General features: G+C 62.5%; 52 protein-coding genes, 2 tRNA genes and 1 pseudogene (1 of these 55 running past the window's edge). 18 read left to right on the top strand and 37 right to left on the bottom strand.

Annotated elements, in window-relative coordinates:
* Nucleotides 1–261 precede the first annotated feature (261 nt).
* On the bottom strand, nucleotides 262–771 hold the full coding sequence (locus tag BN2476_RS08540) for a DUF1269 domain-containing protein (protein ID WP_087733705.1): 510 nt from the start codon (nucleotides 769–771) through the stop codon (nucleotides 262–264).
* 152 nt (nucleotides 772–923) lie between these two features.
* On the opposite strand from BN2476_RS08540, the pseudogene BN2476_RS08535 reads away from it, so the two are divergent.
* The 6 genes and pseudogenes from BN2476_RS08535 to BN2476_RS08510 form a co-directional block, all read left to right on the top strand.
* Nucleotides 924–1336, top strand: a pseudogene (locus BN2476_RS08535) (transposase); the annotation flags it as partial.
* Nucleotides 1337–1693: 357 nt separating this feature from the next.
* Nucleotides 1694–2842, top strand: a complete 1149-nt coding sequence (locus tag BN2476_RS08530; protein WP_087733704.1) for a c-type cytochrome — start codon at nucleotides 1694–1696, stop codon at nucleotides 2840–2842.
* A 13-nt stretch (nucleotides 2843–2855) separates the two neighbouring features.
* On the top strand, nucleotides 2856–4610 hold the full coding sequence (gene ctaD, locus BN2476_RS08525) for a cytochrome c oxidase subunit I (RefSeq protein WP_087733703.1): 1755 nt from the start codon (nucleotides 2856–2858) through the stop codon (nucleotides 4608–4610).
* On the top strand, nucleotides 4607–5218 hold the full coding sequence (locus tag BN2476_RS08520; RefSeq protein WP_087733702.1) for a cytochrome c oxidase subunit 3: 612 nt from the start codon (nucleotides 4607–4609) through the stop codon (nucleotides 5216–5218). Before ctaD ends, BN2476_RS08520 begins: the two co-directional genes overlap by 4 nt.
* The gene (locus BN2476_RS08515; protein ID WP_087733701.1) at nucleotides 5215–5922 is read left to right on the top strand and encodes a heme-copper oxidase subunit III family protein; all 708 of its coding nucleotides are present in this window, start codon (nucleotides 5215–5217) and stop codon (nucleotides 5920–5922) included. The genes BN2476_RS08520 and BN2476_RS08515 overlap by 4 nt, the downstream gene beginning before the upstream one ends.
* Before the next feature lie 8 nt (nucleotides 5923–5930).
* Nucleotides 5931–6275: a cytochrome C oxidase subunit IV family protein gene (locus BN2476_RS08510; RefSeq protein ID WP_087733700.1), complete on the top strand. Its 345-nt coding sequence runs from the start codon at nucleotides 5931–5933 to the stop codon at nucleotides 6273–6275.
* Nucleotides 6276–6475: 200 nt separating this feature from the next.
* On the opposite strand, the gene BN2476_RS08505 is transcribed toward BN2476_RS08510, so the two are convergent.
* Nucleotides 6476–7018 carry a hypothetical protein gene (locus BN2476_RS08505; RefSeq protein WP_087733699.1) on the bottom strand — a complete coding sequence of 181 codons (543 nt, stop codon included), beginning with the start codon at nucleotides 7016–7018 and terminating at the stop codon, nucleotides 6476–6478.
* Nucleotides 6972–7259: a hypothetical protein gene (locus BN2476_RS49905; RefSeq protein ID WP_235850760.1), complete on the bottom strand. Its 288-nt coding sequence runs from the start codon at nucleotides 7257–7259 to the stop codon at nucleotides 6972–6974. The genes BN2476_RS08505 and BN2476_RS49905 overlap by 47 nt, the downstream gene beginning before the upstream one ends.
* Nucleotides 7260–7762: 503 nt before the next feature.
* Here BN2476_RS49905 and BN2476_RS08495 point away from each other — a divergent pair.
* From BN2476_RS08495 to BN2476_RS08485, 3 genes are all read left to right on the top strand, one after another.
* Complete coding sequence (locus BN2476_RS08495; RefSeq protein ID WP_218274504.1) at nucleotides 7763–8284, top strand: hypothetical protein; 522 nt, start codon at nucleotides 7763–7765, stop codon at nucleotides 8282–8284.
* Between the two features lie 9 nt (nucleotides 8285–8293).
* Complete coding sequence (locus BN2476_RS08490) at nucleotides 8294–8569, top strand: hypothetical protein (protein ID WP_087733697.1); 276 nt, start codon at nucleotides 8294–8296, stop codon at nucleotides 8567–8569.
* A gap of 77 nt (nucleotides 8570–8646) precedes the next feature.
* Nucleotides 8647–9147 (top strand): DUF2244 domain-containing protein, encoded by a 501-nt coding sequence (locus tag BN2476_RS08485; protein ID WP_087733696.1) that lies wholly within the window; start codon nucleotides 8647–8649, stop codon nucleotides 9145–9147.
* A gap of 660 nt (nucleotides 9148–9807) precedes the next feature.
* Here BN2476_RS08485 and BN2476_RS08480 read toward each other — a convergent pair.
* The 8 genes from BN2476_RS08480 to BN2476_RS08445 form a co-directional block, all read right to left on the bottom strand.
* On the bottom strand, nucleotides 9808–10245 hold the full coding sequence (locus tag BN2476_RS08480) for a potassium channel family protein (RefSeq protein ID WP_087733723.1): 438 nt from the start codon (nucleotides 10243–10245) through the stop codon (nucleotides 9808–9810).
* A 512-nt stretch (nucleotides 10246–10757) separates the two neighbouring features.
* Nucleotides 10758–11174, bottom strand: coding sequence for a universal stress protein (locus BN2476_RS08475; RefSeq protein ID WP_087733695.1), 417 nt, complete (start codon nucleotides 11172–11174; stop codon nucleotides 10758–10760).
* Nucleotides 11175–11321: 147 nt separating this feature from the next.
* On the bottom strand, nucleotides 11322–12020 hold the full coding sequence (locus BN2476_RS08470) for a response regulator (protein ID WP_087733694.1): 699 nt from the start codon (nucleotides 12018–12020) through the stop codon (nucleotides 11322–11324).
* A 3-nt stretch (nucleotides 12021–12023) separates the two neighbouring features.
* Nucleotides 12024–14840, bottom strand: a complete 2817-nt coding sequence (locus tag BN2476_RS08465) for a DUF4118 domain-containing protein (protein WP_087733693.1) — start codon at nucleotides 14838–14840, stop codon at nucleotides 12024–12026.
* A gap of 85 nt (nucleotides 14841–14925) precedes the next feature.
* The gene (gene kdpC, locus BN2476_RS08460; RefSeq protein ID WP_087733692.1) at nucleotides 14926–15507 is read right to left on the bottom strand and encodes a potassium-transporting ATPase subunit KdpC; all 582 of its coding nucleotides are present in this window, start codon (nucleotides 15505–15507) and stop codon (nucleotides 14926–14928) included.
* Nucleotides 15508–15592: 85 nt separating this feature from the next.
* Nucleotides 15593–17740 (bottom strand): potassium-transporting ATPase subunit KdpB, encoded by a 2148-nt coding sequence (gene kdpB / locus BN2476_RS08455; RefSeq protein WP_087733691.1) that lies wholly within the window; start codon nucleotides 17738–17740, stop codon nucleotides 15593–15595.
* 13 nt (nucleotides 17741–17753) lie between these two features.
* On the bottom strand, nucleotides 17754–19562 hold the full coding sequence (kdpA, locus tag BN2476_RS08450) for a potassium-transporting ATPase subunit KdpA (RefSeq protein WP_087733690.1): 1809 nt from the start codon (nucleotides 19560–19562) through the stop codon (nucleotides 17754–17756).
* Nucleotides 19559–19654 carry a potassium-transporting ATPase subunit F gene (locus BN2476_RS08445; RefSeq protein ID WP_087733689.1) on the bottom strand — a complete coding sequence of 32 codons (96 nt, stop codon included), beginning with the start codon at nucleotides 19652–19654 and terminating at the stop codon, nucleotides 19559–19561. Before BN2476_RS08445 ends, kdpA begins: the two co-directional genes overlap by 4 nt.
* A 567-nt stretch (nucleotides 19655–20221) precedes the next feature.
* Here BN2476_RS08445 and BN2476_RS08440 point away from each other — a divergent pair.
* Nucleotides 20222–22195, top strand: a complete 1974-nt coding sequence (locus BN2476_RS08440) for an APC family permease (RefSeq protein WP_087733688.1) — start codon at nucleotides 20222–20224, stop codon at nucleotides 22193–22195.
* A gap of 40 nt (nucleotides 22196–22235) precedes the next feature.
* On the opposite strand, the gene BN2476_RS08435 is transcribed toward BN2476_RS08440, so the two are convergent.
* A complete protein-coding gene (locus BN2476_RS08435; protein ID WP_087733687.1) occupies nucleotides 22236–22574 on the bottom strand; it encodes a hypothetical protein in 339 nt (112 codons plus the stop codon).
* A 239-nt stretch (nucleotides 22575–22813) separates the two neighbouring features.
* Here BN2476_RS08435 and BN2476_RS08430 point away from each other — a divergent pair, with 239 nt between their 5' ends.
* Nucleotides 22814–23626: a hypothetical protein gene (locus BN2476_RS08430; protein ID WP_160111686.1), complete on the top strand. Its 813-nt coding sequence runs from the start codon at nucleotides 22814–22816 to the stop codon at nucleotides 23624–23626.
* Between the two features lie 93 nt (nucleotides 23627–23719).
* On the opposite strand, the gene BN2476_RS08425 is transcribed toward BN2476_RS08430, so the two are convergent.
* The 3 genes from BN2476_RS08425 to BN2476_RS08415 all read right to left on the bottom strand — a co-directional run bounded on the left by BN2476_RS08425 (nucleotide 23720) and on the right by BN2476_RS08415 (nucleotide 24706).
* Nucleotides 23720–23965, bottom strand: coding sequence for a hypothetical protein (locus BN2476_RS08425; protein WP_143810922.1), 246 nt, complete (start codon nucleotides 23963–23965; stop codon nucleotides 23720–23722).
* A gap of 42 nt (nucleotides 23966–24007) precedes the next feature.
* A complete protein-coding gene (locus tag BN2476_RS08420; RefSeq protein WP_087733684.1) occupies nucleotides 24008–24226 on the bottom strand; it encodes a hypothetical protein in 219 nt (72 codons plus the stop codon).
* 258 nt (nucleotides 24227–24484) lie between these two features.
* On the bottom strand, nucleotides 24485–24706 hold the full coding sequence (locus tag BN2476_RS08415; protein ID WP_143810921.1) for a hypothetical protein: 222 nt from the start codon (nucleotides 24704–24706) through the stop codon (nucleotides 24485–24487).
* A gap of 35 nt (nucleotides 24707–24741) precedes the next feature.
* Between BN2476_RS08415 and BN2476_RS08410 the strand changes: the two genes are divergently transcribed.
* Nucleotides 24742–25419 carry an ASCH domain-containing protein gene (locus BN2476_RS08410; RefSeq protein ID WP_087733682.1) on the top strand — a complete coding sequence of 226 codons (678 nt, stop codon included), beginning with the start codon at nucleotides 24742–24744 and terminating at the stop codon, nucleotides 25417–25419.
* 2 nt (nucleotides 25420–25421) lie between these two features.
* Here the strand turns inward: BN2476_RS08410 and BN2476_RS08405 are convergent, their stop codons facing one another.
* Nucleotides 25422–25664 carry a hypothetical protein gene (locus tag BN2476_RS08405; RefSeq protein WP_087733681.1) on the bottom strand — a complete coding sequence of 81 codons (243 nt, stop codon included), beginning with the start codon at nucleotides 25662–25664 and terminating at the stop codon, nucleotides 25422–25424.
* Nucleotides 25665–25696: 32 nt separating this feature from the next.
* Between BN2476_RS08405 and BN2476_RS08400 the strand changes: the two genes are divergently transcribed.
* From BN2476_RS08400 to BN2476_RS48055, 3 genes are all read left to right on the top strand, one after another.
* On the top strand, nucleotides 25697–26185 hold the full coding sequence (locus tag BN2476_RS08400) for a DUF1643 domain-containing protein (protein WP_143810920.1): 489 nt from the start codon (nucleotides 25697–25699) through the stop codon (nucleotides 26183–26185).
* A 35-nt stretch (nucleotides 26186–26220) separates the two neighbouring features.
* Entirely contained in the window at nucleotides 26221–26478 is a 258-nt protein-coding gene (locus BN2476_RS08395) for a DUF4224 domain-containing protein (RefSeq protein WP_328590281.1), read from the top strand.
* 193 nt (nucleotides 26479–26671) lie between these two features.
* Nucleotides 26672–26998, top strand: coding sequence for a hypothetical protein (locus BN2476_RS48055; protein ID WP_235850758.1), 327 nt, complete (start codon nucleotides 26672–26674; stop codon nucleotides 26996–26998).
* Between the two features lie 326 nt (nucleotides 26999–27324).
* On the opposite strand, the gene BN2476_RS08385 is transcribed toward BN2476_RS48055, so the two are convergent.
* From BN2476_RS08385 to BN2476_RS08310, 15 genes are all read right to left on the bottom strand, one after another.
* A tRNA-Pro gene (locus tag BN2476_RS08385) sits at nucleotides 27325–27401 on the bottom strand.
* A gap of 69 nt (nucleotides 27402–27470) precedes the next feature.
* Nucleotides 27471–27869 (bottom strand): MerR family transcriptional regulator, encoded by a 399-nt coding sequence (locus tag BN2476_RS08380; protein ID WP_087733679.1) that lies wholly within the window; start codon nucleotides 27867–27869, stop codon nucleotides 27471–27473.
* A gap of 56 nt (nucleotides 27870–27925) precedes the next feature.
* Nucleotides 27926–28336: an integration host factor subunit alpha gene (locus BN2476_RS08375; protein ID WP_087733678.1), complete on the bottom strand. Its 411-nt coding sequence runs from the start codon at nucleotides 28334–28336 to the stop codon at nucleotides 27926–27928.
* 54 nt (nucleotides 28337–28390) lie between these two features.
* On the bottom strand, nucleotides 28391–30823 hold the full coding sequence (gene pheT, locus BN2476_RS08370; protein ID WP_087733677.1) for a phenylalanine--tRNA ligase subunit beta: 2433 nt from the start codon (nucleotides 30821–30823) through the stop codon (nucleotides 28391–28393).
* Between the two features lie 166 nt (nucleotides 30824–30989).
* Nucleotides 30990–32003, bottom strand: a complete 1014-nt coding sequence (gene pheS, locus BN2476_RS08365) for a phenylalanine--tRNA ligase subunit alpha (protein ID WP_162497861.1) — start codon at nucleotides 32001–32003, stop codon at nucleotides 30990–30992.
* 159 nt (nucleotides 32004–32162) lie between these two features.
* Complete coding sequence (gene rplT / locus BN2476_RS08360; RefSeq protein WP_004192938.1) at nucleotides 32163–32522, bottom strand: 50S ribosomal protein L20; 360 nt, start codon at nucleotides 32520–32522, stop codon at nucleotides 32163–32165.
* 30 nt (nucleotides 32523–32552) lie between these two features.
* Nucleotides 32553–32750 (bottom strand): 50S ribosomal protein L35, encoded by a 198-nt coding sequence (rpmI, locus tag BN2476_RS08355; protein ID WP_004191477.1) that lies wholly within the window; start codon nucleotides 32748–32750, stop codon nucleotides 32553–32555.
* Nucleotides 32751–33015: 265 nt separating this feature from the next.
* Nucleotides 33016–33540: a translation initiation factor IF-3 gene (gene infC / locus BN2476_RS08350; RefSeq protein WP_081767593.1), complete on the bottom strand. Its 525-nt coding sequence runs from the start codon at nucleotides 33538–33540 to the stop codon at nucleotides 33016–33018.
* Between the two features lie 49 nt (nucleotides 33541–33589).
* Nucleotides 33590–35497: a threonine--tRNA ligase gene (thrS, locus tag BN2476_RS08345; protein WP_087733675.1), complete on the bottom strand. Its 1908-nt coding sequence runs from the start codon at nucleotides 35495–35497 to the stop codon at nucleotides 33590–33592.
* A gap of 273 nt (nucleotides 35498–35770) precedes the next feature.
* A tRNA-Val gene (locus BN2476_RS08335) sits at nucleotides 35771–35847 on the bottom strand.
* Nucleotides 35848–35969: 122 nt separating this feature from the next.
* Nucleotides 35970–38210, bottom strand: a complete 2241-nt coding sequence (locus tag BN2476_RS08330; protein WP_087733674.1) for a RelA/SpoT family protein — start codon at nucleotides 38208–38210, stop codon at nucleotides 35970–35972.
* 97 nt (nucleotides 38211–38307) lie between these two features.
* A complete protein-coding gene (locus BN2476_RS08325) occupies nucleotides 38308–38661 on the bottom strand; it encodes a RidA family protein (RefSeq protein WP_087733673.1) in 354 nt (117 codons plus the stop codon).
* Nucleotides 38662–38784: 123 nt separating this feature from the next.
* Nucleotides 38785–39705, bottom strand: a complete 921-nt coding sequence (locus BN2476_RS08320) for an alpha/beta fold hydrolase (protein WP_087733672.1) — start codon at nucleotides 39703–39705, stop codon at nucleotides 38785–38787.
* Nucleotides 39706–39942: 237 nt separating this feature from the next.
* Nucleotides 39943–40584, bottom strand: a complete 642-nt coding sequence (locus BN2476_RS08315; protein WP_087733671.1) for a CoA transferase subunit B — start codon at nucleotides 40582–40584, stop codon at nucleotides 39943–39945.
* 2 nt (nucleotides 40585–40586) lie between these two features.
* Nucleotides 40587–41291 carry a CoA transferase subunit A gene (locus BN2476_RS08310; protein ID WP_087733670.1) on the bottom strand — a complete coding sequence of 235 codons (705 nt, stop codon included), beginning with the start codon at nucleotides 41289–41291 and terminating at the stop codon, nucleotides 40587–40589.
* Nucleotides 41292–41580: 289 nt separating this feature from the next.
* Between BN2476_RS08310 and BN2476_RS08305 the strand changes: the two genes are divergently transcribed.
* Nucleotides 41581–42126, top strand: a complete 546-nt coding sequence (locus BN2476_RS08305; RefSeq protein ID WP_087733669.1) for a PAS and helix-turn-helix domain-containing protein — start codon at nucleotides 41581–41583, stop codon at nucleotides 42124–42126.
* A gap of 62 nt (nucleotides 42127–42188) precedes the next feature.
* Here the strand turns inward: BN2476_RS08305 and BN2476_RS08300 are convergent, their stop codons facing one another.
* Together BN2476_RS08300 and BN2476_RS08295 are read right to left on the bottom strand one after the other, a co-directional pair.
* Nucleotides 42189–42617, bottom strand: coding sequence for an acyl-CoA thioesterase (locus tag BN2476_RS08300; protein WP_087733668.1), 429 nt, complete (start codon nucleotides 42615–42617; stop codon nucleotides 42189–42191).
* A gap of 220 nt (nucleotides 42618–42837) precedes the next feature.
* The gene (locus BN2476_RS08295) at nucleotides 42838–43614 is read right to left on the bottom strand and encodes an SDR family oxidoreductase (RefSeq protein WP_087733667.1); all 777 of its coding nucleotides are present in this window, start codon (nucleotides 43612–43614) and stop codon (nucleotides 42838–42840) included.
* 186 nt (nucleotides 43615–43800) lie between these two features.
* Here BN2476_RS08295 and BN2476_RS08290 point away from each other — a divergent pair, with 186 nt between their 5' ends.
* Nucleotides 43801–45474 (top strand): electron transfer flavoprotein-ubiquinone oxidoreductase, encoded by a 1674-nt coding sequence (locus tag BN2476_RS08290; protein WP_087733666.1) that lies wholly within the window; start codon nucleotides 43801–43803, stop codon nucleotides 45472–45474.
* An 84-nt stretch (nucleotides 45475–45558) separates the two neighbouring features.
* Here the strand turns inward: BN2476_RS08290 and BN2476_RS08285 are convergent, their stop codons facing one another.
* The 4 genes from BN2476_RS08285 to BN2476_RS08270 form a co-directional block, all read right to left on the bottom strand.
* Nucleotides 45559–47022, bottom strand: a complete 1464-nt coding sequence (locus tag BN2476_RS08285; RefSeq protein WP_087733665.1) for a tetratricopeptide repeat protein — start codon at nucleotides 47020–47022, stop codon at nucleotides 45559–45561.
* 58 nt (nucleotides 47023–47080) lie between these two features.
* Nucleotides 47081–48181 (bottom strand): chorismate synthase, encoded by a 1101-nt coding sequence (gene aroC, locus BN2476_RS08280; protein ID WP_087733664.1) that lies wholly within the window; start codon nucleotides 48179–48181, stop codon nucleotides 47081–47083.
* A 144-nt stretch (nucleotides 48182–48325) separates the two neighbouring features.
* Complete coding sequence (locus tag BN2476_RS08275) at nucleotides 48326–50263, bottom strand: MFS transporter (RefSeq protein WP_087733663.1); 1938 nt, start codon at nucleotides 50261–50263, stop codon at nucleotides 48326–48328.
* A 186-nt stretch (nucleotides 50264–50449) separates the two neighbouring features.
* Nucleotides 50450–50917 carry a CBS domain-containing protein gene (locus BN2476_RS08270; protein ID WP_087733662.1) on the bottom strand — a complete coding sequence of 156 codons (468 nt, stop codon included), beginning with the start codon at nucleotides 50915–50917 and terminating at the stop codon, nucleotides 50450–50452.
* 377 nt (nucleotides 50918–51294) lie between these two features.
* Between BN2476_RS08270 and BN2476_RS08265 the strand changes: the two genes are divergently transcribed.
* Nucleotides 51295–52236: the 5' portion of an O-acetylhomoserine aminocarboxypropyltransferase gene (locus tag BN2476_RS08265; protein ID WP_087733661.1), read on the top strand. The gene runs 420 nt beyond the window's last position; the window shows 942 of its 1362 coding nt (coding positions 1–942); its start codon is at nucleotides 51295–51297; the stop codon falls past the right edge of the window.

The following is a 52236-nucleotide window of genomic DNA, read 5'->3' as shown; positions in this document are numbered from 1 at the left end:
ACCGGTTGAATGCGCAGCCACATTGCTGACGTAGGACTCAGCACGCCCCAATGTCGTAAAGGCCGACAAGTGCGCGTTGAGCATCGGGCGGGTTTCGGAGTGGACCAGCCGTTCGAGTGACCACTGCATGGCTCAGGCGAGCGGCAGAAAGTGGCCGATCACTGCCTCATGCGTTCGGCACAGATTGGCCGGCCTCTGCCTTTCTGCAATCGGCTGCAGTCGACCCAAAGGGGGCGCCGATGGCCTCGTCTAGACTGCTTCTCAGGGAAAGATCGGTGTCGTGGGCTCCGCGCCTTCGAGATCGGCCTTCGGAAAATGCTGCGCTACCATCTGCTCGATCTCATGTTCGCGCGATCCAGGCACGTCGGCCATGATCAAGAGCTGGCCATCACGTATGGCGCCACGAAAGCGTTCGAGTCGTGCATTCGGTTCGTCGACGCCGATCATCGTGGCCGTCCAGGCCCCGAAGCCGGCACCTGCCAACGTCAACGCGACGACGGCTCCGCCCGCAATCGCGAGCTCCGCGGGAGGAAACACCAGTGCCACGAGGCCGAGAAGCGCGCCGGTCGCACCGCCGAGCGCCACGCCGCGTTCGAGCGAGTGCACGACGTCGCTGCTTTGCAGCAAGGATGCCTCAGGTAACTGTTCGAGTGCGACACTGTGATTCGCGAGAACATGGATATGTCGCCATGTGATCCGCGCCCGCAGCAAGTCGTCTACGATCGCCTTCGCCGTCGTCGTGTCAGGTGCGAGGAAATAAAGACGTCTCATGTCGGCTCTCCGTCAATCAAGCATTCCCCCAACGGGTCGATGCTGTTTATCGTACGCCTGCCGCAGGCAATCAGAGGGCATAGATGACCTGCCCCGGAATTATCGGACCAGCTGAAACTTGAGGGAATGGCTTCCAACGGAGAATGCAAGTCATGAAGAAGAGCCGGTTTACCGACGAGCGGATGGTCACGATCCTGCATGAGGCAGACAAGGCGCCAATCGCCCAGGTCGCATAGAAGCACGGAATCAGCGAGCAGACGATCTACAACTGGCGGCAGCATTTCGGCGGTCTGGAGGCTGCCGATGTGAAGCGGCTCAAACAGCTCGAGCAGGAGAATGCGCGGCTGAAGAAGGTGCTGGCGGAGCGGGATCTCGAGCTGGACGTGATGAAAGAGATCAACGCAAAAAAGTGGTGAGCGCGCCCTCCCGACGCCAGCAGGTTGCCTACGCGAAAGCACGGGGCCTGTCGGAGCGACGTGCGTGCGCGCTGATGTCGGTCGCGCGGTCAGCGTTGCATTACGGATCGAAGCTTGCTGAGCGGGACGCGCCTGTGCTCGCGGAAATGAGGCGCGCCGATAGGGTCTGTTCAGGTGTNNCACACCTGAACAGACCCTAAACACCCAGCGCCCTCGGGAGACGGCCGCCTCGGCAACCAATGCCGGAGGCGACCGTTTTGCATTGCATCGCAGCAAGTGACTCCTCCATTCGCGCGATCCGTATATGGCGCGCGCGTCCCCCTCGCGCTGCCTTGCACGTTGCAGAGGAGAGGACTACCTTTGCTTTAGAGCCGCTTGCAACGCTCAGCGAAGCGGTCCTGGCGGAAGTGCCGGCGCAGACAGTACGAAGTACGGCAAGGCGGCACAACGACGCCAGGAGCTTTTTTGTTAGCGGCTCCAGCGAGTGACTCGCAGCGAGGTCGCCTATGGCGCTTGCGATTGCCCTGAGCCTGATCATCGTATTGGCGGTAGGGTTTCACTTTGCCAGTCCCTGGTGGATCACACCGATCGCCTCGAATTGGGTGCGCATGGACGACATGCTGACGATCACGATCGTCATTACCGGCGCGCTCTTCATAGCGATCAACCTGTTCATCGTGATCGCACTGCTGCGCTACCGCCAACGCATGGGTCATCGCGCTGCTTACGAGCCGCACAACAAGCGGCTGGAATGGTGGTTGATCGGCCTGACCTCCGTCGGCGTGGCAGCGTTGCTGGCACCGGGGCTCTTCGTCTACGCGGACTACGTACGGCCGCCGCCCAACGTGCTGCAGATGGAAGTGCTCGGCCAGCAATGGCAATGGCGCTTCCGCTTTGCCGGCCCCGGTGGCAAGCTGGGTACGACGGACGTGCGCTACATCAGCAACGACAACCCCTTCGGCCTGAACCCCGGCGACCCCAACGGCCGTGACAACTACCTGATCGAGACGCCCGAGGTGCACCTGCCGCTCAACCGGCCGATCCAGGTCCTGGCACGGTCGCGCGACGTGCTGCACGACTTCTACGTACCGCCGTTCCGTGCGCGCATGAACATGGTGCCCGGCATGGTGACCACCTTCTGGTTCACGCCGACCAAGGCAGGGCGTTACGACATCCTGTGCGCGCAGCTTTGCGGTATCGGGCACTCCAACATGCGCGGCGTGGTGGTGGTGGAAGACGAAGCATCGTTCTCGCGCTGGCTGGCGCAGCAGAGCACGTTCGCACAGCGGCAGCAGGCCAAGGTGCAGGCCGCACCCGCCGCTGCAGGCGGCAGCGCCCAGGCGCTTGCTGACCAGGGCAAGGCGCTCGCGGAGGCCAAGGGCTGCGTCGCCTGCCATACCGTGGACGGCAGTCCGCGCGTGGGTCCCACCTGGAAGGGCCTGTACGGCAAGACCGAAACGATGGCCGACGGCAGCACCGCGAAGGTGGACGAAGCCTACCTGCGCGCCTTCATCCGCGACCCGAAGGCCCGCGTCGTGAAGGGCTTCGCACCCATCATGCCGAACTTCGACCTGAGCGAGCAGGAGCTGAACGCGCTGGTGACCTACATCGAATCGCTAGGCGGCCCGGCCGCCAGCAGCGTAGCCAAACCCTAGTGGAGCAGACGCAATGTCCTACGCGCACACCGACCACGTCCCGCAAAGCTTCTGGACCCGCTATATCTGGAGCCAGGACCACAAGGTCATCGCCGTGCAATATTCGCTGACGGCCATCGCCATCGGCCTGGTCGGCCTTGTGTTGTCGAACCTGATGCGGTTGCAGCTCGGCTTTCCGGGCAAGTTCAGTTTCATCGACGCCAACCACTACTACCAGTTCGTCACCATGCACGGGATGATCATGGTGATCTACCTGCTGACGGCGCTGTTTCTGGGCGGCTTCGGCAACTACCTGATCCCGCTGATGCTGGGCGCGCGCGACATGGTGTTCCCGTTTCTCAACATGCTGAGCTACTGGGTCTACCTGGTGGCCGTGCTGGTGCTGGTGGCGAGCTTCTTCGTGCCAGGCGGGCCGACCGGCGCGGGCTGGACGCTATATCCACCCCAAGCCATCCTGCCGGGCACGCCGGGCGTGGAATGGGGCATCGTGTTGATGCTGGTGTCGCTGGCGATCTTCATCGTCGCGGCGACGATGGGCGGCTTGAATTACGTCACCACTACGCTGCAGGCGCGCACGCGCGGCATGACTCTCATGCGCATGCCGCTCACGGTGTGGGGCATCTTCATGGCTACCATCCTGGCGCTCCTGGCGTTTCCGGCGCTGTTCGTGTCGGCGGTGATGATGCTGCTCGACAGGGCACTCGGCACCAGCTTCTTCATGCCGGCCGTGGTGTCGATGGGGCAGACGCTCAAGCATGCCGGCGGCAGCCCGCTGCTGTTCCAGCATCTGTTCTGGTTCTTCGGGCATCCGGAGGTCTACATCGTCGCGCTGCCGGCCTTTGGCATCGTGTCGGACCTCATCAGCACGCACGCGCGCAAGAACATCTTCGGCTACAAGATGATGGTGTGGGCCATCATCATCATCGGTGTGCTGAGCTTCGTGGTCTGGGCGCATCACATGTTCATCGCCGGCATGAATCCGTACTTCGGCTTCTTCTTTGCCACCACCACGCTCATCATCGCCGTCCCGACCGCCCTCAAGGTCTACAACTGGGTGCTGACGCTGTGGCGCGGCGATATCCACCTGACCGTGCCAATGCTGTTTGCCATCGGCTTCATCAGCACCTTCGTCCTGGGTGGGCTGACCGGGCTCTACCTCGGCAACGTGAGCGTGGACATTCCGCTGTCAAACACGTACTTCGTGGTGGCGCACTTCCATATGGTGATGGGCGTGTCGCCGATCCTGGTGGTGTTTGGCGGCATCTACCACTGGTATCCGAAGGTGACGGGCCGCATGCTCAACGACACGCTCGGGCGCGTGCACTTCTGGGTCACCTTCCTCGGCACCTATGCGATCTACTTCCCGATGCACTATCTCGGCATCCTGGGCATGCCGCGGCGGTATTACGCGTATGAGGGCTACAGCTTCATTCCACATTCGGCGCAGATGCTCAACACGTTCATCACCGTCATTGCGCTGATCGTTGCGGCGGCGCAGTTGCTGTTCTTGTACAACCTGGCGTGGAGCCTGGTGCGCGGCAAGCGTGCCGACAGCAACCCGTGGCGGGCCACCACGCTGGAATGGCAGACGCCGCAAACGCCGCCAGTGCACGGCAACTGGGGCGCCGCGCCGCCCATCGTCTACCGCTGGGCGTACGAATACAGCCCGCCGGGGCAGGAGGAAGACTTCGTCCCGCAAAACCAGCCGCCTGCGACGGCGCCTGAACCGGCCCACCCGACGCTTCAACCCGGCGAGGCACGCGAATGACCACATTGCGCCGCTCCTTCGTTCCTGATGCGCCACCCGTCTTGCCGAATGCGAGCCGCATCGGCCTGATCGTCTTCATGGCGGTGGCAACGACATTGTTTTCACTGCTGCTGTTCGCCTATGCAATGCGTATGCGCGAGCCCGACTGGCAGCCGATCCCGCATCCGACGCTGCTGTGGTGGAACACCGGCGCGCTGGTGCTGGCAAGCATTGCCATGCAGCGTGCCCGGCAGATAACCTTACACCGCGCGGCGTGGCTGGTGTCAGGCGGTGTGCTGGCGGCCGTGTTCGTGATCGGACAACTGGCCGCCTGGCGCATGCTGTCGGCGGCCGGGCAGACCGTCACCGTCAACCCTTCCAATAGCTTCCTCTACCTGCTCACCGGCCTGCACGGGTTGCATGTGCTGGGCGGGCTGGTGGCCTGGGCGGTGACGATCGCGCGTCTCCAGCGCGGGGATCCCTACCGAGCCCAGCGCGCCATCGCGCTGTGCGCCATCTACTGGCATTTCCTGCTGGCTGTCTGGCTCGTGCTGCTGGTGGCGATGTGGTGGATCACCCCTGGGTTCGTCGCCGCCATCTGCGGGCCGCTGTATGGAGCCGCGCCATGACCACGCCCACGCTCCCGACCGAATCCGCTGCCACCACGCCCACCGACGCCGGGCCTGACGGCTGGCGCGGCATCGTCACGGACTGGTCGGCCGACCGCGAAGCCTTCAAGGTGCCGTGGGGCAAGGCGATGATGTGGATCTTCCTGCTGTCGGACACCTTCATCTTCAGCAGCTTCCTGATCGGCTACATGACGGTGCGCATGTCGACCACGGCGCCGTGGCCTGACCCTTCCAAGGTGTTCGCGCTCACCGTGGCCGGCGTGGACGTGCCCTTGCTGCTGATCGCCATCATGACGTTCATCCTGATCAGCAGCAGCGGCACCATGGCGATGGCTGTCAACTTTGGCTACCGGCGCAACGCAAAACGCGCCGCCGCACTGTTGCTGGCGACCGCGCTGCTGGGCGCGACCTTCGTGTCGATGCAGGCCTTCGAATGGAGCAAGCTGATCTTCCATGAAGGTATCCGCCCCTGGGGCAACCCGATGGGCGCGGCACAGTTTGGCGCGTGCTTCTTCATGATCACCGGGTTCCACGGCTTTCACGTGACCTGCGGTGTGATCTACCTGCTGCTGACCGCACGCAAGATCCTGCAGCCGGGGTTCACCGAGCACGGCAACTTCCAGATCGTCGAGATTGCCGGCTTGTACTGGCACTTCGTCGACCTGGTGTGGGTGTTCATCTTTGCGCTGTTCTATTTGTGGTGAGGCAGACCATGGACCACACCAATCCCGCACATCGACCCGACGCTGCGCACGGCCAGCAGCATCCGATCGGCATCTACCTGAAGATCTGGGCCCTGCTGTTCGTACTGAGCACGATGTCGTACATGGTAGATTACTTCCACCTGCAGGGCCTGCTGCGCTGGACGCTGATCGTCGTGCTCATGATCGCCAAGGCCGGGCTGATCGTGTCGATTTTCATGCACATGATGTGGGAGCGGCTGGCGCTGGTGTACGCCATCCTGATGCCGCCGCTGTGCCTGCTGATGGTGCTGATGGTGCTGATGGCTGCCGAAGCGCATCACACATTCGGCACGCGGGAACTCTTCTTCCACTGACCCCTTCGCCGACCGTTCCTCAGGCGACGGCCGTTGCGTCCCTCGCTCCTCGAAGAGCTCGGCCTGAAGCCGTTCTGCAAGACGAGCGGCGGCAAGGGCCTGCCCGGAACGCACCGCTCCGAATACAAAACGACCCGACAAATGCCGGGCCGTTTTTGTTTCCTGGCTCGCTGAAAATCTCAGCGAAAAACACCTTCAAATCAGGCGTGCTTCTCACCGAATTCGTTGAGCGGCACAGGCTGCCTGAGCGGATCGAAGTCGGCCCACCGCCCTTGTTGCCAGCGGCCGGTCGCGCGTTCGATCGCCGCGCCTCCCGCATCGCGCAGCACCCGCGCGGCTTCCCACTGGCTGTCCGGCGACACATGTACGGCCACCAGCACGCCGGAATCACGGATTTCTTCGTTGCTGGCTTCACGCGTGCTCACCATCGCGCCGGCCAATGACCCGACATACGCACTCACCCCGGCCGCGGCCAGCGACACGATAGGCGGCGCCGAAAACGCTGCGAAGATCCCGACGCCGACCATGGCGCCAACCACTGCGCCAATCGTGACACCTATCTCGGCACCCTTCGGCGCCTCCCTCGAGTCTGCGTCGGTGCCGGTATCGCCTCCGTGCTGGCCGGGCGGATTGACGAAAAACAGTGTGACGTCCTCCTCGACGAAACCGGCATTGAAGAGCCGTTGCGCCGCGTCTTCAGCGGCGGGAAATGTCGTAAAGCGTGCTGCGACGATGAGCGACATGTGGCCTCCTTCCATCGTTGACTAGCGGTTGCAGACTATGCCGCCACGCTTCACCCGCGCCGAGGCAAAGGTGTATGCGGTGGCACGCGCCACGGACTATGCCGTGGTGCCGCGATCGGGTTCCATGCCGTCCACTCTGAACAGGTCCGCTATGTAACAGTACTCCTTTGCCGCCGTACTGGTCGATCGCTTCGGCGCAAACCGAACGGATACGATTGCGTCCGTTGTCGAAAGCAGCCATTAAGGCGGATTCCAGCGCGGAATGGGCGCCGAAATGATCCGTACTTTTATCCCTGAGTATTTGCCTAAGGGGAACGAGCTTCCAGTGTCCTGTACTTCCAGGAGCATGTCGTCGACGTCGAACTCGATCGAGCAGTCGCCTTTTAACGGAGGCGGCTTGTACTGTTCGTCGAAGCGTCGCCGCACGGAAGCCCCAGCCGGTCCCGGAACGCCCCGCGTTGGGCCTTGTCCATCGTGGCGTCGCGATCGATCCGTGGTTTCGCAGGCATTTGATCCTCCACTGCGCGCTAAAAGATTAATTACCGATCCGCTGACAGGTCCGCCGCCGCCAACAACTGGCGTGCCTCAAGAGTCTCTTGTACGTACAGTCCATCACGCACGTTGTCGCCAGAACGTGGATCCTCCGTCGGGGTGGCGATAGTCATACGGCGCTATCAGTCTCGCGAACCGGAGGACTAGAATGAATTATCCGAATCAATCGGGAGAAAAATTGTGCAACTTCACATGGGTTCCCATCATTTCACACACGGCCAGCCCGACTGGCGGGCGGCCGTGCTGGCAGGGGTCATCGCGGGCACTGTGTTCCTGGTGTTAGGGGTCATCCTGATGGCACTGATGGCGGGCGGAAGTCTGCTGGAGCCCCCACGCATGGTCGCCGCGATCATTCTGGGGCGAGGCGCATTGCAATCGCCGCAAGCATTCTCGATTGGCATCGTGCTCGCGGCCTTTGTGGTGCATTTTGCCCTTGCCATCGTATTGGCGCTTATCCTCGGTCTGATCATGACGTCATTCAACCTTGACTCGAGCATGGGGATGGCTTCACTGGCGGGTGGCGCTTTCGCTGTAGCCGTTTACCTGATTAATTTCTACGGCATGACACGGCTTTTTCCGTGGTTCGCAGAAGCGCGCAATTCGGCCAGCCTGTTCGTTCACATCGTCTTCGGTATCGTGACGGCGAACCTGTACATGAGACTGGAGCGCAACACATCTCGCGGGGTCAAGGCGGACGCGGGCGGCCCGTCGTAGTCCAGTGCCGTGCTGATCGACCGGTCTGCAGAGCAGAAAAGGCTCGCCGCTCAACAACATGAGCACCTCGTCGAGATCGTCATGCTTGGCCACTCCCGTGAAAGCGCCGGTGTGTTCATCTTCCTGGACCCGCCGGCGCCGCCCGACACCCGGATGCTCGTCGTCACGGTGCTCGATGCCGAGACCGATGCGAGCGGAACGGTGACATTGCAAGCGTCGTGGACGCTGCGATCGGGGCAGCGCGCCCGCGCTACCTTGACGAGGGGCGACGTCTCGAACGTGTGATAGTTAGGAAGGCAGAGCGGTAGCGCGGCACGCGCATTGCGCGTCACGAATGGCTTCACGACGCGGGACTTTCGATCATGTACGCATACTTCAGACGGTCGTACGGGCCTGGCCCTTTCGACGGCGAAGGGGGTGTGCCGAGCCGCGAGTGGCGCCTCAAGCGCAACTGCTCCCTCACGCCGCGGCAGTCGCTCGCCGCGACCGTGTTCCTCATGGCGCTCGTCCTCGCGATCGGCGTGGCAGCGGCACTCGCATTCGGCGTGTGGCTCGCGCTGCCCTTCTCGATGCTTTGCACCGTGGCCGTCGGCATCGCCTTTATCGCCTACTCCAGGCACGCGACGGACGGCGAGGTGCTGACGTTCGCGCCCCCGTTCGTGATCGTCGAAGTACACGAGCGCGGACGCCGCACGATGTATCGGATGAATGCGGCCCGCTCGGCCGTGTCTCTCGGCGACAGCGATGGCGCTGTCTACCTTTGCGACGGCTGGCAGCGTATTCCCGTCGGACGGCAACTGCCTGCCGCCGCCCGCGCGGAGTTCGTGCGTCAATTGCGCCGCTTTATCGTGGCCGACTTTTGACATGCCGGCCGATGATCGCCCGGCATGTCTGATCGGCCGCACAGCAACACGCCGAGCGCCCCGACGATACCGACCGCACGCGATGCTCACGCCAATGATCGGCGCCACGCGAAATGCGCCGCCCACTCGCTCCGCTGCGGGCAACATAGTGCCGCTCGCCAGCGCGATCAGCCATCCTGCAACCAGGGGCAGCAGCAAAGCGTTGAGCACCTGGGCGGCGATGTTGGACTACAGAAGGCAATTGGCACGATTGTGAACCTCCGGCGAACCAATCATCAGCGTACGTCCGGCTGGCGGTTACAGAATCAAACCCCCATCTTTCTTGTGGGAGTGTGCCATGAAGACAGTTCGGCCTGAGCCGACACTCACGGGTCGACGTTTGTGAGGCAGCTCGGAGTTTCATTTCTGCCATTCGGACGTCCGCGACCGCGAATGTCACGTGTCGCTGATGCGGATGCGTACTTGCGACCCCAAAGCAGCCTTACGTGCTAGTGTTGGCCCGACGGCCGTTGACAAAAATACAGCGGTCATTCACCGCAAACGGCATGACCGTTTAGGCGCGTTGGCCAACTTTTAGGCAACTGCTCTACCTGAGCCGCGAAGTGCCGAGTATGGCCCATCCCGGCGTCCCGGCATTTGGCATGTGCGGTGCCTTCGCGGCTACTCCCGCTGCAGCCGAGCATGGTACTTAATCACATCCATGACCGCAGCCGTCATCACCGAGGTTGAGACTCCGAACATCAAGATACCGTTGGCAGCTTCAATTGGGCCAAGCATGCGCCATTGCTTGGACATGACAATGTCGCCGTAACCCAGCGTGATGAAGTTGACCGCGGAGTGGTACAGAGCAGTGGTGAAATCGGAAAACTCGCCCAAGAGTATGAACAGCGCAGCCCAGATTGCCATCTGGGCGAAATTGCAGAGCAAGGTCAGCAGCATCACGGTTATCAATAGCAGGACATCCACCCACAGCGCTGCCTGATCCTGAAATGTGCTCCGGAAGCTCGCGTAGCGGCGCAGGCAGATGGCTACGACCACGCCTTGCAGCAGCAGGCACAGGACCATGACCGGAGCGGCGGCCAGTACATTGTGCAGCATGGTTGACTCCGTCTTTGGGGAGCGCTCCCGTGGAAAAGGCGCCGCATTCGGGACGCGAAGGATTGCAAGTTTGAAACTTGCTACCTCGCCCAATCATAAGATCGCTCACATAGCGATGTCGAATAACCGGTTGTGGCCGGCCCGGGAAGTCCACCGCTTCGCGGTCGGCGGTGAGCGACCCGCAACAGCGCTTCGGGGTGGCGCAACGTCAATGACCGTGTCCGGGGGTGTAGCGGCCGACCATCTCTTTGAATCGGTTGGCAAACCAACTTTGATTTGTTCGGCACCTGCTCATGTCGGCAGACGCGAGCGCGTAACAAGACGAACAGGCGGCGAGACAAGTTGCCGCTATAGAAGTCGTTGAAGGCAACGGTCACAAGCGAAGCAACCGACGGTAGGCGTCCGTTCCCAGCGCGCGCTTCCGCAGTACTTCGCAGAATGACCTCCACAATCATCCGATGGCAGACATTGAGCGTCCGTCGTCCGGTTCGACGACCGCGGTACATCCCCTGTCAATGCAGCATCGTGATGGGCTTGGGACTCAGCCGCCACAATCTGGCGAGCATGCCCCACTTCCGGAAGAACCCCAGACCACTCGCGTCGAGCACCACGACATCCGCGCCATCTCTCGCGGCATACGTGGCGATGGATTTTTCAGGGGGACCAAAAATACGCTTCCACGTATAGGGCACACCGGCATCATCGAGTATCGCGCAAGTCCGCGCCAGCGCATCGCGCATCGACAGCTTCTCGCGCCGCCGCAACGCCGCACGCGACTGGAACGCCACAGTGCGCCCTTCGCCCACCTCGTCCAGCACTTCGATCAGTTCGACCTGCGCCACGCATTTTTCAGCAAAAAGAAACACCGCGTGGCGCGCGGCTTCGAGCGCGCCCGCCTCGCAAAGCACGGGGATCAGCAGCTTCAACATCTTCAGCCTCGACAGGGATCTTCCCTGCTTTCATTGCAGCACGCCGCCCATCAAGACGCCGAAAAAATTTGTACGGCAGGTGTAAAAACGCTATCAATCTCCAGCGGCGCTACACCTCACGTTCCATACATGCCAGGTCCTCGCCGCCTACCTCACGCCGACCAGCCGATAACCCACGCCCGTTTCGGTGACGATGTGCACCGGCTGCGCCGGATCACGCTCGAGCTTGTGCCGCAAATGTCCCATGTAGATGCGCAGATAATGCGCGTTCTCAGCATGAGCGGGTCCCCAGACCTCCTGCAACAACTGGCGCTGTGTCGGCACGCAACCCGCGTGACGCGCCAGTGCCACCAGCAGCCTGTATTCGATTGGCGTCAGATGGATCGTGTGGCCATCGCGTTCGACCACCCGCGCGTCGAAGTCCACCAGAACGTCGCCGAACGCAATTTTCGACATCCCGTTTGTGCCACTGCAACTCTGCCGACGCAACAGCGCCCGGATCCGGGCCGTCAGCTCAGCCGCGCCAAACGGCTTCGTGATGTAGTCGTCCGCGCCGGCGTTCAATGCCGCGACCTTGTCTTCTTCTTTCGACCGCGCCGAGAGGACAATGGCGGGCACAGCAGACCAGTCCCTCAGCACGCGGATCACTTCGACGCCGTCGATATCGGGTAGCCCCAGATCGACGATCACCAGGTCCGGACGGGAAACGGCCGCCGTGGAGAGCCCCTCGCGCCCCGTCCCAGCTTCGACGACACGCATGCCCTCGCGTTCCAGCGAAGCACGCACGAAGCGCCGGATATGTTTTTCGTCTTCGATCAGGATGATGGTGAGAAGAGGTTCTGTCATGACCTAACCACGACCCGGCGTCGTGTTGATCGCGTGGGCTGCCTGGGCTGGCTCAACCGCTTCGTCGGGAGGTTCGATGACCCCACTCTCATCCGGCGGGTTCTCATCTGCCGGCAGCAGGAACCAGAACGTCGCGCCCAGCACATGACCGCTTTCATCGGTCCGGTTCGACGCGCCTATCCTGCCCCCGTGCGCCTCGACAATCGCCCGGCAGATGGACAGACCCAGACCGATCCCCGGCTTTGCGGATTCCTTTTCCCCACGGGTGAACTTGTCGAACACGCGTGACTCCATGCCCGCCGGCAGACCCGGTCCGCTATCTGTCACCTCGACCCGGACATGACGATGGCCATCGTCACGCAGCACCGATGCATCGATCATCAGCGTCGAGTCGGCCGGTGTGTACTTGGCCGCGTTCTCGAACAGGTTCGCAAACAGGCGTTCCACCAGTACCGCATCAAGCTGCACGAGTGGAAGATCCGAAGGGATGCGGGTCTGGATCCGGCGTTTGCCGAGCATGCGCCGGGAGTCCCTGATGGCAGCACCGACCACTTCCTCGATCGACGACCACTGGCGGTTCAGCCGCATGCTGCCTTCCTGCAGACGCGCCATGTCGAGCAGATTGGTGACGACACCCGTCATCCTCAGTGCCTCGTCGTGAATCGCTTCGGCGAGTTCCTGTGCCTGACGCCCACCCGACGCCGCCCCACCCTGTTCAGCAAGCACCGATGCGAAACCCACGATCGCCGTCAGCGGCGTACGCAGATCGTGCGAAATCGCGGACAGCAGCGAATTGCGCAGACGCTCCGATTCCATGCTGACGAGTGCGTCCTGCGCGATCTCGACGTAGTGCACCCGTTCGAGCGCCAGCGCGATCTGCGCGACGAACGTATCGAGCATGCGGCGTTGCTCCGGCACGGCAAACTCATCCATCCGCGCGCCCAGAAGGGCCATCACGCCGCGCGTGCGCATCGGTGCCTTCAGCGGCAGATACAGGGCCGTCGCCGCCGGCAGCGTCTCCGTCCCGTGACCGGCCGGCTTCTGCTGGTCATAGACCCATTGGGCGATATCGCGATCGAGATCCGCGTCGTCGAGCGTCATCGCCGGATCGGGATTCTCGACCTTGGGCCGCACCTTCTCCGCGCTATCGGGCAGCAGGATCGCCGTGCGAGCCTGAAACACCTCGCTCACGTGACGCATGCCAATCTCGATGATCTGGTCCGTCATCAGCGCGCCACCGAGTTCCCGCGTCATCGCGAACATCGCGCCGGTACGGCGCTCGCGCAGCGTGGCGAGACGCGCCTGACGCTTCAGGCTTGCCGTCAGGTGACTGATCGTCAGCGACGTCATCAGCATCACGGCGAAGGTCAGCAGATATTGCGTGTCGGCGACGGTGAACGACATGCGCGGCGGCACGAAGAAGAAATCGAAGGCCGCTACGCCGAGAAACGAGAACATCACGCCTGGTCCGCGCCCCAGCCGTGCAGCCGTGAACACAGCGCCGAGCAGATACAGCATCACGAGATTGGCGAGCGCGATCCGGTCGAGCAAACCGCTGGCGACGGCCGTAATCGCCGCACAGATGGCGAACGCATACGCGTAAGCAGCACCAGAAGAACGGCGCGTTTCCGTGCCGGGCCCGGCGAAACCGCGCACAGCATCGTGACGCTCGGCGGCCTCGCGCACGGCGCCGGAATTGACGAGCGTGACGTCGATATCGCGCGCGGACCAGACCATCTGCTGCGCGACAGAGGGTGTCAGCCGCGCGCGCCATCCCGCCAACGACGATGCGCCCACCACCAGCTTCGAGACGTTGCGCATGCGCGCGTAGGCAATGACCGTGGGCGCGACGTCGTCGCCCTGCAGCGTCACCGTTTCCGCGCCCAGTTCGGAGGCGAGCCTGAGTGCGTCGAGCGTGCGCTTGCGAATCGGGTCGGGCAGACGCTGAAGCCTGGGCGTCTCGACATACACGGCGAGCCAGTCCGCTTTCTGGCTCGATGCAAGACGAGCCGCCGCTCGCACGAGATTGCTGCTCTCCTGGCCCGCGCCGACGCACACGATGATGCGTTCGCGCGCCTGCCAGATACGCTCGATCGACTGATCGGCGCGGTACTCGCGCATCTGCGCATCGACACGATCTGCGGTTCGGCGCAGCGCCAGTTCGCGCAGCGCGATCAGATTGCCCTTGCGGAAAAAATTGCGGACGGCGTGCTCCGCCTGCTGCGGCATATACACCTTGCCTTCGCGCAGACGGTCGAGCAGTTCCTCCGGTGGCAGATCGACGAGCGTCACCTCGTCGGCGAGATCGAACACGCGGTCGGGCACCGTCTCCCACACACGGATGCCCGTGATCTGCCCGACCACATCGTTCAGGCTCTCGAGATGCTGGACGTTGACCGTCGTGTAGACGTCGATGCCCGCGTCGAGCAACTCCTGCACGTCCTGCCAGCGCTTCAGATGCCGGCTGCCCTGGACGTTCGAATGCGCGAGTTCATCAACCAGAATGAGCTGTGGCTTGCGCGCGAGCGCGGCGTCGAGATCGAACTCGGCGAGCAACCGGCCGCGATATTCGATTCGTGCCGGCGCAATGAACTCCAGGCCTTCGATCAGTGCGAGCGTTTCCTTGCGCCCATGCGTTTCGACGATGCCCACGACGACATCGACGCCTTCGTCCTTGCGACGCCTTGCGGCCTGCAACATTGCAAACGTCTTGCCGACGCCGGCCGATGCACCAAAGAATATCTTGAGCCGGCCGCGCTGGCTCTTTTCTTCATCGCGCTGGATCCTGTCCAGCAGTTCGTCGGGATCGGGCCGGTTCATCGCGCCTCCCCTGCGGGTCATCCCGTCATCGGGCTATCACGTTTTAGCGGCACGCGCCCTGGCCGCGTGCCGCGTTGCGAGGGCCTCAATGCATCGGCCTGAGCTGGTCGAGCGCGAGGTTGAGCTTCAGCACATTCACACGGCGCTCGCCCAATACGCCGAGTTGCCGCCCCGACATGTTCTGCGCGATCAATCCGTCCACCTGCTCGCGGGACAGTCCGCGAGCCTTCGCGACGCGATCGGCCTGATACGCGGCCGCAGCCGGCGAAATATCCGGGTCGAGGCCGCTACCCGACGACGTAGCCAGATCGACAGGCACGGGTGCCGTGTTCGACGGATCGGCATCGTGAAGCGCGGCGAGGCGCCCCTTCACTTCATCGGCGAGCGCCGGGTTGGTCGGGCCGAGGTTCGAGCCACCGGAGCCCTGCGCGTTATATGGATTCGGCGTCGTGGCCGACAGGCGCCCCCAGAAGTAATATGGCGCATCGAACTGCTGTCCGATGATTTCCGAGCCGACCGTCTTGCCGTCCTTCTCGATGAGGCTGCCGTTCGCCTGATGCGGAAATACCGCCTGGCTGACCGCCGTGACGACAACGGGATACACGATGCCGGTCACCACCGTCAGCGCGACGAACAGCACCAGCACGGGTCGCAATGCGTTCTTCATGATCGTTGACTCTCAAAGCCATGTCTGTTGAAAAAGGCCGGACAGGCAACACGCTATGCCCATCCGGCAAGGTCACACGGTTCGCTCATGACCAGCCCATCGCGCTGATGAACAGATCGATCAGCTTGATGAACGGGAACGGCAGCAGAATGCCGCCCAGCCCGTAGATCAGCAGATTGCGGCGCAGCAGCGCAGCGGCGCCGAGCGGGCGATACTTCACCCCTTTCAATGCGAGCGGGATCAGGAACACGATGATCAGCGCGTTGAAGATCACCGCCGAAAGAATCGCCGACGATGGAGAAGTCAGGCGCATCACGTCCAGCACGCGCAACTGCGGATACGTCGTCGCAAACGCGGCCGGAATGATCGCAAAGTACTTCGCGACGTCGTTGGCGATCGAGAACGTGGTGAGCGAGCCGCGCGTCATCAGCATCTGCTTGCCGATCTCGACGATCTCGATCAGCTTGGTCGGATTCGAATCGAGGTCGACCATGTTGCCCGCTTCCTTCGCGGCCTGGGTGCCCGTGTTCATCGCGACGGCGACATCGGCCTGCGCGAGCGCGGGCGCGTCGTTGGTGCCGTCGCCCGTCATCGCCACCAGCCGTCCTTGAGCCTGATGCGACCGGATCGTCGTGAGCTTGGCTTCGGGCGTCGCTTCGGCGAGGAAATCGTCGACGCCCGCTTCCGCTGCAATCGCCGCCGCCGTCAGCCGGTTGTCGCCCGTCACCATCACGGTCCTGATGCCCATCTTGCGCAGCTCGGCGAAGCGCTCCTTGATGCCGCCCTTGACGATATCCTTCAGCTCGATCACGCCGAGCACACGGGCGGGACCTTCAGTCGCCCCATGTGCGCCCGGTTTCTCCGCCACGACGAGTGGCGTGCTGCCGCGTCGTGCAATGTCCGTCACCGCGTTGTTGACTTCCGCGGGATAACGGCCTCCGTTCGCCTCGACAAACAGCTTCACCGCGTCCGATGCTCCCTTGCGGATTTCCCGGTTCGGCAAGTCGACGCCGCTCATTCGCGTTTGAGCCGTGAAGCCGAGGAAAGTGGCGTGCAGCGCACCCATGTCCCGCTCGCGGATATTGAAGCGTTGCTTCGCAAGCACGACGATGCTGCGCCCTTCCGGCGTTTCGTCGGCGAGCGACGCGAGCTGGGCCGCATCGGCGAGGTCGTGCTCCGTTACGTCCGGACCCGGGACGAACGCGGAAGCTTGACGGTTGCCAAGCGTGATCGTGCCCGTCTTGTCGAGCAGCAGCACGTCGACGTCGCCGGCGGCTTCCACGGCGCGGCCCGACGTCGCGATCACGTTCGCCTGCATCATGCGGCTCATGCCCGCGACGCCGATCGCGGACAACAGGCCGCCGATCGTCGTCGGAATCAGGCAGACGAGCAAGGCGACAAGCGCCGTGATCGTCACCACATGGCCCGTCTTCATCGCCTCGACCGAGAAGATCGAGAACGGCAGCAGCGTCGCGGTCGCGAACAACAGGACGAGTGTCAGCGCGACGAGCAGGATGGTCAGCGCGATCTCGTTCGGCGTCTTCTGACGCTTCGCGCCTTCGACCATCGCGATCATGCGGTCGAGAAACGCCTCGCCCGGATTGACGCTCACGCGCACGACGATCCAGTCCGACAGCACGCGCGTGCCTCCCGTCACCGACGAGAAATCGCCGCCCGACTCGCGGATCACGGGCGCGGATTCGCCCGTGATCGCCGATTCGTCGACGGAAGCCACGCCTTCGATTACGTCGCCGTCAGCAGGGATGACGTCGCCCGCTTCGACGAGCACGACATCGTCCTTGCGCAGATCGGTCGACGTCGTGATGCGGATCGGCGCCTTCGGATGCGGCTCGTTGAGCTTCTTGGCCATCACGTTGTGCTTGGCGCTGCGCAGCGAGGCGGCCTGCGCTTTCGAGCGGCCTTCCGCGAGCGCTTCGGCGAAGTTCGCGAACAGCACCGTGAACCACAGCCACAGCGCGACCGCGAGGATGAACCCGGCGGGCGCTTCAGCCTGGCCGGCAAGCGCGGCGAGCCAGAGGATCGTCGTCAGAATGCTGCCGATGTAGACGCAGAACATCACCGGGTTGCGCAACTGCGTGCGGGGCGCCAGCTTCCGGAAAGAATCGACGATCGCGGGTTTGACCAGCACCGGATCGAACATCGAACGCGCCGCCGTGCGAGCCTGGCCGAGATTGTCAGGACGATGGGTAGGCGGTTGTTTGGCAGTAGTCATGCTTACCTCGATTTCAATGACCGGCGATCATCATCAGATGTTCCACGACAGGACCGAGCGCGAGCGCGGGCACATAGGTCAGCGCGCCGACGAGCATCAGCGTGCCGAGCAGCAGCACGACGAAGAGCGGTCCGTGTGTCGGCAGCGTGCCGCCCGTCACCGCGATGCGCTTCTTCGCGGCAAGCGACCCGGCGATGGCGAGCACGGGGACGAGCGAGCCGAAGCGGCCGAACCACATCGCGATCGCCGTGAGCCAGTTGTAGAACGGCGTGCTCACAGTGAGGCCCGCGAATGCGCTGCCGTTGTTGTTCGCAGCAGAACTGAACGCGTACAGGATCTCGGAGAATCCGTGCGCGCCCGGATTCGCGATGCCTGCCTTGCCCGCATCGGTGAGCACGGCAATCGACGTGCCGACCAGCACCAGAAACGGTGTCAGCAGGATGGCGATCGACACCATCTTCATCTCGAACGATTCGATCTTCTTGCCGACGTACTCAGGCGTTCGGCCGATCATCAGCCCCGCGACGAACACCGCCAGCAGCGCGAACACCAGCATCCCGTACAGCCCCGAGCCGACGCCGCCGAAAATCACTTCGCCGAGCTGCATCAGCAGCAGCGGCACGAGGCCGCCCATCGGCGTCAGCGAATCATGCGTGTTGTCCACCGCGCCGCACGACGCGGAAGTCGTCGCGACCGTGAAGATGCCCGACTGCGCGATACCGAAGCGCACTTCCTTGCCCTCCGCGTTACCGCCCGCCTGCATCGCGGACGCGTGCTGGTCGACGTGCAGCGACGTGAAGAGGGGATTGCCCGCCTGCTCGGCCGAAATCTCGCCGACGACGGCCACCGTGAAGGCGATCGTCATCGCGGCGAGCACGGCGTAGCCCTGCCTGCCGTCGCTCACCATGCGCCCGAACACGATGCATAGCGCAGCGGGGATGATCAGCATCGACAGGATCTGAATGAAGTTCGACAGCGGAGTCGGGTTCTCGTACGGATGCGCGGAGTTCGCATTGAAGAAGCCACCGCCATTCGTGCCGAGCATCTTGATCGCTTCCTGCGATGCGGCGGGCCCCATTGCAAGCGTCTGCTTGTCGGCCTTGACGTCCTGCATCACGGGATTGCCCTTTGCGTCCTTTACGGCGTTGCCCTGCGCATCGGTTTTCGGCACCTGGTAGGTCGTCACCTGGAGCGTCGGCACGTCCTGATAGGACCTGAAGTTCTGGATTGCGCCCTGGCTGATCAACAGCAACGACACCACGACCGCGAGCGGTGCGAGCACATAGAGGGTGATGCGCGTCAGGTCGACCCAGAAGTTGCCGATCGTCTGCGTGGTGTGCCGCGCAAAGCCGCGGATCAGCGCAACGACGACGGCGATCCCCGTCGCCGCCGACAGGAAGTTCTGCACCGTGAGACCCATCATCTGCGCGAGATAGCTGACGGTCTGCTCCGGTGAATAGTCCTGCCAGTTCGTGTTGGTCACGAAGCTGACGGCCGTGTTGAACGCCCCATCGGGCGTCATCGGACCGAACGATTGCGGGTTCGCCGGCAGCCACTGCTGGAGCCGCAGAAAACCGTAAACGGCCAGCACGCCGAGTGCATTGAACAACAGCACGGCCAGCGCATAGTGCTTCCATGACATTTCCGCTTCGGGGTCGACGCCCGCGAGGCGACACAGAAAATGTTCGACGGGGCGGCCTATCGTGCGCACGACGACGGACGAGCCATCGAGCACGGACGTCATATAACGTCCGAGCGGAATGGCGAGGCCGATCAGAACGACGATAAAGAGGGCCGACTGGAACAGGGTGTTGGCGTTCATTCCAGATCCTCCGCACGCAGCAGCGCGTACACGAGGTAGACGAGCAGAAGCAGCGTGGCGGCGCTCGCCAGCCACATCATCCAGGCGGTCATGGACGGCCTCCCGGCGCGCGATTGCGCAGTTTGTCGCAACCCAGCGTCAGCGCGACGCCCAGCGCCCAGAAAGCTGCAATTCCGAGGAGATAGAACACGTCCATGGGAAGGTCTCCCGCGACGGATGGGGACAGCGTGAACGGTAGATCAGTTTGGGTAAATGCCGCAGCAAGACCGAGGCGTCCCGTATAAAAACGCCGTAAACGAAAGACAGTTTGAGAACGGCCGCGTGACGCGGCCTATCAGGTCGGCACTCCGCCGTGACCCGAATCACAGAAGCTTCCTTGTCGGCCAGAGCGGGCAGTCTCGCCTTGTGAAAGCACAACTGAACAATGTGTAAGCCTTTCGTTGCCATTCCGAAGTCGGCCTACCCGGGTAAGGCCGACTGGCGCACGATTTCGGCCTCGCCTACATTTGCACCACCGACAGCCGCACAACGGCCGGACCTCTGACGATCCGTCTTCCAGGGTGCGCGCAAACGCGCAATCAGAGGCTCGCGCCGAGGCCACCGTGACGGATGCAGGCATGCGTGCCCGCATTGAACCGCTAGAACGGAGAGGACAAACTATGGCCACCCTGAACAAGATGTGGCGGCTGATTGTCGGCAGCCCGCTCGATCCACTCGATCCCCGCACCCGTCATGCGATTGCCGTCACGCCGCTGCTGGCGTGGGTCGGACTCGGCGCGGATGGGTTGTCCTCGTCCTGTTACGGGCCGGAAGAAGCGTTCCTTGCATTGGGACAGCACACGGCGCTCGCGCTGTTTCTCGCCATCGCCACGGCGGCTACGGTTTTCATCATCGCGCTCGGTTACAACCAGGTGATCGAACTGTTTCCGACAGGCGGCGGCGGTTATCGAGTGGCCACCGCCCTGCTCGGTCCGCGTCCGGGCCTCGTATCGGGCGCGGCGCTTCTCGTCGACTACGTGCTGACGGTGGCGACATCGCTGGCGAGCGGCGTCGATGCTTTCTTCAGCCTGTTGCCCGTCGGTGCCCAGGAATTCAAGCTCGCGACCGAGTTCATCCTGATTGTTCTGATGACAGGCCTGAATTTTCGCGGCATGCGCGAATCGATCCTCGTGCTGCTGCCCATATTTCTCGGCTTCGTCGTGCTGCATTTCGGCTTGATCGTCTACGGCGTCGCCGTGCACGGCAGCAATCTGGCCTCCGTCGTTCCCAGCGCAACCAGCGAGGCGAACGGCATGTCGCACGCGCTCGGTCCGCTCGTCGTCACAGCGCTGCTGATGCGCGCCTTCTCGCTCGGCGGCGGCACGTACACCGGCCTCGAAGCGGTGTCGAACAACGTGAACATGCTTGCCGAGCCGCGCGTGCCGAACGGCAAGGTCACGATGTTCTATATGGCGACATCGCTCGCGTTCACGGCGGGCGGCATCATCCTGCTCTACATGCTGTGGCACGCGAAACCCGTCGAAGGACAGACGCTCAATGCCGTCGTATTCGGCAGCGTGATCGATCATCTCGGGCTCGGCTCGTCGTTCGCCCGGCATGCGCTGCTCGCGGCCGTCCTTGCGTTCGAAGCAGGACTGCTGCTGGTGGGCGCGCAAACCGGCTTTCTCGACGGTCCGGCCGTGCTGTCGAACATGGCCTCTGATTCGTGGGTGCCACGCCATTTCCGCGACCTGTCGACACGACTGGTGCGCCAGAACGGCATCATCGTGATGGGCGTTGCGAGTCTTGTGATCCTGTTCTGGACGCATGGCAACGTGGATGTGCTCGTCGTGCTGTACAGCATCAACGTGTTCCTGACATTCAGCCTGTCGCTGCTGGGCCTGTGCGTGTACTGGTGGAAGCATCGCGGCGACGGAAGCCATTGGGTACGCCATTTCGGATTCTCCGCGCTGGGGCTCTCCGTCACGAGCGCGGTTCTCGTAATCACGCTGATCGAGAAGTTCACCGCTGGCGGATGGCTCACCGTGCTGGTGACGAGCGCCGTGGTCGTGCTGTGCGTGCTCATCAAGCGTCACTACAGCGATACGCGCGCGCAGATCGCAAAAGAGGATGCCCTGTTTGCAGGTGCTGCCCCTGAAGTCGATGCCGATGCGGCGCCGGCCAAACCCGACCCGTCCTTGCCCACCGCGATCCTGCTCGTCGGCAAGCACCGGGGCGCAAGCATGCATGCGTTATTGTGGGTGAACCGGCTGTTTCCCGGACACTTCAGGAGCATCATCTTTCTCGCCGTCGGCGAAGTGGATGCGCAAAGTTATGAAGGCGCGGAGCATCTGGAGAAACTACGGCAGACGATCACTTCATCGCTTGACTATTACGTCGCGCATTGCCGGCGGCATGGCATCGCTGCCGATTACCGGATCGCCTTCGGCACGCATCCCATCGGCGAATTCATGAAGCTTGCCGAAGCCACAATGGATGAATTTCCAAATAGCGTGTGCTTCGCCAGCAAGCTGATCTTCAAGCGGGTCAATTTCCTGACGGCGTGGCTTCACAACCAGACGCCCGTCGAAATACAGACACGCCTTCATTTGCAGGGCCGGCAAATGGTGCTGCTACCGATGAATGTCGGATAGAAGATCTGCGATCTTGCAACGCGCGTGTGAGGTCTCATGGTCAGTCTGCGCGGCTCACGTGGAACTCGGTCGTCGATGCAGCAAGTCCGCCTTCGAACTCGATGTGAAGCACGACCAGCCGGCGCCTCGGACAGTCCTGCCGGATCCTCACGGTGCGACCGCCGCGTATTTCCGCGGAACTCAGAAAACCTTCGTCGCGCGCGTGGGGCCATGCGTGCTTCGCATCGGAGCGTATCCATGCGCTGAGAATCGCGCACCACGCAAAACTGAAAAAGGTCGTCAGGCCGAGTGCACTGTCTGGATGATTCTGGTGCGCGACAAAGGCGAAGGTAGTCGTCAGAATCTGGTTGACTGGCACGACAAGCACAACGATCTTCATTACTGCCCTGGTACGCGGTGCGTGTCGATGTGCGCTTCCTGGCGGTCGCAGTCGCATGGGATGTGTCTCTCACGTCGAAACAGGCGTCGCATTACGCCCGCGCCGCCGAGCGCGTGGAGCACGCACAGGTCCAATACGACGAGTTCGCACCGAAGGGCTAAACCCTGCGCGCCCGAGCGGGCAAGGCGCCCGCTGGCGTCGAATGCACGTGTCCCGAATGTGGCGCGTTGCTGCGCTATATGGCTCGTGCGTTGCGGGCGGCGTCCGGTGATGCCGAACCGGACGAGGAAGCCATCGCGAGCCTGCCCGAATACGAGCGCAGCCTCAATGTGCTGGCGAATGCGCTGGCGAACGCGAAGACCGAACTCGAGCGCGCCGATCAGGCCGCGAAGCAACTGCGCGCGCTCGAAGATGCTGCGGCCGACGACTGCGACGTGACGGACACGGGTAGCCTCCAGGCGGGCCTGAGCGAGCGCACCACGCGCCGCCGCGAGCTGGTTGCTGCCATCGAGAAATTGCGCGACGCGCAGCGTGCAGCACTCGCCGCGGAGCAAACCGCCAGCAAGGCCGCCGGCCATCACGCCGAGGTGATGGCATGGGATGCGATTGCCGAAGCGCTGTCGCCGGATGGCATACCCGCCGACCTGCTGCGCGAAGCGCTCAGCCCGATCAACAACGAGTTGGCCGCGCTCGCCACGCTGTCCGAATGGGCGACCGTCACGATCATGCCCGACATGGAAATCGTGTCGCAGGGGCGACCGTATGCCCTGCTCTCCGAATCGGCGCAATGGCGCGCGGACGCACATATCGCGTGTGCGATCAGTATCCTCGCTGGTCTGCGGATTCTCGTGCTCGACCGCGCCGACGTGCTGGTTGGCCAGGAGCGTGAGCGCCTGTTCTACTGGCTCGACGACCTTGCCTATGCCGACAGGATCGACACCGCGCTGGTGTTCATGAGCCTCAAGTCGCCGCCCACCGGTTTGCCCGAGAGCTTCGACACGTTCTGGATCGAGCGCGGCGTCGTGCGCGCCGCACAACTGGAGGCCACCTAACATGCGCCACTACAGCACGGCACAAATGATCGAGCGTCACGCAGAGCTGCTCGACGGCCGCACGCACGATGGATTCCCGGAGTTGCGATGAACCTATCCGTTGCCAACCTCGGTCCCTTCGACTCCGAGGGAGACGACCTTCACAACGAATTCCAGTGCATCAGCTTCGGAAAGGCCGCCTTTAAGAAGCGGCTCGATGCTTATGTGCTTCGGCGGGAGAAGACCTCCCTGCTTTCCGGGAGGAGGCTGAACCATGATCGATGCTTCGGCTTTTGCCGCAATCAGCATCACGATGATCTGATGACCGTGCACCACATGTCTTCTGCTGAGGGCCGTCATGGCAGTCTCCAAATTCATTGTGGAGAAATCGTAGCACGCGGCCTAAGCGCCGTTCTGATTGCACCACTGGATCGCCCAACGCTGCGCCGCTTCGATAGCGTCCGCGTCGGAGGGATAGTCACCGAGGTCACCCGAATACTTCACTTCTACGGCTTCACCGCCAGCCGGGTCGCGCCGATAAATCTTCGCGCGGGCGTAGTAGCGACCGCCTTCATCGAGAGGCGACGCGTCGATATGGAACTCCTTGTAGTCGAACCGCATGGTCGGCTCCGAAAAGGTGCACTACTCGTCGCGCTGGACAAGTTGCGGGCGCCCCGTTGCGTCTGGACCGGTGTTCACCAGCTTGTTCCGGTAGTCGCAGCCAGGACAAATGAAAAAAAATCCGCCCTCGTCGGACTTGGCTTCGACCTGATCGAAGGCGAAACGCGCATTGCAGTTTCGGCAAGTCCACATGGCTATCTCCGACGCCGTTTTCGCCGCTTGGGCGGTTGCCGAGGTTCTGAAGGTCGGCGCGGCAATTCAGAACTCTTGTTCATTAAGCAACTTCTTAGCAAGAGTGCGCGCCGCGTCCCGCGCCTGATCCTCGTGCGGGAAATCAGTTTCGGTTTTGTGCAGAACGTCCGATTCGGGTTCGGCTCCCACTTCTCGCAAATGAACGATTCCCCGATAAGTGCCTGTAACGGTCTTCATCACACGAACTCGTGCGATGTGCGTGTGGGTTGCGTAGATTTCATCGTCCACGACCATCTCCCATTCACTCTCAAAGGGATCGTAGCATGAAGGAAAGACCGATCCTCTCCAGCGGCCCGATGGTGCGCGCGATTCTCGAAGGGCGAAAGACGCAGACGCGCCGAGTCGTGAAGCTGCCGCACAACAACCCACTCGTCGCATGGGAACCGACCAAATTCGGCGGCCCAGAAGGCGGACGAACCGCCGCGGGAGACATCGTTCCGGAGCAAGGCGCTATCTGGCACACACGCACTGGCGATTGCCTGATCAGCCCCCATGGGCAGCCGCGCGACCGTTTGTGGGTGCGAGAAAGCATGGCGGCGACCCGCGACCAAGCCGGCATCATCGTCGACTGGCACTACGCGGCCGGCGGCGCGAAGGTGCCGCGCATGCCGAACCTGCGTCCCGAGTTTAACGATGCGATGGCTTTCGCCCACCTCGCCCGCAAGGCAGTTCCTTCCATCGATATGCCGCGCTGGGCGTCGCGCATCACGCTCGAGGTGACGGGCGTGCGCGTCGAGCGCCTGCACGACATCAAAGAGGACGATGCGAAAGCTGAAGGCTGTGCGCCAGCGTGGCTCGACGTCGATGAGGAAACGGTCAACGCGTACGGCGCGCCGACGTACCGTCAAGGCTTCGCGCGTCTCTGGCGCGACATCAGCGGCGACGAGTCATGGGACGCGAACCCGTGGGTATGGGTGGTCGGGTTCAGGAGGGTGTTGTGAACTTACGCTTCGCTGAATTTTTCTTCATCGATGATCACTCTGGCATAAGCGCTTGCGGCGACGCGCGCCAAGTCCTCAGACGGGAAGCTGCCGGGTACGTTCTTGTGCGACACAAGGGCTTCGACGACGCCATCCGACCGTTGCTCGCGGATGTCGATAGTGCAACGCCACTCGCCTGCGGGGCTGTAGCTTGCCGAGACGCGATAAAAGTAGGACCTATATCGCGTGAATCCATTCAGATCCATGGCTCACTCCCAATCGTTACGGGAATCCTAGCATGCAATACCTGACCGACAATAACCTCGCGGGCGAGCGCGGCTGCATCCTGAGCGATTGCTACACCTATCGCTACCTGCTGACGCGTCCCGCGGAATCGATGCACCCGATGAAGTCGACGGCTCTGTTCGTGATGCTCAATCCGAGCACGGCGGACGGAACGCTTGACGATCCGACGATTCGTCGTTGCCGAGGCTTCGCGAAGCTTTGGGACTGCAATGGCCTCGCCGTGGTGAATCTATACGCGTTGCGCTCGGCCGATCCGGCCGCGCTTTGGTCGCATCCCGATCCTGTCGGTCCGGACAACGACGACTATCTGTGGAATTTCGCGCGTGAATGTGGCGACGTCGTATGCGCGTGGGGTTCGCGTGCCAAGCCGGATCGCGCCGTGCGCGTTGCCTGCATCCTAACTGACGCCGGCGCTCGACTGCGGTGCCTCTGCATGACCAAGGACGGCGCGCCCACGTCACCCGCTCTATGTGCGCTCTGATCAGCCGCTGATCGAGTGGCGAGCCGTCTCGACGGATGCCCGCATGTCGAACTCCTGCGAGGTATATGATGGATTCGCTGACGCTCACTGAGGCTGAGATTGTCGAAGCCACCGGCTATTGTCAGCCCTGCCGTCAGCTCTCCGCACTCCAGCGGGCCGGCATTCCCGCCGATCGCCGACCAGACGGCAGTGTCCGAGTCTGGCGACACCATGTATATGGCGTACCGGCGGCGACCCCACAACAGCCACGGCGCCGAGAACTGGGACTTGAGTCTGATCGTAAGGCAATCTAACTAATCATGATCGGAAGAAGGAAAAGACCGTCGCCCCTTACCTGCGCGCGTCTATGAAAAGAATGGCGCCTGGTACTTCGTAGATCTTCGCCGCAAGTGGCACAAGCTCTGCCGTGTGAGCGAGGGAATGGTGACGCTCTACACGCAGTTCGCGAAATTTACGCGCGACGCGGACTCACGTCGCGCAGACACAATGCCCGCGCTGATTGACGACTGGCTAGTCAAAAAGCTGAACAAGTACGCGCTGTCGACGCGCGAGGAATACCGGCGGATGGTAACTTTTATCAAGTCGAAATTCGATGACGAGTGGCTCATTACGGACGTGAAGCCGACGCACATTGCGCGGTTTCTCGACAAGCACTTCGAGATGAAGCCGAATGCGAGCAATAAGTATCGTGCGCTGTTTTCGTTGTTATTTGCGCATGCGGTGCGCAAGGGCTTGCGCGACACTAATCCGGCATCGGAGATCGGCGGAGCCGTGGAAAAAAACGCGATCGCTATATTACCGACGACGAGTTGACCGCCATCCGCGCGGCTGCACTAATTGGGCGAGACGGCAAGCCAACGGATTCAGGGCCTGTGATCGTTTGCCTGATCGATCTGGCTTACCAGACGGCACAGCGCATCAGCCACCTACTCGCATTGAACTGGCAGGACGTCTCGGCAGAAGGGATCTTTTTCAACCCGGCGAAAACGGTGAACAGCAGTGGCGTGCGACGCTCGAGTTGCCTCAATTCGCCTAGAGCGGCAAAGATTCGCATGTGATGCGCGGCAACCAAGTTAGACAATCGGGTTCCAGTTAGACAAAAGGCTCTCCGGGCAAAACCCGGAGAGCCTTTTCCAGTCTGGTCGGGGCGAGAGGATTTGAACCTCCGACCACCTGCACCCCATGCAGGTACGCTACCAGGCTGCGCTACGCCCCGAAAGCATCAAAGTATAACAGACACTTCACGCGAATAGAACTGCAACAATCGACAACCGCAATAAATTCTTCAATGTCCGAGCAGGTCGATCACCTGCAACAACTCCTTGCGCAACTGATCGACGTCGACGGTGGCAGTGGTCGGCTGTACAACCGTCCCTTCGACAACCTCGCCTTCGCCTTCTGCGCCCTGCACGGCGCCATGCGAATCGAGCCGGTTGCGCGCACCGTTGATCGTGAACCCCTGCTCGTACAACAGCTCGCGGATTCGCCGGATCAGCAGCACTTCATGATGCTGATAGTACCGCCGATTGCCCCGACGCTTCACCGGACGCAACTGCGTGAACTCCTGCTCCCAGTATCGCAGCACATGTGGCTTCACGCCGCATAGTTCGCTGACTTCACCGATCGTGAAGTAGCGCTTCGCGGGAATCGGAGGCAAGACGACTTTTTCCATCGTCGCTGTCATCGTCAGTTAGCGGTCGGTTAAACCGTCGTAGTGGTTGCGCGGGGCGCGCGATGCGATCAGCGCGCGAAGCTCTCTTCGGCGCCGTTCTCAACCAGCGCCTTCAGCTTTTGACTTGCATGGAACGTCACGACGCGGCGCGCGGCGATAGGAATCGCCTCGCCCGTTTTCGGATTTCTGCCGGGACGCTGCGGCTTGTCGCGCAACTGGAAGTTGCCGAAGCCGGACAGCTTCACGCTGTCGCCGCTCTCCAGCGCGTCGCGAATCACCTCGAAGAACGCTTCGACCATGTCCTTCGCTTCCCGCTTGTTGAGCCCGACATTGTCGAACAGCAGCTCGGCAAGTTCAGCCTTGGTGAGCGTCGGTGCTTCGGCCGACGCGCTGGAGGTCGATGAAGGAATATCGCGAATCATGGCGCTACGTTGCGCCGAAAGAAGGGCTTCGAAATCACTCGAGTTCATTTCATTCATATCTGTCAAATGGCGCGTCGACCACAACGGAACATGCGGAGCAACCGTTATCGGCTATCCGCGCAACCGGGCGCCATACACTCGAGCAAGACGATCCACCAAAGTCTGAATGGCCAAATCGACCGTTTCATCCTGAAGGGTCCCACCAGTATCTTGCAAGGTTACACGGAACGCAAGGCTTTTCTCGTGCGCCGCCAGCCCGCCGGAAGTATTTGATTTTGCACGAAATTCATCGAAAAGCGCAACCCTTTGAATGGTCTTGCATGCGTCTTCTGACAACGCCTTTTGCATCTCGTCGAAGAGCGCCTGGACCTCGATTTTCTGGTCCACAACGATCGCGATATCGCGCCGTACCGGCGGAAATTTCGATACTTCCGCCGGACTCGGCAGCACGCGTTGCATCAGCGCTTGCGCGTCGACTTCGAACAGAATCGGCGCATGCGGCAGATCGTACTTCTGCATCCAGCGCGGATGCAGTTCACCGATCCAGCCAATCGCCCGACCATCGAGTTCGACACGCGCGCTGCGTCCCGGATGCAGCGCCGGATGCTCCGCCTTCACGAAGCGCGCATCGGCAGGCGCGAGCAGCGCTTCGAGATCGCCCTTCACATCGAAGAAATCGACGGCACGCGTCGCCGCGCCCCACTGCTCTTCGACGACAGGACCGTACGCCAGCGCGCCGATCATCGTCGGCTGCGCGAAGCCTTCGACAGCGAGTTCGCCGGCCTTGATGGCCGGGTCCTGCAGGAACACGCGGCCCGCTTCGAACACACGGATACGATCCGCGCGACGGTTCAGGTTATGGCGCAGCACGTTGATCAGGCTGCCGAACAGCGTCGTGCGCATCACCGACAACTGGCTCGCGATCGGATTCAGCAGACGCACCGGGTTGTCGTTACCGGCGAAATCCTGTTCCCATTCAGCATCGACGAAGCTGAAGTTCACCGTTTCGGCGTAGTCGCGCGCGGCCAGCTCATGACGCAGCGCATGGATCGAACGCTGCGTCTCGTTCGTGCGGCGCATTTCGCTGCGCGCGACGGGCGGGTGCGCCGGAATCTTCTCGAAGCCGTAGATGCGCGCGACCTCTTCGATCAGGTCTTCTTCGATTTCGATATCAAAGCGATACGGCGGAGGCGTCACGAGGAAGTCGTCGCCTTCACGCTCGAACGGCAGGCCGAGGCGCGTGAAGATTTGCGCGATCTCATCCGCGCCGATCGCAACGCCGATGATGCGGTTCGCGCGCGCGACCCGCAGCTTGACGGGCTCGCGCTTCGGCACATTGACGATCTGATCGTCGACGGGACCGGCCTCGCCGCCGCAGATATCGAGGATCAGTTGCGTGATGCGCTCGATATGCTCGACGGTCGTCGAGTAATCGACGCCGCGTTCGAAGCGATGGCCCGCGTCCGTCGAGAAGTTGTACCGGCGCGAGCGGCCGCGAATGCTATCGGGCCACCAGAATGCCGCTTCGAGATAGATGTTCGTGGTATCGAGCGTGACGGCCGTGCTGTCGCCGCCCATGATGCCCGCGAGGCTTTCGAGATGGTGGTCGTCGGCGATCACGCCGACCGTCTCGTCCACTTCTACCGTGTTGCCGTTCAGCAGCTTGAGCGACTCGCCGCGCTTGCCCCAGCGCACGTCCATGCTGCCGTGGATCTTGTCCAGATCGAACACATGCGACGGACGACCGAGTTCCAGCATCACATAGTTCGAGATGTCGACCAGTGCGGAGATGCTTCGTTGACCGGAACGTTCGAGGCGCTCGACCATCCACGCCGGCGACTTCGTGCGCGCATTGACGCCGCGAATCACGCGCCCGGAGAAACGGCCGCACAAATCCGGCGCCGAGATCTTCACGGGCAGCGTTTCGCTCAGCTTCACTTCGACGGGCTTGATGTCCAGCGGACGCAGCGGCGCGCCCGTGATGGCAGCCGTCTCGCGTGCGACGCCGAACACCGACAGGCAATCGGCCTTGTTCGGCGTCAGCTTGATTTCGAAGACGGTGTCGTCGAGATTCAGCGTTTCGCGGATATCCTGGCCAATCGGCGTATCTTCCGGCAGGATCAACAGGCCGCTATGATCGTCCGACAGCTTCAGTTCACGCGCCGAGCACAACATGCCCTCGCTCTGCACGCCACGCAGCTTCGACAGCTTGATTGCGAACGGCGCGCCGCCCTCTTCCGCGGGCGGCAACTGCGCGCCCACCAGCGCAACGGGCACCTTGATGCCGGGCGCCACGTTCGGCGCGCCGCACACGATGTTCAGCGTCGCGCCCGTGCCGGCGTCGACCTGACACACGTTGAGCTTGTCGGCGTCCGGGTGCTTGACGACTTCGAGCACGCGGCCCACCACGATTTTCGACGTCGGCGGCGCAGCGGGGCGCAGGTCTTCGACTTCGAGACCGGCCATCGTCAGGGCGTGTGACAAAGCTTCCGTCGTCAGTTGCGGATCGACAAAGGTTCTGAGCCAGGATTCCGGGAATTGCATGGTTCTGTACGTTCTAAACAGGTTGTGTCCGCATCCGGCCGATACGTCGGCACCGGGCCGGAAGCGCTGTTTGCGGCGGGGCGGTCATGATGCTGGACGCCGGGCCGCTCTCGTAGCGTGCTTAAAGCTTGAGCCTGATGACCTTCGCGCTCGGGCTCTCGCTGCGTCAGGCGAACTGGCGCAGGAAACGCAGATCGTTTTCAAAGAACAGACGCAGGTCCTGAACGCCATAGCGCAACATGGTCAGACGCTCGAGGCCGCTGCCAAACGCAAAGCCGATATAACGCTCCGGGTCGAGGCCCATGTTGCGGATCACCGTCGGGTGAACCTGGCCTGAGCCCGAGATTTCGAGCCACTTGCCAGCGTTCTTGCCCTGCTCGAACATCATGTCAATCTCGGCGGACGGCTCGGTGAACGGGAAATATGAAGGGCGGAAGCGCACGAGAATATCGTCGCGCTCGAAGAATTTCTTGAGGAAATCGGTGTAGACGCCCTTCAGGTCCGCGAAGCTGATGTTCTCGTCGATCCACAGGCCTTCCACCTGATTGAACATCGGCGAGTGCGTCGCGTCGCTATCGACGCGGTACGTGCGGCCCGGCACGATCACCTTGATGGGCGGCGTGTTGGTGCGCGCGTAGCGGACCTGCATAGGGCTGGTATGCGTGCGCAGCAGCAGAGGACGGCCTTCGGCGTCCTTGCCGTCGACGTAGAAGGTATCTTGCATCGAACGCGCCGGATGGTTCTCCGGGCTGTTCAGCGACGTGAAGTTGTACCAGTCGGTTTCTATTTCCGGGCCGTCGGCGACATCGAAGCCAATCGTGCGGAAAATCTGCTCGACGCGCTCCCACGTGTGCATCACGGGGTGCAGGCTGCCCGTGCCCATGCCGCGGCCGGGCAGCGTGACGTCGATGGCTTCAGCGGCGAGACGCTGGTTCAGCAGCGCGTCGGCCAGCGCCTGACGGCGCGCCGTCAGCGCGGCTTCGACCTGTTGCTTGGCGATGTTGATCCGCGCGCCTTCCGTCTTGCGCGCTTCGGGATCGAGCTTGCCCAGCCCCTTCAACAGTTCCGTCAGTGCACCCGACTTGCCGAGAAAGCGGGCCTTCTCGTTTTCGAGCGTGGTGACGTCGGAGGCTTGTTCAAAGGCGCTTTGCGCGTCGGCGACAATCTGGTCCAGATCCATTGATCCCATCTTTTCAACGTCAGTATTCAATCGAAGTAAAACTGGCTCGACCAACAAAAAAGGGGCTCGGTGAGGAGCCCCGTTTTTGTTGCAGCGTCACCGAGACTACCGGACTGTTCGCTGCAACGAACCACGCAGTACTAGATGCTAACAGCGCACTCAGGCTGCAACGGCGGCTTTCACCTGCTTGACGATCGCAGCAAAAGCAGCCTTGTCGAACACAGCCATGTCGGCCAGCACCTTGCGGTCGAGTTCGATCGACGCCTTCTTCAGGCCGTTGATGAACACGCTGTACGTCATGTCGTGCTGACGCACCGCCGCGTTGATACGCGTGATCCACAGTGCGCGGAACACACGCTTCTTGTTGCGGCGATCGCGGTAGGCGTACTGGCCTGCGCGCATGACCGCCTGCTTGGCGATGCGATAGACGTTATTGCGGCGGCCGCGGTAACCCTTGGCCAGGTTGATGATCTTCTTGTGGCGGGCCCGTGCGGTAACCCCACGTTTGACTCGAGGCATGTTTCGCTCCTATGAGTGTCGGTTAAGGGGTTAGGCGAACGGCAGCATCGCGCGTACGGAGTTCAGATCGGAATCGTGAACTGCCGTGGCGCCGCGCAGGTGACGCTTGTTCTTGGTGGTCTTCTTGGTAAGAATGTGGCGCTTGAAGGCTTGACCGCGCTTGACGGTACCGCCCGGACGAACCACGAAGCGCTTTGCAGCGCTCTTCTTGGTCTTCATCTTCGGCATGACAACTACTCCATTATTTGATGGACATGGGTGTGCGGTCGGCTCAGAAAGCCCTCACCCGCCCTTCGAAACCCACTCCACTTGGTATGCAGCAAGCCTGAATCATTGGCCGCTGCTTTTCGGGAAAAACGCCCGCTGTACAACGAAATGCGGTCGACTTTCCGAAATCCGCTTCGCACACGCCGCATCACCACGACGCGCGACTTCAAACATTCCGACTAGTTCCAACAAACGCGCCGCACATCAAGGAGCGGCAGACGTCTGCTTACTTCTTTTTCTTCGGCGCCAGCACCATGATCATCTGGCGGCCTTCCATCTTGGGCATTTGCTCGACCTGACCGACTTCATCCAGATCGGTGCGCAGACGCTCGAGCATGCGCATGCCGATTTCCTGGTGAGCCATTTCACGGCCACGGAAACGCAACGTGATTTTCGTCTTGTCGCCATCTTCGAGGAAGCGGACAAGGTTACGCAGCTTGACGTTGTAGTCACCGTCATCCGTACCGGGCCGGAATTTGACTTCCTTGACCTGGATGACCTTCTGCTTGAGCTTGGCCTCGTGCTGCTTCTTTGCTTCCTGGTACTTGAACTTGCCGTAGTCCATCAGGCGGCAGACAGGCGGAACCGCTTGCGGCGCGATTTCGACCAGATCCACATCCTGCTGTTCCGACAAGCGGAAAGCTTCAGCGAGTTTTACGATGCCGAGCGGTTCGTTGTCGACTCCGACCAGACGCACTTCGGGCGCAGTGATTTCACCGTTGATGCGATGCGACGACTTATCAGTAGCGATGTTACGTTTCCTCTAAAGATTAAAAAAACGAGCCGCGCTGCCAGGTGGTTTAGTTGAACGTCTGTACGTCCTGACGCAGACGCTCGCTGAAGGCATCGACGGACATCACGCCCAGATCGACGCCGCCACGGGCACGCACGGCTACCGTTTGTGCATCACGCTCCTTGTCGCCGACGACCAGCAAATAGGGCACCTTTTCAAGCGTGTGCTCGCGTATTTTATAGCTAATCTTCTCATTGCGCAAATCGGCCTCCACTCTAACCCCTTGTTTTTGCAACGATTGAGCCAGAGATTGGGCGTATTCCGCCTGACTTTCGGCGATATTCATCACGACGACCTGCATCGGCGCCAGCCACACAGGCATTGCACCAGCATGGTGCTCGATCAGAATGCCGAGGAAGCGCTCCATTGATCCGACGATTGCCCGATGGAGCATGATCGGCCGGCGGCGGCTGTTGTCTTCTGCCACGTACTCGGCGCCCAGACGCTCCGGCAACACCATGTCGAGCTGCAGCGTGCCGCACTGCCACGAGCGGCCGAGCGCGTCCTTGATGTGATATTCGACCTTCGGACCGTAGAACGCGCCCTCGCCCGGCAATTCTTCCCAGCTCACGCCGCACGCGGTCAGCGCGTCGCGCAGACCCTGCTCGGCGCGATCCCAGATTTCATCTGTGCCCGCGCGCGCGTCGGGGCGCAGCGACAGCTTGATCTCGACATTGTCGAAACCGAAATCCTTATAGACGCTCATCGCCAGCGTGTTGAACGCGATCGATTCGCTGATGAACTGGTCCTCGGTGCAGAAGATGTGCGCATCGTCCTGGACGAATCCGCGCACGCGCATCAGACCATGCAGCGCGCCCGACGATTCGTTGCGATGGCACGAACCGAACTCCGCATAGCGCAGCGGCAAATCGCGATACGAGCGCAAGCCGTGATTGAACACCTGAACGTGGCCCGGGCAGTTCATCGGCTTGATCGCGTAGTCGCGCTTTTCCGACTCCGTCGTGAACATGTTTTCACGATAGTTCTGCCAGTGACCCGACGCTTCCCACAGCGAGCGGTCCATGATCATCGGCGTCTTGATCTCGAGATAGCCCGCCTCGTTCACGCGACGGCGCATGTACTGCTCGACCTGCTGCCACAGCGTCCAGCCGCGCGGATGCCAGAACACCATGCCCGGCGACTCGTCCTGCATGTGGAACAGGTCCAGTTGCTTGCCGAGCTTGCGGTGATCGCGCTTTTCCGCCTCTTCGAGCATGTGCAGATACGCGTCCTGGTCTTCCTTCTTCGTCCAGGCCGTGCCGTAGATACGCTGCAACTGCTCGTTCTTCGAGTCGCCGCGCCAGTACGCGCCCGCGACCTTCATCAGCTTGAAGACCTTCAGCTTGCCCGTCGACGGCACGTGCGGGCCGCGGCACAGATCCGTGAAGCCGCCGTGCGCGTACAGCTTGATTTCATCGCTGGCGGGAATCGATTCGATGATCTCCGCCTTGTACTTTTCGCCGATGCTCTTGAAGTACTCGACGGCCTGATCGCGCGACACGACGCGGCGCGACACGGGCTCGTCTTTCTTTGCCAGTTCCTGCATGCGCTTTTCGATCTTCTCGAGATCTTCGGGCGTGAAGGGACGGTTGTACGAAAAGTCGTAGTAGAAGCCGTTGTCGATCACCGGCCCGATCGTCACTTGCGCTTCCGGGAAGAGATCCTTCACCGCGTAAGCGAGCAGGTGCGCCGTCGAATGGCGAATAATGTCGAGACCGTCTGCGTCCTTGTCCGTGACAATCGCGAGCGACACGTCCTGGTCGATCAGCGCGGACGTATCGACCAGTTCGCCGTCGATCTTGCCGCCGAGCGCAGCCTTCGCGAGACCGGGGCCAATCGATGCAGCCACTTCGGCGACAGTCACGGGGTGCTCGTACTGTCGAACGGAACCATCGGGCAGTCGTATCGAAACCATTGCGTTCTCCGTAATGCCGGCAGGCGGCGGCACATGCAACAAGCGCTAAAGACAAAAAAAATGCGGCCCCGCTTTCGAGGGGCCGCATTCACATTTCTGCAAACTACCGCAAACAACAAGGGCGAAAGTGGTCCTCGACTAGCGTCGCTCCGAAACGGTTCCGGTCAACGTTCGCGGTGTCATAACCATGTTCGCCTGATTCGCCCTTTACGCCGAAGCGCTCATTGCTACTTGCGTTTGCGAAACCTCGGCAAACCGAAGTTTCAGATTCGTTGGTAGGCTCGATTGGACTCGAACCAACGACCCCCACCATGTCAAGGTGGTGCTCTAACCAGCTGAGCTACGAGCCTAGAAAAAGGAGATTATATGGAGCACAGAGAAAGTTGGCAAGCGTTTTTATGTGTCGGCACCAAAATTTCTCCGCGCATGCGCACGGCAACGGACATTACGAGCGCACGCATTGCCCACGGCTTCACTTGCGGGTTGCCCTGACAACGCCCGACACTTCCCCCAACATGGCGCACGCGCGCTGGATCTGCGCGGCACTCGACACTTCCACGGTGAACTGCATGAACGCCGCGTTGCGCCGTGACTGCGACTTCACGCCGATCACGTTCATCTTCTCGCGCGCAAACACTTCGGAAATGTCACGCAGCAGGCCCTGCCGGTCAGTTGCCTCGATCGACAGGTCGACGGGATACACCGACTTGCCCCGCCCGCTCATCACGTCGGCGGACCAGGCGGTTTGCAGCACGCGCTCCGGAGCGCGTTCGGCCATGCGCCGGAACGTCGGGCAGTCACTGCGATGAATCGACATGCCTTTGCCGCGCGTCACGAAACCGGCGATGTCATCGGGCGGCGCCGGACGGCAGCAGCGCGCGAGCTGCGTCAGCAGCGCATCGACGCCGACGACGAGCACGCCCGTCGACGCGCCATGCGCGACGCTCGCGCCGCTACTGCGCTTCTCGAACTGCTCGGGCGCCTCGACAACGGGCTCGGCGGGCGGCGCATCGCTAAGCGCCTGTTCGACGAGCCGCAAGCTGAACTCTTCTTTGCCGACCACCGAGAACAGATCCTCGGGCGACTTGAAGCCGAGCTTCGCCGCCAGCTGATCGAGACTGACGGATGTCTTGCCCTCGCGCTGCAAGGTCTTTTCGACCATAGCGCGCCCGGTGGCGATGTTCTCCTGCGCCTCGACGGCGTTGAACCACGCCCGCACCTTTTGGCGCGCGCGGCTGCTTTGCAGGTAGCCGAGTTGCGGATTGAGCCAGTCCCGCGACGGACCGCCCTCCTTGACGGCGACGATCTCGACCGTCTGCCCGTTCTGCAACGGCGTATTCAACGGCACCATCGCGCCGTCGACGCGCGCCCCGCGGCAACGATGCCCCAGTTCGCTATGCAGGTGATACGCGAAGTCGAGCGGCGTCGAGCCCTGCGGCAACGGAATCACGCGCGCCTGCGGCGTGAGCGTGTAGATGTGATCGTCGTCGAGCGTCGCCTGGCGCAACTGCTCCCATGGCTTCGCCGCGCCCTTGTCGCCGTGCTCGCCTTCGGACACATCGTCCTTCCACGCAAGCAGTTGACGCAGCCACGCTATCTTCTCGTCGTATTTCTCGCTGGCGCTGAACTGGCCGCCATAGCCGCGCGTGCCGGCTTCCTTGTAGCGCCAGTGCGCGGCCACGCCGTATTCGGCGAACCGATGCATCTCCTGCGTGCGGATCTGCACTTCGAACGCGCGGCCATCGTCTCCGATCACGACCGTATGCAGCGACTTGTAGCCGTTCGGCTTGGGCCGCGAGATGTAGTCGTCGAACTCCCGCGGCACCGGCTGCCACAGGTTGTGCACGATGCCGAGCACCGTGTAGCAATCCTTGATGTCCGGCACGATGACGCGAAACGCGCGCACGTCGTAAAGCTCGGAGAAGTCGAGCTCCTTGCCGCGCATCTTGCGCCAGATGCTGTAGATGTGCTTCGGCCGGCCGCTCACTTCGGCGTCGATGTGCGCGGCCGCCAGCTCCCGCTGCAGCCGCGCGATCGCTTCGGCGACATAGGTTTCGCGTTCGACGCGCTTCTCGTCGAGCAGCTTCGCGATGCGCTTGTATGTCTGCGGCTCTTCGAAGCGGAACGCGAGATCTTCGAGCTCCCACTTCAGTTGCCAGATGCCGAGGCGATTCGCGAGCGGCGCGTAGATGTCGAGCGTCTCGCGCGCGACGTCGGGCGACGGCGTGATCTTCGCCGCCGCGTAATAGCGCATCGATTGCAGCCGCGACGCAAGCCGGATCAGCACGACGCGAATGTCCTGCGCGAACGCGAGCAGCATCTTGCGCAGCGCTTCGACCTGGGCGCGGCGCGCGGCCTGCGCGTCGCGGCCCGCCTCGGGCATCGCGTTCTGCGCGGCGCGCATGCTCACGGTGCCGAGGCGCAACAGCTTGCGCACGTCGCTCACCAGTTGCGCGACTTCCTCGCCGAAGTTGTCGGCGATGGTCTGCTCCGGGTTCTCGAGATGCGGCGTCAGCGAGAACAGCGCCGCCGCCAGCACGGCCGGCGGATCGACGTTGAGCGTGCGCATGATGGAAGCCGTGCCCGCCGCATGATCGGCAAGCAACTCGCCCGACGACAGTCGCGCGTCACGCGCGTGCTCGCGCACGAACGCAAGCGCGTCGTCGAAGGACGGCGTCGGGTTCGGAGCGGTCGTGACGGTGTCGCTATTCATCGTGCAGCGGCCCGCGGCTCGCGCGGGCGAATGAGGCCTATGCAAATGCCTGAAACGTATGTTGCGTGTGTCGCGTATTTCGCGTGTGTGGCCCGTATCAGCTGCGCTGCGCGGCCACCACGACCACTTCGACCAGGCACTTCGGATTCGCGAGCTTCGCTTCGACGGTTGCGCGCGGCGGCGTGTTGCCTTGCGCGACCCACTCGTCCCACACAGCGTTCATGCCGGCGAAGTCCACCATGTCCGCGATGTAGATCTGGACCGAAAGCAGATGCGCCTTGTCGCTGTTGACTTCACCGAGCAAACGGTCGATGTGGCCGAGCACTTCGCGCATTTGACCGGCGATGTCCTGATCGGTGTCCTCGGCGATCTGGCCAGCCAGATAGACCGTGCCGTTATGCACAGCGGTTTCCGAAAGGCGCTTGCCGACGTGATGACGAATGACTGCCATGAATTTTCCTGTACGTTGTGAATGAAGAGTGAACCGACGCTATGCGATGTTCGTTTTGCTCGCGCGACAGCTGATGATCGCGATCGAACAACGATCGATCTACTACCGCGCATCAATCTCATATTATGACGCGTCGGCGCTATTCCCGATGAAGAACCGTTTTGCAATATCGATCTGATCAGCGGAAAGAAAGGCCGGCGCATGGCCTACGCCGGGGATTTCGACGCTCGACACATTGCGCCCCTTCTCGACCATCTTCGCGACGGTTTCGCGCGACAGCAGATCCGATTGCTCGCCTCGCACGACGAGCACGGGCCCTTCCGTCGAAGCAAACGACTGCCACAACGCCGCCTCGCCGAGTGCCGCCAGTTCGGGCGTGGTCTGCGTGAATGGCTCCGCGATGCGCGGATCGTAGCGAAAGCGCCAGGCGCCATCGCGCTCGTGCACGAGCGGCGTGTTGATCTCGCGCCATTCGTCCGGCGTCAGCGGCCCGAACGATTGAGCGAGCAACGCGGCGTGATCGATCGCTTCCTGCTGCGTGTCGAACGACACCGGCTGCCCGAGATAGCTGCCGATGCGCTCGATGGCGACCGGTTCCAGATGCGGACCGACATCGTTGACGATCATCTTGCGTACCGGCGAGTCCTTCAGCCCGGCGAACGCCATGCCGATCAGCCCGCCCATCGACGTGCCGAACCAGTCCACCGTCTCGACGCCGAGCCGCGCGATCAGCGTGACCATATCGCCGACGTATTGCGGGATGCCATAGTAGATGGGGTTGGCGAGCCACGAAGACAAGCCACGCCCGGCCACATCCGGACACACGACGCGATACATCGGCGACAGCGCCGCCGCGAGCCGGTCGAAGTCGCGTCCGGAACGCGTCAGCCCATGCACGCACACAAGCACGCGAGGGTTATCCGGCGCGCCCCATTCGGTATACGCGATGCGATGCAGCCCCGCGGGACTCGCGCATTGCACATAGCGCTGACGGGGCACAGTGGTGTCGACAACGGGCGAAACGGCAACGGGCGTAGCGGTCATCAGAGTTCCCTCGATCGAAAGGCTGCAGCGTGCATGAAAGACGCACGGAACACGATCGATTCTAAACCGCTTCGTCTCGCGCACTCATCGGCGTGAAGGCATAGGACGAATGCACGGAGCCAGCAAGCGCCGGCCCCAAAACATAGGGCAAAAAGAAACGGGCGCGACTCGCATCGCGCCCGCTTCTTGACAACTACTCTCGACAACCGCTTTCGACGCAAGATCGAACGAAGAGACTCAGTTCACAGCGCTCGTATCGAGCGGCGCACCCGTCTTCGCCTTGATCTCGTCGACGGTCACGCCGTCAGCCAGCTCGACCAGCTTCAGGCCGCCATCGACCACGTCGATCACGCCCAGATCCGTGATGATGCGATCGACCACGCCGACGCCCGTCAGCGGCAACGTGCATTCTTCGAGGATCTTGTGCTGGTCGCCCTTCGCGACGTGCTCCATCAGCACGACGACGCGCTTGACGCCCGCCACCAGATCCATTGCGCCGCCCATGCCCTTGATCATCTTGCCGGGGATCATCCAGTTCGCCAGATCGCCCTTCTTGCTGATCTGCATGGCGCCGAGGATCGCCAGGTTGATGTGGCCGCCGCGAATCATCGCGAACGAATCGGCCGACGAGAAAATCGACGAGCCCGGCAGCGTCGTCACCGTCTGCTTGCCGGCGTTAATCAGGTCCGCGTCCACTTCCTCTTCGTACGGCGACGGGCCGATGCCGAGCAGGCCGTTCTCCGACTGCAGCCACACTTCCATGCCCGCGGGCACGTGGTTGGCGACGAGCGTCGGCAGGCCGATGCCGAGGTTCACATAAAAGCCGTCTTGAAGTTCCTGCGCCGCGCGCGCGGCCATCTGGTCACGATTCCAAGCCATGTTTACTCTCCTTTCGCGCGGACGATGCGTTGTTCGATGCGTTTTTCCGGGTGCGCGTTGAGCACGAGGCGTTGCACGAAGATACCCGGCGTGTGGATCGCGTCCGGATCGAGTTCGCCCGTCTCGACGATCTCCTCGACTTCAGCGACCGTGATCTTGCCTGCCATTGCGCACATCGGATTGAAGTTGCGCGCGGTGCGCCGATAGATCAGGTTGCCCGACTTGTCCGCCTTCCACGCCTTGACGAGCGCAACGTCGGCTGTGAGCGACGGTTCGAGCACGTAGTGGTTCTCGCCGAACTGCCGCGTTTCCTTGCCTTCCGCGATGACCGTGCCGTAGCCCGTGTTCGTGTAGAACGCCGGAATGCCCGAGCCGCCCGCGCGCAGCTTTTCGGCGAGCGTGCCTTGCGGCGTGAATTCCAGCTCGAGTTCACCCGCCAGATACTGGCGCTCGAATTCCTTGTTCTCGCCGACGTACGACGAGATCATCTTCCTGATCTGGCGCGTTTCCAGCAGCAGGCCCAGGCCGAAGCCGTCGACGCCCGCGTTGTTGCTGATGCAGGTGATGCCCTTCACGCCGGAGTCGCGCAGGGCGGCGATCAGCGCTTCAGGAATGCCGCACAGCCCAAAGCCGCCGACGGCAAATGTCTGCCCGTCCTTGACGATGCCTTCGAGCGCGGCAGCCGCGCTTGCGTAGACTTTATTCATCAGTGTGTCCCTTCCTTGATTGGATACCCGAAATCCGGATCGATGCGACGCCGTTTTTGTGTCGACTCGCGCCCGCTCCTGCTCGCCACTGCACTTGCACGAGCCGGCTGCCGGGACGCTGCGGGCACAGCCCGAAACGTCATTCTAGTCATCTGCGGCGAACGGTGGCGCGATGCGGACAAACCTTGCCGCGCCAGCCGCGCATCTTGTGATGTGCCGAAAGGGTACGATGCGGCGGTGTTGCGGCACAATACGCAAAAGTACATAAGTATTCGCACCCTCTGATTTCATGCCCGCACTGGATTACCAAACCGCTTTTCACCTCGCGCCGATCGGCCTCGTGCTGTCGCGCGAGCGGATCATCGAAGACTGCAACGAGCAGGTCGCCGCCATCTTCCGCCGTTCGCGCGAGTCGTTGCTGGGGCAATCGTTCGCGGTGCTGTATCCGTCGCCGGATGAATTCGAGCGCATCGGCGAGCGCATTGCGCCCATCATGACGGCGCAAGGCAGCTACGCCGACGACCGCATCATGAAGCGCGCGAACGGCGAGCTGTTCTGGTGCCATGTGACGGGGCGCTCGCTTGATCTTTCGGTGCCGCATGCAGCGGGCGTCTGGACCTTCGAGGATCTGAGCGCGACGCGACGCGTCGCCGTCGAGCTGACGCCGCGCGAGCGCGAGATCGCCGCGCAACTGGTGACAGGGAAGACGAGCAAGCAGATCGGCCGGATTCTCGACATCAGCTCGCGGACAGTGGACGTCTACCGCGCGCGGCTGATGCGCAAATACGGCACGGGCAACGCGACCGAACTGCTGCAGCGCCTGCTCGGCAATTGACTTTCGACTGGAAGGAAGCGCCGGCTGCGGAAGCTGGCGCGCATCGGACGGGAACGTAAGGCTCAGGCCTTGACGAGCTGGGCGCTTTCGATGGTCGAGCGCAGCAGATCAGGAAGCGACACCGACTTGCCCGCCGCGTAGTCGATCCACACGCACTTCGCGGAGCCGCGCGCGTAGAGCGTGCCGGGGTCGTCGGCGCGGAAGAGCTCGAAGCGCGTATCGAAGCTGCTGCGGCCCGGCGTGCCCACCGTCATGCGGCCGATCACGTCGCCCGGATAGTGCAGTTGCTTCAGGAACTCCATCGACGCATTGACGATCACGGGTCCCTGCCCTTCGCCGTTGCCGCCCGCGATGCCGAGCTGCTCGAACCAGGAAATCCGCACCTGCTCCATGTAGCGGAAATAGACCGTGTTGTTCACATGGCCGAACGCGTCCATGTCGCCCCAGCGGATCGGCATCGACATTTCAAAAACGGGGTGGTAGTCGCTCATCGCACTTCTTCTACGGTTTGAATCTGAATCGGAAAAACGGAACTGCGCGGGCCGCGTCCGGCAACGGGCGCGCAACCCGCGAATCGCAGCGGCTAATAAGGTTTATGCAGCGTCGGCGCTGTGCGGACGCTGCACATGGGCGTCAATGATCGCGCTATTCGCGCGTTTCTGCTCCGAAGCTAACAGGCAAGCGTGTCAGTCAAACGATTGCCTGCCGCGATTACGAAAGACCGAAACCGTCGTCGGCGGCGATCACCGAGCCGTTGATGAACTGCGATTCGTCGGCGGCGAGCAGCAGCAACAGCCCGTCCAGGTCTTCCGGCTTGCCCACACGATGCCGCGGCAGCATCGAAATCAGCTTTTGCCCCTGATCGGTCGCCCAGTGATGGTGATTGATCTCGGTATCGATGTAACCGGGGCAGATCGCGTTGACGTTGATGCCGTGGCGGCCCCATTCCTGCGCCATCGCTTTCGTCATGTGGACCACGGCCGCCTTGCTCATCGAGTAGAGCCCGATTTGCGGCAACACGCGCAAGCCCGCCACCGATGCGATATTGATGATCCGGTACGGCGGTTTGCTGGAGCCGCCGCCGCGCATGATCATCCGCTTGGCCACTTCCTGCGCGACGAAGAACGCGCCGCGCGTGTTCGTGTCGAACACGTATTCGAAGTCCGCGGGGGTCACGTCGGTCAGCTTTTGCGTCGTCGATACGCCCGAATTGTTGACGAGAATATCGATCGTGCCCGCCTCCGTCTCCGCGTGCGCGACGGCCGACTTGATGCTCTGATAGTCGGTCACGTCGAGCGAGACGACGTGCGCGGCCCCGCCCGACGCCTCGATCTCGGCGCGCAATTCCTTCAGACGTTCGATGCGTCGGCTTGCCAGCACGACCTTTGCGCCCGCTTGTGACAGCACCATGGCAAATCGCTTGCCCAGTCCACTCGATGCGCCCGTAATCAGCGCCACCTTGCCTTCCAGATTGATCGAACGGCCCATTGTCGTTTTCCTTGGAACATGGATGTGACGGAATGCCAGCCCACGCGCCGCGCAGGCATTGGGGTCAATCCTTGGTCACAGTAATAGTACGATCGTGCTAATCTTGCCTCTTTGTGTTGCAGCGCAGGGATCGTTCAATGACAATACGATCCCGAAAAAAGCATTCTAACGGTAAGAGGAGCATCAATGACCCCCGCAAGCCTGATCGAGCAGTACGGCCCACGCGAATCGATGGAATATGACGTGGTGATCGTCGGCGGCGGCCCTGCGGGCCTGTCGGCGGCTATTCGTCTGAAGCAGCGGGCGGCGGAAAAAGGCGTCGATATTGGTGTCTGCGTGCTCGAAAAAGGCTCGGAAATCGGGGCGCATATCCTCTCGGGCGCGGTGATGGACCCGCGCGCGTTGAATGAACTGATTCCGGACTGGAAGGAAAAAGGCGCGCCTCTGGACGTCGAAGTGACGGAAGACCGCTTCCTGTTCCTTTCCGAAACTGCCGCGAAAGCCGTCCCGAACTGGGCGCTGCCGGACAATTTCAAGAATCACGGCAACTACGTGATCAGCCTGGCCAATGTCACGCGCTGGCTCGGGCAGCAGGCCGAAGCGCTGGGCGTCGAGATCTTCCCGGGTTTCGCAGCGGCGGAAGTGCTGTACAACGACGACGGCTCCGTGAAGGGCGTCGCGACGGGCAACCTCGGTATCGGCAAGGACGGTCAGCCGACCGAGAACTTCCAGCTCGGCATGGAACTGCACGCGAGGTACACGCTGTTCTGCGAAGGCGCGCGCGGGCATCTTGGCCGTCAACTGTCGGACAAATTCAGGCTGCGCGACGGCGCCGATCCCCAGGTCTACGGCATCGGCATCAAGGAACTGTGGGAAATCGATCCGTCGAAGCACAAGCCGGGTCTGGTGATTCACACCGCAGGCTGGCCGCTCGATACGCAGACGTACGGCGGCTCGTTCCTCTATCACATCGACAACAACCAGGTGATGGTGGGTTTTGTGGTCGGTCTCGGCTATTCGAACCCGTACCTGTCACCGTTCGAAGAGTTTCAGCGCTACAAGACGCACCCGGAAATCCGCAAGTTCCTCGAAGGCGGCAAGCGTGTGTCGTATGGCGCACGCGCGATCACGGCCGGTGGCCTGATGTCGCTGCCGAAGCTCGTGTTTCCGGGCGGCGCCTTGGTCGGCGACGACGCGGGCTTCCTGAACGCCTCGCGTATCAAGGGCTCGCACGCAGCGATCAAGACGGGCATGCTGGCCGCCGATGCCGCGTTCGATGCGGTGCAGGCGGGCCGTCAGTCGGATGAACTCGCCGCGTATCCCGAGTCGTTCAAGACCTCGTGGCTGCACACCGAGCTGTACCGGGCGCGCAATTTCAAGCAGTGGATGAGCAAGGGCCTGTACCTGGGCACGCTGATGGTCGGCATCGAGCAGAAGCTGATGGGCGGCAACGTGCCGTGGACGCTGCATCACCAGCACTGGGACCACGAGATGCTGAAGCCGGCCTCGCAATGCAAGCCGATCGAGTATCCGAAACCTGATGGCAAGCTCACATTCGACCGGCTCTCATCGGTGTTCATCTCGAACACCAATCACGAAGAGAACCAGCCCGCGCATCTTACGCTGAAAGACCCGTCGGTGCCCGTCAAGGTGAATCTGCAAACGTATGCAGGGCCCGAGGGACGCTACTGCCCCGCCGCCGTGTACGAGTTCGTGAAAAACGACGACGGCAGCGAGCGCCTCGTGATCAACGCGCAGAACTGCGTGCACTGCAAGACCTGCGACATCAAGGACCCGACGCAGAACATCGTATGGGTCACGCCCGAAGGCGGCGGCGGTCCGAACTATCCGAACATGTGACGCGGGCAGCGTCCAGACAAACGAAAGCGCCGCTCACATCGAGCGGCGCTTTTTGCATGACGGCCGAACCGACGCCCACACGGCTCACGCCGCGAGCGTCTCCAGCCGCGCACGCATCCGTTCGATAACAGGCGCCCACACTCCGACAGACGGCTGGCGAAATAGCTCGACCGTCTGATACCACGGCGTGCGTTCCACCTCTTCGCCCCAGAACCACGCGGACACGTAGTCGATCATCAGCCAGGTCGGCACGCCGAGCGCGCCTGCCAGATGGGCGGGACCGCTGTCGATGGTCACGAGCGCATCGAGATTCACGAGCAGCGCGGCCACATCGTCGAAGCCCGCTTCGAAGTGCGCGGTCGGATCGACGATATCGACGCCCTGCGCCCGCCATTGTCCGACCGTCGCCTGACGCCCCGGAGACACCGCAAAGAACGTAATGCCAGGCACGTTCAGAAGCGGCGCGAACTGCTCGACGGGAACCGAGCGGCGCGCATCGCGGATGTGATCGGGATTGCCGTTCCACACGAGGCCAACCGTCTTGCTCCCCGCCTTCGCAGCGCCAGCGACACGCTCCCGCCACAAATCGGCCCGCGCCGGATCGGCGCTCAGATACGGACGCCCCCACATCGACGGATCGTCGATGCCGAGCCGCAGCGGCAGACTCATCAGCCCGCAGTGAAAATCGGGCTTCGTTTCGAGGCTCGTTTCGATCTTGATGCCGGCAGGCAGCATGCGTTCGAACAGATGCTGCATCGGCCCCGCATAGCCGAAGATCACGCGGCCGCCTTCGCGTTGCGCGCGTTCTGCGAGCAGACGGAGAAAGCGCACCGACCACAAGCAATCACCGTTGCCCTGCTCGCCATACACGACCAGCGTCTTGCCCGCCAGCGACTCGCCGCGCCAGTTGGCGCTGATCGCCGCAAGCGCCGTTTTCGCGGCGTTCACATCGTCGGCGAATGCGATGCGCGCTTCGTAGTCGAGCCAGCCTTGCGCGTATCGCCCCGCGCGCATTTCCAGTTCCGACAGATCGAACAGCGCGTGCGCATTGTTCGGCGTCAGTTCCAGCACGCGACGCAGCAGCGCTTCGGCTTCGGCGAATCGGCCCTGCTCTTTGATGCACAGCGCGAGCTTGTGCAACACGATGTGGTTACCCGGCGCGGCGCGCGCGGCTTCGTGCAGCAAGCGTTGGGCTTCGGGAAAATCGTCACGTTGCTGGAAAGCGGCCGAGCGCCACACGAGCGCGTTCGCATCGTTGGCGTCGCGCGCCAGCAGCAGCGCCGTCGCCGATTCGACGAGCGCCCAGTCCCGCAGAATGAAGGCCGTCTGCGCGATCTCGTGCAGCAGCCGCGCATCGCAGTTCGCGTCGAGGCGGTATGCGCGCACGAGCGCATCGACCGCCTGGCGCAGCCGTGCCTTGTCGCCGTTCGCTCCGGCGAGCAGCGCATTGCCGAGCGCGAGCCAGTCCGTGGCGACGGCGTCGGGTGCCGACGTGCGCGCATAAAGCTGCGCCAGTGCGTCGGCGCGCGTGGAGTCGTTGTGATTCATGTTGACCGCCCTGTCGATAGCCAGCGAGCCCGCGGAGCCGAGGTTCGACTATTCGACTTCAGGGCGCGCTGGCCGCGATCTTCGGCGTATCGACGACAACGTCGCCGCACTGCGCGCGATGCCGGAGCGCATGATCGATCAGCACGAGCGCAAGCATCGCCTCGGCGATCGGCGTCGCGCGAATGCCGACGCACGGATCATGACGCCCGAACGTTTCGACAACGGCGGGCTGCCCGTTCTTGTCGATCGAGCGGCGCGGCGTGCGGATGCTCGACGTCGGCTTGATCGCGATCGATACCGTGATGTCCTGCCCCGTCGAAATGCCGCCGAGCACGCCGCCCGCATGATTGCCGACGAAACCTTCCGGCGTCAGTTCGTCGCCGTGCACCGAGCCGCGCTGCGCGACACTGGCGAAGCCCGCGCCGATCTCGACGCCCTTCACCGCGTTGATGCCCATCATCGCGTGCGCGATGTCGGCGTCGAGCCGGTCGAAAAGCGGCTCGCCGAGGCCGACGGGCACGCCCGACGCCACCACGTTGATGCGCGCGCCGATCGAATCGCCGTCCTTGCGCAGCGCGTCCATATACGCTTCGAGTTGCGGCACGATGTCCGCGTTCGGCACGAAGAACGGGTTCTCGCGCACGTGCTGCCAGTCGACAAACGGCACGTCGATCTCGCCGAGCGCGGCCATATAACCGCGAATCTCGGTGCCGAACTTCTCGCGCAGCCATTTCTTCGCGACCGCGCCCGCCGCCACCGTTGGCGCCGTCAGACGCGCGGACGAACGACCGCCGCCGCGATAGTCGCGGATGCCGTACTTCTGCCAGTAGGTGTAGTCGGCGTGGCCCGGACGGAAGGTTTCGGCGATGTTGCCGTAGTCCTTGCTGCGCTGGTCCGTGTTGCGGATCAGAAGCGCGATGGGCGCGCCCGTCGTCTTGCCCTCGAACACGCCCGAAAGAATCTCGACCTTGTCTTCTTCCTGGCGCTGTGTCACGTGCCGCGACGTGCCGGGCTTGCGGCGATCGAGTTCGAACTGGATGTCGGCCTCGACGAGCGACATGCCCGGCGGGCAGCCGTCGATCACACAGCCGATAGCCGGGCCATGCGATTCGCCGAAGGTCGTGACGGTGAAGAGCGTACCGAGGGTATTGCCGGACATGAGCGTCGTCCAAAGAAATGCGGGGAGAACGTTATTATGCCAGCCCGGCCGCCCTGCCGTGGCGCGCGGGGACTCGGGCGATCGTTATAGGACAAACGCACGAACGCGCGTTGCGCCGCGAGACGGGCGGCCACGCCCGAAACGCTATTTCCGGGCGCCACGCAGTTCCGAAACAATCTGCTGGAGGAGTTCCGGCGTCGCCTGCGCGGGATCGAGCGGCTCGCCGACAGCCAGCGTCAGACGGCTCATCACGCCCTTGTGAATCGGACGCGGGAACCGCGCATCCGCGCTGCGCGACCAGACACTGCCCCACAGACCGCGTAACGCCATCGGCACAACGGACACGGGCGCGCGCTGCAGGATTTCCGACACGCCGTGGCGGAACGGATTCATGTCGCCTGTTTTGGTGAGCTTGCCTTCGGGAAAAATGCAGACGAGATCGCCATCGTCGAGCGCCTTTGCGCAGGCATCGTAGGCACGCTTGAGCAAATCGGGGTCTTCATGCGCAGGGGCAATCGGAATTGCCTTTGCATGTCTGAACAGCCAGCCGGCAAACGGCGTGCGGAAGATCCGATGGTCCATCACGAAGCGGATCGGTCGCGGACTTTCCGCCATGATCACCAGGGCATCGACATAGCTCACGTGATTGCACACCAGCACGGCCGCGCCCTGTTCAGGCATGCGTTCGGCGTGAACGAGACGAATCCTGTAGAACGTGTGCACGAGCAGCCACGCGACGAAGCGCAACAGGAACTCGGGCACGAGCGAATAGATGTAGACGGCGACGATCACGTTGAGCAGCGCCGTCACGAGGAACAGCCCCGGAATGCCGACGCCCGCCGACGTCAGCGCGACGGCCATCAGCGACGACACGATCATGAACAGCGAGTTGAGGATGTTGTTCGCCGCGATGATCCGCGCGCGATGGCTCGGCTGGCTGCGGCTCTGGATCAGCGCATAGAGCGGCACGCTGTAGAAGCCGCCGAACATCGCAAGCAGGAACAGATCGGCGAGCACGCGCCAATGCGCGGGCAGCGTCATGAATTCGGCCACCGTAAAAAGATGCGCGGCTTTCGGCAACGCGTGGCTCGCGAAGAACAGATCGATCGCGAACACGCTGATGCCGATCGAGCCGAGCGGCACGAGGCCGATCTCGATGCGCTTCTTCGACAGCCGCTCGCACAGCAGCGAGCCCGTGCCGATACCGATCGAAAACGTCGCGAGCAACACGGTAACGACATCGGGATTCGCGGACAGCACGTCCTTTGCGAAACGGAAGAACGACGACAAAAACGTCGCGCCGACAAACCACAACCAGGAAATGCCGAGCAGGCTCAGAAAGACGGTCCGGTTTTCGCGCGCCAGCTTCAGATTGCGCCAGGTTTCGCTGACCGGATTCCAGTTGATGCGCAGATCGGGCTGCGATGGCGACGATTGCGGCACGAAGCCCGACGCGACGCGCCCGATCAGTGCGATCGCCACGCACCCGAATGCGAGGATCGCCGCGCCGTGCGCCTCCGAGCCCGCCGCCGCGCCGCCGGCAATCGTACCGAGCAAAATCGCGACGAACGTGCCCATCTCGACCATGCCGTTGCCGCCGACCAGTTCCGTCATGTCCAAATGCTGCGGCAGATACGCGTATTTGACGGGGCCGAACACGGTCGAATGGACGCCCATCAGGAACGTGCACAGATACAGCAGCAGCGCGTCGTGCAGCCAGAAGCCCGCGCCGCCGACCAGCATCACGCCGATCTCGAAGGTCTTCACGAAGCGCGTGAGCATCGCCTTGTCGTACTTGTCGGCGACCTGGCCGGACGTCGCCGAAAACAGGACGAACGGCAGAATGAAGATCGCCGATATCAGAAAGGCTACGGTGTCCGCATTCACGCCTGAGAATCGCGCGGCCTGATACGTGACGAGCGACGTAAAGCCGATCTTGAACACGTTGTCGTTCATCGCGCCGAGAAACTGCGTCCAGAAGAACGGCGCAAAACGGCGCTCGCGCAACAGGCGGAACTGCGAGCCGTGTTCGCGCGCGGAGCGCCGTGTTTGCTGGGCGGAGGACAACGGACGATCGCTCATCGAATGCTTGACAGAGGGCTGGTTTCGCGCAGATTCACTTCGGCACTGCGGGAATAGCGGACACAAAAAAAGCGCACGCTTTTCGCGCGCGCTTCGAGGATGCTTCAGTCATGCGACAGCGGCATGTCGGCGCACTGCAAGCCGGCCAGCCGACCGGTCGAGGCAACGAGGCCAACGAAAATCGGCTCAGCGCGAGGGCTGCTCCTGCTGCGGCTCGTCTTCCGCCGGCCAGTCGCGAATATAGGCCTTCAGCATCCGGTTCTCGAAGCCCTGCTCTTCGACGACGGCCTTCGCGACGTCGTAGAACGAGATCACGCCCATCAGCGCGCGGCTTTCCATCACGGGCAGATAGCGCACGTGATGCTCGAGCATCATGCGGCGCACTTCGTTGACATCCGTTTCGGGCGTGCACGTAAGCGGGTGATCGTCCATGATCTTGCGGATCGTCGTGCCGCCGACGCTGCCGCCATTGCGGCTCAGCACGAGGATGATCTCGCGGAAGGTCAGCATGCCGACGAGATCGCCATACTCCATGACGACGAGCGAGCCGATATCGTGCTCGGCCATCGTGTTGACGGCCTCGTTGAGCGGCGTATCGGGTGTGACCGTGAACAGGGTGTTGCCCTTGACCTTCAGAATGTCGCTGACTCGCATGATTTGTCTCCTGTCGACCAGAGCTGGCGCATTGGCGCGTTACCTTGCTCTGGTCCCATGCAACATGGTTGCGGATGAGCCCGGTGAGGCTTAAAGGGCATGACTGACTTTCGATGCTATCGGAAAGGCCCACAAAAGGAAAGCGGACCGAACGGACGATAGCGCCCCACCGAACGTCCGACAGACGGCGCTCGCAGGCACGTCGGTGCATTCGTCGGGCGCGTCCCGCGCGATCCGCAACGCCCGTCGCACTCAGTGGAATCACCCCCGTGCGCACGTCGCCATGCGGGCGAAAACGGAGTGGTACGCGCGCGGCCCGGTGATACGATGGCCGTCACTTTCACCTTCGCCGGGCCCCCGACGCCCGGCCGTCCACGATGTCCGCCAACCGTTTCGACACGCTTGCGCTGCATGCGGGCGCCGCCCCCGACCCCGCGACGGGCGCGCGCGCCACGCCCATCTATCAGACCACGTCGTTCTCGTTCCGCGACTCCGATCACGCAGCCGCGCTCTTCAACATGGAGCGCGCGGGCCACGTGTACTCGCGCATCTCGAACCCGACGGTCGCCGTGTTCGAAGAGCGCGTCGCCGCGCTCGAAAACGGCGCGGGCGCGATCGGCACGGCGAGCGGCCAGGCCGCGCTGCACCTCGCCATCGCGACGCTGATGGGCGCGGGCTCGCACATCGTCGCATCGAGCGCGCTGTACGGAGGCTCGCACAATCTGCTCAACTACACGTTGCCGCGCTTCGGCATCGAAACGACATTCGTGAAGCCCGGCGATATCGACGCATGGCGCGCCGCGCTGCGTCCGAACACGAAGCTGCTGTTCGGCGAGACGCTCGGCAATCCCGGCCTCGACGTGCTCGACATCGCAACAGTCGCGCGGATCGCGCACGAGCACCGTGTGCCGCTGCTGGTCGACTCGACGTTCACCACGCCGTATCTGTTGAAGCCCTTCGATCACGGCGCCGATTTCGTCTACCACTCGGCGACCAAGTTTCTCGGCGGCCACGGCACGACGATCGGGGGCGTGCTCGTCGACGGCGGCACGTTCGATTTCGAGGCTTCGGGGCGCTTCTCCGAATTCACGGAACCATATGAGGGCTTTCACGGCATGGTGTTCGCCGAGGAAAGCACCGTCGCGCCCTTCCTGCTGCGCGCCCGACGCGAAGGACTGCGCGACTTCGGCGCGTGCCTGCATCCACAAGCCGCCTGGCAACTGCTGCAAGGCATCGAAACGCTGCCGTTGCGGATGGAACGGCATGTGGCGAATACGCGCAAGGTCGTCGAATTTCTCGCCACACACGCCGCCGTCGAA

Source organism: Paraburkholderia piptadeniae, from assembly GCF_900007165.1.
Lineage (GTDB): Bacteria > Pseudomonadota > Gammaproteobacteria > Burkholderiales > Burkholderiaceae > Paraburkholderia > Paraburkholderia piptadeniae.
This window is presented reverse-complemented; position numbering and strand designations above follow the sequence as displayed.

Coding starts and splice junctions, on each gene's coding strand:
- BN2476_RS08440 (WP_087733688.1), top strand. CDS start 20,222: ATGGCCACCCTGAACAAGATGTGGCGGCTGATTGTCGGCAGCCCGCTC.
- BN2476_RS08480 (WP_087733723.1), bottom strand. CDS start 10,245: ATGCTGCACAATGTACTGGCCGCCGCTCCGGTCATGGTCCTGTGCCTG.
- BN2476_RS08290 (WP_087733666.1), top strand. CDS start 43,801: ATGACCCCCGCAAGCCTGATCGAGCAGTACGGCCCACGCGAATCGATG.
- BN2476_RS08530 (WP_087733704.1), top strand. CDS start 1,694: ATGGCGCTTGCGATTGCCCTGAGCCTGATCATCGTATTGGCGGTAGGG.
- BN2476_RS08540 (WP_087733705.1), bottom strand. CDS start 771: ATGAGACGTCTTTATTTCCTCGCACCTGACACGACGACGGCGAAGGCG.
- BN2476_RS08410 (WP_087733682.1), top strand. CDS start 24,742: ATGAAGGAAAGACCGATCCTCTCCAGCGGCCCGATGGTGCGCGCGATT.
- pheT (WP_087733677.1), bottom strand. CDS start 30,823: ATGCAATTCCCGGAATCCTGGCTCAGAACCTTTGTCGATCCGCAACTG.
- kdpB (WP_087733691.1), bottom strand. CDS start 17,740: ATGACTACTGCCAAACAACCGCCTACCCATCGTCCTGACAATCTCGGC.
- BN2476_RS08510 (WP_087733700.1), top strand. CDS start 5,931: ATGGACCACACCAATCCCGCACATCGACCCGACGCTGCGCACGGCCAG.
- thrS (WP_087733675.1), bottom strand. CDS start 35,497: ATGGTTTCGATACGACTGCCCGATGGTTCCGTTCGACAGTACGAGCAC.
- BN2476_RS08420 (WP_087733684.1), bottom strand. CDS start 24,226: ATGCGGTTCGACTACAAGGAGTTCCATATCGACGCGTCGCCTCTCGAT.
- pheS (WP_162497861.1), bottom strand. CDS start 32,003: ATGGATCTGGACCAGATTGTCGCCGACGCGCAAAGCGCCTTTGAACAA.
- BN2476_RS08400 (WP_143810920.1), top strand. CDS start 25,697: ATGCAATACCTGACCGACAATAACCTCGCGGGCGAGCGCGGCTGCATC.
- BN2476_RS08470 (WP_087733694.1), bottom strand. CDS start 12,020: ATGACAGAACCTCTTCTCACCATCATCCTGATCGAAGACGAAAAACAT.
- BN2476_RS08285 (WP_087733665.1), bottom strand. CDS start 47,022: ATGAATCACAACGACTCCACGCGCGCCGACGCACTGGCGCAGCTTTAT.
- BN2476_RS08330 (WP_087733674.1), bottom strand. CDS start 38,210: ATGAATAGCGACACCGTCACGACCGCTCCGAACCCGACGCCGTCCTTC.
- BN2476_RS08375 (WP_087733678.1), bottom strand. CDS start 28,336: ATGAATGAAATGAACTCGAGTGATTTCGAAGCCCTTCTTTCGGCGCAA.
- aroC (WP_087733664.1), bottom strand. CDS start 48,181: ATGTCCGGCAATACCCTCGGTACGCTCTTCACCGTCACGACCTTCGGC.
- BN2476_RS08275 (WP_087733663.1), bottom strand. CDS start 50,263: ATGAGCGATCGTCCGTTGTCCTCCGCCCAGCAAACACGGCGCTCCGCG.
- BN2476_RS08430 (WP_160111686.1), top strand. CDS start 22,814: ATGGCTCGTGCGTTGCGGGCGGCGTCCGGTGATGCCGAACCGGACGAG.
- BN2476_RS08405 (WP_087733681.1), bottom strand. CDS start 25,664: ATGGATCTGAATGGATTCACGCGATATAGGTCCTACTTTTATCGCGTC.
- BN2476_RS08485 (WP_087733696.1), top strand. CDS start 8,647: ATGTACGCATACTTCAGACGGTCGTACGGGCCTGGCCCTTTCGACGGC.
- BN2476_RS08505 (WP_087733699.1), bottom strand. CDS start 7,018: ATGTCGCTCATCGTCGCAGCACGCTTTACGACATTTCCCGCCGCTGAA.
- BN2476_RS08325 (WP_087733673.1), bottom strand. CDS start 38,661: ATGGCAGTCATTCGTCATCACGTCGGCAAGCGCCTTTCGGAAACCGCT.
- BN2476_RS08305 (WP_087733669.1), top strand. CDS start 41,581: ATGCCCGCACTGGATTACCAAACCGCTTTTCACCTCGCGCCGATCGGC.
- BN2476_RS08300 (WP_087733668.1), bottom strand. CDS start 42,617: ATGAGCGACTACCACCCCGTTTTTGAAATGTCGATGCCGATCCGCTGG.
- BN2476_RS08475 (WP_087733695.1), bottom strand. CDS start 11,174: ATGTTGAAGCTGCTGATCCCCGTGCTTTGCGAGGCGGGCGCGCTCGAA.
- ctaD (WP_087733703.1), top strand. CDS start 2,856: ATGTCCTACGCGCACACCGACCACGTCCCGCAAAGCTTCTGGACCCGC.
- BN2476_RS08435 (WP_087733687.1), bottom strand. CDS start 22,574: ATGAAGATCGTTGTGCTTGTCGTGCCAGTCAACCAGATTCTGACGACT.
- BN2476_RS08295 (WP_087733667.1), bottom strand. CDS start 43,614: ATGGGCCGTTCGATCAATCTGGAAGGCAAGGTGGCGCTGATTACGGGC.
- BN2476_RS08465 (WP_087733693.1), bottom strand. CDS start 14,840: ATGAACCGGCCCGATCCCGACGAACTGCTGGACAGGATCCAGCGCGAT.
- BN2476_RS49905 (WP_235850760.1), bottom strand. CDS start 7,259: ATGGCTGCTTTCGACAACGGACGCAATCGTATCCGTTCGGTTTGCGCC.
- BN2476_RS08520 (WP_087733702.1), top strand. CDS start 4,607: ATGACCACATTGCGCCGCTCCTTCGTTCCTGATGCGCCACCCGTCTTG.
- BN2476_RS08445 (WP_087733689.1), bottom strand. CDS start 19,654: ATGACCGCCTGGATGATGTGGCTGGCGAGCGCCGCCACGCTGCTTCTG.
- kdpA (WP_087733690.1), bottom strand. CDS start 19,562: ATGAACGCCAACACCCTGTTCCAGTCGGCCCTCTTTATCGTCGTTCTG.
- BN2476_RS08425 (WP_143810922.1), bottom strand. CDS start 23,965: ATGACGGCCCTCAGCAGAAGACATGTGGTGCACGGTCATCAGATCATC.
- BN2476_RS08310 (WP_087733670.1), bottom strand. CDS start 41,291: ATGAATAAAGTCTACGCAAGCGCGGCTGCCGCGCTCGAAGGCATCGTC.
- BN2476_RS08320 (WP_087733672.1), bottom strand. CDS start 39,705: ATGACCGCTACGCCCGTTGCCGTTTCGCCCGTTGTCGACACCACTGTG.
- BN2476_RS08315 (WP_087733671.1), bottom strand. CDS start 40,584: ATGGCTTGGAATCGTGACCAGATGGCCGCGCGCGCGGCGCAGGAACTT.
- BN2476_RS08395 (WP_328590281.1), top strand. CDS start 26,221: ATGCCCGCATGTCGAACTCCTGCGAGGTATATGATGGATTCGCTGACG.
- BN2476_RS48055 (WP_235850758.1), top strand. CDS start 26,672: ATGCCCGCGCTGATTGACGACTGGCTAGTCAAAAAGCTGAACAAGTAC.
- rpmI (WP_004191477.1), bottom strand. CDS start 32,750: ATGCCGAAGATGAAGACCAAGAAGAGCGCTGCAAAGCGCTTCGTGGTT.
- rplT (WP_004192938.1), bottom strand. CDS start 32,522: ATGCCTCGAGTCAAACGTGGGGTTACCGCACGGGCCCGCCACAAGAAG.
- kdpC (WP_087733692.1), bottom strand. CDS start 15,507: ATGAAGAACGCATTGCGACCCGTGCTGGTGCTGTTCGTCGCGCTGACG.
- BN2476_RS08495 (WP_218274504.1), top strand. CDS start 7,763: ATGGGTTCCCATCATTTCACACACGGCCAGCCCGACTGGCGGGCGGCC.
- BN2476_RS08515 (WP_087733701.1), top strand. CDS start 5,215: ATGACCACGCCCACGCTCCCGACCGAATCCGCTGCCACCACGCCCACC.
- BN2476_RS08270 (WP_087733662.1), bottom strand. CDS start 50,917: ATGCGAGTCAGCGACATTCTGAAGGTCAAGGGCAACACCCTGTTCACG.
- BN2476_RS08380 (WP_087733679.1), bottom strand. CDS start 27,869: ATGACAGCGACGATGGAAAAAGTCGTCTTGCCTCCGATTCCCGCGAAG.